Origin of the sequence: Streptomyces sp. NPDC015131 (genome assembly GCF_043079975.1) — a bacterium.
In the GTDB taxonomy this organism is placed as follows: Bacteria; Actinomycetota; Actinomycetes; order Streptomycetales; family Streptomycetaceae; genus Streptomyces.
Genome location: NZ_JBIBVB010000004.1, coordinates 185,264 through 241,146, shown reverse-complemented (window position 1 = coordinate 241,146; position 55,883 = coordinate 185,264). Strand labels below are relative to the sequence as shown.

The 55,883-nt window shown below is 75.5% G+C and carries 51 protein-coding genes (1 of these 51 cut by a window edge); 26 read left to right on the top strand and 25 right to left on the bottom strand.

What is annotated here, in order from left to right; genetic code table 11:
* On the bottom strand, positions 1-483 hold the beginning of the coding sequence (locus ACF08D_RS17055) for an MFS transporter (protein ID WP_392223416.1). It extends 960 nt beyond the left edge of the window; 483 of the gene's 1,443 nt are visible here — the first part of the coding sequence; it begins with the start codon at positions 481-483; the stop codon falls past the left edge of the window.
* Between the two features lie 177 nt (positions 484-660).
* Between ACF08D_RS17055 and ACF08D_RS17050 the strand changes: the two genes are divergently transcribed.
* The 4 genes from ACF08D_RS17050 (at position 661) to ACF08D_RS17035 (ending at position 2,957) form a co-directional block, all read left to right on the top strand.
* Positions 661-1,068: an ArsR/SmtB family transcription factor gene (locus ACF08D_RS17050; RefSeq protein WP_392223415.1), complete on the top strand. Its 408-nt coding sequence runs from the start codon at positions 661-663 to the stop codon at positions 1,066-1,068.
* A gap of 99 nt (positions 1,069-1,167) precedes the next feature.
* Entirely contained in the window at positions 1,168-1,617 is a 450-nt protein-coding gene (locus tag ACF08D_RS17045; RefSeq protein ID WP_392223414.1) for an SRPBCC family protein, read from the top strand.
* Positions 1,618-1,840: 223 nt separating this feature from the next.
* The gene (locus tag ACF08D_RS17040; RefSeq protein WP_392223413.1) at positions 1,841-2,239 is read left to right on the top strand and encodes a DUF6153 family protein; all 399 of its coding nucleotides are present in this window, start codon (positions 1,841-1,843) and stop codon (positions 2,237-2,239) included.
* 73 nt (positions 2,240-2,312) lie between these two features.
* Entirely contained in the window at positions 2,313-2,957 is a 645-nt protein-coding gene (locus ACF08D_RS17035) for a DUF305 domain-containing protein (protein WP_392223412.1), read from the top strand.
* A gap of 34 nt (positions 2,958-2,991) precedes the next feature.
* Here the strand turns inward: ACF08D_RS17035 and ACF08D_RS17030 are convergent, their stop codons facing one another.
* On the bottom strand, positions 2,992-4,080 hold the full coding sequence (locus tag ACF08D_RS17030; protein ID WP_392223411.1) for an ABC transporter permease: 1,089 nt from the start codon (positions 4,078-4,080) through the stop codon (positions 2,992-2,994).
* A gap of 244 nt (positions 4,081-4,324) precedes the next feature.
* Here ACF08D_RS17030 and ACF08D_RS17025 point away from each other — a divergent pair, with 244 nt between their 5' ends.
* Complete coding sequence (locus ACF08D_RS17025) at positions 4,325-5,566, top strand: streptophobe family protein (RefSeq protein WP_392224085.1); 1,242 nt, start codon at positions 4,325-4,327, stop codon at positions 5,564-5,566.
* Positions 5,567-5,579: 13 nt separating this feature from the next.
* Here the strand turns inward: ACF08D_RS17025 and ACF08D_RS17020 are convergent, their stop codons facing one another.
* Complete coding sequence (locus tag ACF08D_RS17020; protein WP_392223410.1) at positions 5,580-6,638, bottom strand: zinc-dependent metalloprotease family protein; 1,059 nt, start codon at positions 6,636-6,638, stop codon at positions 5,580-5,582.
* 336 nt (positions 6,639-6,974) lie between these two features.
* Between ACF08D_RS17020 and ACF08D_RS17015 the strand changes: the two genes are divergently transcribed.
* Complete coding sequence (locus ACF08D_RS17015; RefSeq protein WP_392223409.1) at positions 6,975-7,853, top strand: glucose 1-dehydrogenase; 879 nt, start codon at positions 6,975-6,977, stop codon at positions 7,851-7,853.
* Between the two features lie 2 nt (positions 7,854-7,855).
* Positions 7,856-9,046 carry an aromatic acid exporter family protein gene (locus ACF08D_RS17010; RefSeq protein WP_392224084.1) on the top strand — a complete coding sequence of 397 codons (1,191 nt, stop codon included), beginning with the start codon at positions 7,856-7,858 and terminating at the stop codon, positions 9,044-9,046.
* 68 nt (positions 9,047-9,114) lie between these two features.
* On the opposite strand, the gene ACF08D_RS17005 is transcribed toward ACF08D_RS17010, so the two are convergent.
* Positions 9,115-10,167, bottom strand: coding sequence for a YihY/virulence factor BrkB family protein (locus ACF08D_RS17005; RefSeq protein ID WP_392223408.1), 1,053 nt, complete (start codon positions 10,165-10,167; stop codon positions 9,115-9,117).
* Positions 10,168-10,300: 133 nt separating this feature from the next.
* On the opposite strand from ACF08D_RS17005, the gene ACF08D_RS17000 reads away from it, so the two are divergent.
* Positions 10,301-11,695, top strand: a complete 1,395-nt coding sequence (locus ACF08D_RS17000; protein ID WP_392223407.1) for an NADP-dependent succinic semialdehyde dehydrogenase — start codon at positions 10,301-10,303, stop codon at positions 11,693-11,695.
* Positions 11,696-11,824: 129 nt separating this feature from the next.
* On the opposite strand, the gene ACF08D_RS16995 is transcribed toward ACF08D_RS17000, so the two are convergent.
* Together ACF08D_RS16995 and ACF08D_RS16990 are read right to left on the bottom strand one after the other, a co-directional pair.
* Complete coding sequence (locus tag ACF08D_RS16995) at positions 11,825-12,808, bottom strand: glutathione S-transferase family protein (RefSeq protein WP_392223406.1); 984 nt, start codon at positions 12,806-12,808, stop codon at positions 11,825-11,827.
* Positions 12,809-12,888: 80 nt separating this feature from the next.
* A complete protein-coding gene (locus tag ACF08D_RS16990; protein WP_392223405.1) occupies positions 12,889-13,719 on the bottom strand; it encodes a helix-turn-helix domain-containing protein in 831 nt (276 codons plus the stop codon).
* Positions 13,720-14,012: 293 nt separating this feature from the next.
* Between ACF08D_RS16990 and ACF08D_RS16985 the strand changes: the two genes are divergently transcribed.
* On the top strand, positions 14,013-15,092 hold the full coding sequence (locus ACF08D_RS16985) for a TrmB family transcriptional regulator sugar-binding domain-containing protein (RefSeq protein WP_392223404.1): 1,080 nt from the start codon (positions 14,013-14,015) through the stop codon (positions 15,090-15,092).
* Between the two features lie 314 nt (positions 15,093-15,406).
* On the opposite strand, the gene ACF08D_RS16980 is transcribed toward ACF08D_RS16985, so the two are convergent.
* Entirely contained in the window at positions 15,407-16,438 is a 1,032-nt protein-coding gene (locus ACF08D_RS16980; RefSeq protein WP_392223403.1) for a PHP domain-containing protein, read from the bottom strand.
* A 50-nt stretch (positions 16,439-16,488) separates the two neighbouring features.
* Positions 16,489-18,558, bottom strand: coding sequence for a SpoIIE family protein phosphatase (locus tag ACF08D_RS16975; RefSeq protein WP_392223402.1), 2,070 nt, complete (start codon positions 18,556-18,558; stop codon positions 16,489-16,491).
* A 364-nt stretch (positions 18,559-18,922) separates the two neighbouring features.
* Here ACF08D_RS16975 and ACF08D_RS16970 point away from each other — a divergent pair, with 364 nt between their 5' ends.
* The 3 genes from ACF08D_RS16970 to ACF08D_RS16960 all read left to right on the top strand — a co-directional run bounded on the left by ACF08D_RS16970 (position 18,923) and on the right by ACF08D_RS16960 (position 25,661).
* Positions 18,923-21,130, top strand: a complete 2,208-nt coding sequence (locus ACF08D_RS16970; RefSeq protein WP_392224083.1) for a SpoIIE family protein phosphatase — start codon at positions 18,923-18,925, stop codon at positions 21,128-21,130.
* The gene (locus tag ACF08D_RS16965; protein ID WP_392223401.1) at positions 21,127-22,029 is read left to right on the top strand and encodes an arginase family protein; all 903 of its coding nucleotides are present in this window, start codon (positions 21,127-21,129) and stop codon (positions 22,027-22,029) included. Before ACF08D_RS16970 ends, ACF08D_RS16965 begins: the two co-directional genes overlap by 4 nt.
* A gap of 284 nt (positions 22,030-22,313) precedes the next feature.
* Positions 22,314-25,661 (top strand): ATP-binding protein, encoded by a 3,348-nt coding sequence (locus ACF08D_RS16960; protein ID WP_392223400.1) that lies wholly within the window; start codon positions 22,314-22,316, stop codon positions 25,659-25,661.
* Positions 25,662-25,728: 67 nt separating this feature from the next.
* Here ACF08D_RS16960 and ACF08D_RS16955 read toward each other — a convergent pair whose 3' ends face one another.
* Positions 25,729-26,580 carry a siderophore-interacting protein gene (locus ACF08D_RS16955; RefSeq protein ID WP_392224082.1) on the bottom strand — a complete coding sequence of 284 codons (852 nt, stop codon included), beginning with the start codon at positions 26,578-26,580 and terminating at the stop codon, positions 25,729-25,731.
* 209 nt (positions 26,581-26,789) lie between these two features.
* On the opposite strand from ACF08D_RS16955, the gene ACF08D_RS16950 reads away from it, so the two are divergent.
* The gene (locus ACF08D_RS16950) at positions 26,790-26,993 is read left to right on the top strand and encodes a hypothetical protein (RefSeq protein ID WP_392223399.1); all 204 of its coding nucleotides are present in this window, start codon (positions 26,790-26,792) and stop codon (positions 26,991-26,993) included.
* Positions 26,994-27,132: 139 nt separating this feature from the next.
* Here the strand turns inward: ACF08D_RS16950 and ACF08D_RS16945 are convergent, their stop codons facing one another.
* Together ACF08D_RS16945 and ACF08D_RS16940 are read right to left on the bottom strand one after the other, a co-directional pair.
* Complete coding sequence (locus ACF08D_RS16945; protein WP_392223398.1) at positions 27,133-28,158, bottom strand: iron-containing redox enzyme family protein; 1,026 nt, start codon at positions 28,156-28,158, stop codon at positions 27,133-27,135.
* Entirely contained in the window at positions 28,155-29,702 is a 1,548-nt protein-coding gene (locus tag ACF08D_RS16940; RefSeq protein ID WP_392223397.1) for an FAD-dependent oxidoreductase, read from the bottom strand. Before ACF08D_RS16940 ends, ACF08D_RS16945 begins: the two co-directional genes overlap by 4 nt.
* A 69-nt stretch (positions 29,703-29,771) precedes the next feature.
* On the opposite strand from ACF08D_RS16940, the gene ACF08D_RS16935 reads away from it, so the two are divergent.
* The 7 genes from ACF08D_RS16935 (at position 29,772) to ACF08D_RS16905 (ending at position 35,729) form a co-directional block, all read left to right on the top strand.
* Entirely contained in the window at positions 29,772-30,437 is a 666-nt protein-coding gene (locus ACF08D_RS16935; protein ID WP_392223396.1) for a HemK2/MTQ2 family protein methyltransferase, read from the top strand.
* A complete protein-coding gene (locus tag ACF08D_RS16930; protein WP_392223395.1) occupies positions 30,421-30,642 on the top strand; it encodes a CDGSH iron-sulfur domain-containing protein in 222 nt (73 codons plus the stop codon). The genes ACF08D_RS16935 and ACF08D_RS16930 overlap by 17 nt, the downstream gene beginning before the upstream one ends.
* 29 nt (positions 30,643-30,671) lie before the next feature.
* On the top strand, positions 30,672-30,923 hold the full coding sequence (locus ACF08D_RS16925) for a DUF6480 family protein (RefSeq protein ID WP_392223394.1): 252 nt from the start codon (positions 30,672-30,674) through the stop codon (positions 30,921-30,923).
* Positions 30,924-30,980: 57 nt separating this feature from the next.
* The gene (locus ACF08D_RS16920) at positions 30,981-31,397 is read left to right on the top strand and encodes a CBS domain-containing protein (RefSeq protein WP_392223393.1); all 417 of its coding nucleotides are present in this window, start codon (positions 30,981-30,983) and stop codon (positions 31,395-31,397) included.
* Positions 31,398-31,489: 92 nt separating this feature from the next.
* Positions 31,490-32,365, top strand: coding sequence for an oxygenase MpaB family protein (locus ACF08D_RS16915; RefSeq protein ID WP_392223392.1), 876 nt, complete (start codon positions 31,490-31,492; stop codon positions 32,363-32,365).
* A gap of 41 nt (positions 32,366-32,406) precedes the next feature.
* A complete protein-coding gene (locus tag ACF08D_RS16910; protein ID WP_392223391.1) occupies positions 32,407-34,188 on the top strand; it encodes a protein kinase in 1,782 nt (593 codons plus the stop codon).
* Positions 34,185-35,729: a phytoene desaturase family protein gene (locus ACF08D_RS16905; protein ID WP_392223390.1), complete on the top strand. Its 1,545-nt coding sequence runs from the start codon at positions 34,185-34,187 to the stop codon at positions 35,727-35,729. The genes ACF08D_RS16910 and ACF08D_RS16905 overlap by 4 nt, the downstream gene beginning before the upstream one ends.
* Before the next feature lie 91 nt (positions 35,730-35,820).
* Here the strand turns inward: ACF08D_RS16905 and ACF08D_RS16900 are convergent, their stop codons facing one another.
* The 3 genes from ACF08D_RS16900 to ACF08D_RS16890 form a co-directional block, all read right to left on the bottom strand.
* Positions 35,821-35,997 (bottom strand): hypothetical protein, encoded by a 177-nt coding sequence (locus ACF08D_RS16900; RefSeq protein ID WP_392223389.1) that lies wholly within the window; start codon positions 35,995-35,997, stop codon positions 35,821-35,823.
* Positions 35,998-36,202: 205 nt separating this feature from the next.
* Positions 36,203-36,403: an antitoxin gene (locus tag ACF08D_RS16895; protein WP_392223388.1), complete on the bottom strand. Its 201-nt coding sequence runs from the start codon at positions 36,401-36,403 to the stop codon at positions 36,203-36,205.
* A 107-nt stretch (positions 36,404-36,510) separates the two neighbouring features.
* Positions 36,511-38,319 carry a serine hydrolase gene (locus tag ACF08D_RS16890; RefSeq protein WP_392223387.1) on the bottom strand — a complete coding sequence of 603 codons (1,809 nt, stop codon included), beginning with the start codon at positions 38,317-38,319 and terminating at the stop codon, positions 36,511-36,513.
* A 320-nt stretch (positions 38,320-38,639) separates the two neighbouring features.
* On the opposite strand from ACF08D_RS16890, the gene ACF08D_RS16885 reads away from it, so the two are divergent.
* Positions 38,640-39,785: a calcium:proton antiporter gene (locus ACF08D_RS16885; protein ID WP_392223386.1), complete on the top strand. Its 1,146-nt coding sequence runs from the start codon at positions 38,640-38,642 to the stop codon at positions 39,783-39,785.
* A 112-nt stretch (positions 39,786-39,897) separates the two neighbouring features.
* On the opposite strand, the gene ACF08D_RS16880 is transcribed toward ACF08D_RS16885, so the two are convergent.
* The gene (locus tag ACF08D_RS16880) at positions 39,898-40,992 is read right to left on the bottom strand and encodes a glutamate--cysteine ligase (protein WP_392223385.1); all 1,095 of its coding nucleotides are present in this window, start codon (positions 40,990-40,992) and stop codon (positions 39,898-39,900) included.
* A 164-nt stretch (positions 40,993-41,156) separates the two neighbouring features.
* Here ACF08D_RS16880 and ACF08D_RS16875 point away from each other — a divergent pair, with 164 nt between their 5' ends.
* Positions 41,157-41,831, top strand: a complete 675-nt coding sequence (locus ACF08D_RS16875) for a restriction endonuclease (protein ID WP_392223384.1) — start codon at positions 41,157-41,159, stop codon at positions 41,829-41,831.
* Positions 41,832-41,853: 22 nt separating this feature from the next.
* On the opposite strand, the gene ACF08D_RS16870 is transcribed toward ACF08D_RS16875, so the two are convergent.
* The 3 genes from ACF08D_RS16870 to ACF08D_RS16860 all read right to left on the bottom strand — a co-directional run bounded on the left by ACF08D_RS16870 (position 41,854) and on the right by ACF08D_RS16860 (position 45,401).
* Entirely contained in the window at positions 41,854-43,443 is a 1,590-nt protein-coding gene (locus ACF08D_RS16870; RefSeq protein WP_392223383.1) for a serine/threonine-protein kinase, read from the bottom strand.
* Positions 43,444-43,485: 42 nt separating this feature from the next.
* Positions 43,486-44,778 (bottom strand): phenylacetate--CoA ligase PaaK, encoded by a 1,293-nt coding sequence (gene paaK / locus ACF08D_RS16865; protein WP_392223382.1) that lies wholly within the window; start codon positions 44,776-44,778, stop codon positions 43,486-43,488.
* 113 nt (positions 44,779-44,891) lie between these two features.
* The gene (locus tag ACF08D_RS16860) at positions 44,892-45,401 is read right to left on the bottom strand and encodes a GNAT family N-acetyltransferase (RefSeq protein WP_392223381.1); all 510 of its coding nucleotides are present in this window, start codon (positions 45,399-45,401) and stop codon (positions 44,892-44,894) included.
* Between the two features lie 176 nt (positions 45,402-45,577).
* Here ACF08D_RS16860 and ACF08D_RS16855 point away from each other — a divergent pair, with 176 nt between their 5' ends.
* Entirely contained in the window at positions 45,578-45,820 is a 243-nt protein-coding gene (locus ACF08D_RS16855; protein WP_392223380.1) for a DUF397 domain-containing protein, read from the top strand.
* 3 nt (positions 45,821-45,823) lie between these two features.
* Here the strand turns inward: ACF08D_RS16855 and ACF08D_RS16850 are convergent, their stop codons facing one another.
* Positions 45,824-46,414, bottom strand: coding sequence for a hypothetical protein (locus tag ACF08D_RS16850; protein WP_392223379.1), 591 nt, complete (start codon positions 46,412-46,414; stop codon positions 45,824-45,826).
* A 46-nt stretch (positions 46,415-46,460) separates the two neighbouring features.
* The gene (locus ACF08D_RS16845) at positions 46,461-46,823 is read right to left on the bottom strand and encodes a PadR family transcriptional regulator (protein ID WP_392223378.1); all 363 of its coding nucleotides are present in this window, start codon (positions 46,821-46,823) and stop codon (positions 46,461-46,463) included.
* Positions 46,824-46,970: 147 nt separating this feature from the next.
* Between ACF08D_RS16845 and ACF08D_RS16840 the strand changes: the two genes are divergently transcribed.
* From ACF08D_RS16840 to ACF08D_RS16830, 3 genes are all read left to right on the top strand, one after another.
* A complete protein-coding gene (locus tag ACF08D_RS16840) occupies positions 46,971-47,372 on the top strand; it encodes an ACT domain-containing protein (protein WP_392223377.1) in 402 nt (133 codons plus the stop codon).
* Between the two features lie 130 nt (positions 47,373-47,502).
* Entirely contained in the window at positions 47,503-48,003 is a 501-nt protein-coding gene (locus ACF08D_RS16835; RefSeq protein WP_392223376.1) for a hypothetical protein, read from the top strand.
* Positions 48,004-48,098: 95 nt separating this feature from the next.
* The gene (locus ACF08D_RS16830; protein ID WP_392223375.1) at positions 48,099-48,491 is read left to right on the top strand and encodes an RNA-binding S4 domain-containing protein; all 393 of its coding nucleotides are present in this window, start codon (positions 48,099-48,101) and stop codon (positions 48,489-48,491) included.
* Between the two features lie 12 nt (positions 48,492-48,503).
* Here the strand turns inward: ACF08D_RS16830 and ACF08D_RS16825 are convergent, their stop codons facing one another.
* From ACF08D_RS16825 to ACF08D_RS16805, 5 genes are all read right to left on the bottom strand, one after another.
* Positions 48,504-50,738, bottom strand: a complete 2,235-nt coding sequence (locus ACF08D_RS16825) for a germacradienol/geosmin synthase (protein WP_392223374.1) — start codon at positions 50,736-50,738, stop codon at positions 48,504-48,506.
* Between the two features lie 158 nt (positions 50,739-50,896).
* Positions 50,897-52,957 (bottom strand): N-acetylmuramoyl-L-alanine amidase, encoded by a 2,061-nt coding sequence (locus ACF08D_RS16820; protein WP_392223373.1) that lies wholly within the window; start codon positions 52,955-52,957, stop codon positions 50,897-50,899.
* A gap of 14 nt (positions 52,958-52,971) precedes the next feature.
* Positions 52,972-54,729: a PP2C family protein-serine/threonine phosphatase gene (locus ACF08D_RS16815; protein WP_392223372.1), complete on the bottom strand. Its 1,758-nt coding sequence runs from the start codon at positions 54,727-54,729 to the stop codon at positions 52,972-52,974.
* Between the two features lie 127 nt (positions 54,730-54,856).
* Complete coding sequence (locus ACF08D_RS16810) at positions 54,857-55,141, bottom strand: GlsB/YeaQ/YmgE family stress response membrane protein (RefSeq protein WP_392223371.1); 285 nt, start codon at positions 55,139-55,141, stop codon at positions 54,857-54,859.
* A 225-nt stretch (positions 55,142-55,366) separates the two neighbouring features.
* Positions 55,367-55,555, bottom strand: a complete 189-nt coding sequence (locus ACF08D_RS16805) for a hypothetical protein (protein ID WP_392223370.1) — start codon at positions 55,553-55,555, stop codon at positions 55,367-55,369.
* Positions 55,556-55,883 lie beyond the last annotated feature (328 nt).

Sequence of the window (55,883 nt, the reverse complement as noted above, 5' to 3'; positions counted from 1 at the left end):
CAGTCCGCCGACGACCGGCCCCGCGGCCAGCGCGAAGCCGCCCGCGGCTGCCCACAGGCCGACGGCGCGGGTGCGCCGGGCGGGGTCGGGAAAGCCGGAACTCACCAGGGACAGCGAGGACGGCACGATCAGGGCGGCGCCGACTCCCTGCACCACCCGGGCGGCGGTCAGGGTGACCAGCGACGGCGCGGCACCGCAGGCCAGGGACGCGACGGCGAAGAGGGCGAAGCCCGCCGTGAAGACGTGCCGGGGGCCGAAGCGGTCGCCCAGGGAGCCCGCCGTGAGGAGGAAGGCGGCGAAGGTGAGCGTGTAGCCGTTGACGACCCACTCCAGCCCCGAGAGGCTGCCGCCGAGGTCACGGGCCAGGGCCCCGGTCGCGACGTTGACCACGCTGACGTCGAGGATGACGATCACGAAGCCCAGGCAGGCGGCGAGGAGGAGCGCGCCCGGCCGGGCGGGAGCGGGGGGACGGTGGGGCGTCAACACTGGTCCTTTCGTCGGCCGGCCGCTGTGCCGCCGGGGCATGCGGACGGGCGGGCGGGGAGGCCCGTAGACTGTTCGACGTGAGACGAACACCGGGAAGTGTACGCACCGCGTCGAACACTTGGTCAACGGGGCCCGCGGGGCCTGCGGCACGAACGACGGGACGGAGCACCGGACATGGCACCTGAGCGCGCCGAGGGAGCACCGGCGGGAGCACGCCCCGCGAACCGGCCGGCCACGACCGCCGGACACCGGGTCCCCCCGGCGCACACCCACCCGCGCGACGTACCGCTGGAGGACGCCCTGCTCGCCCTCGCCGACCCCGTACGGCGCACCCTCGTACGCGAGCTGGCCGAAGCGGGCGCATGGAAGCGGGCGTGCGGCAGCTTCGACGTCCCGGTGACCAAGGCGACGCTCAGCCGGCACTTCGCCGTCCTGCGCGACGCGGGTCTCCTGGAGCAGCGGGACGCCGGCGCCAAGCGGCTCAACCGGCTGCGCCGGGAGGAGTTCGGGGAACGTTTCCCCGGCCTGCTGGACCTGGTCCTGGCCGAGGACCGCCGACCCGTACCCAGGTCGCAGTCATGACCCGGCGCCGCCGGGGCACACGAGGGCGCGAGGGACCGGCGCGGTCGAGCCCCGGCGGACGGCCGGGGCGGTCGGTTCCGGGAAAGGACGTCACCACACATGTCGCAGGTCGAGGAATCCATCGAGGTCGGCGTTCCGGTGCGCACCGCCTACAACCAGTGGACGCAGTTCGAGAGCTTCCCCGAGTTCATGGAGGGCGTGGAGCGGATCGAGCAGCGCGGGGACACGCTCACCCACTGGGTCACCAAGGTGGACGGCGCCCAGCGGGAGTTCGACGCCGAGATCACCGAGCAGATCCCGGACGAGCGGGTCGCGTGGACCACCGTGAGCGGTGAGGCGCGGCAGGCGGGCGTGGTGACCTTCCACCGCATCGACGACGCGACCACCAAGGTGATGCTGCAGATGGACTTCGAGCCCAGCGGGTTCACCGAGACCGTCGGTGACAAGCTCGGCGTGGTCAAGCGCCAGGTCACCGGCGACCTCAAGCGCTTCAAGACCTTCATCGAGTCCCGCGGCAGCGAGACCGGCGCCTGGCGCGGCCAGGTCTGAGGCACACACCCGGGCCGTACGGGTGACGCGGTACGTGTCGGCGACGCGCCTCACGCGCGGCGCCGCGCCCCGGGGGCAGGGTGGGAACCGTTAACTCCAAGCGCCCCCGTGGGGCGGCTGGGCCGGGCCCCCGGACGGGTCACACCGTCCGGGGGCCCCGGCTTGTCCACAGCCCCGGCCCCCGGCCCGCCCGCCGGACCGCCCGGCGCCTAGGATGAGGCACATGAGCCCGCATCAGCACCGCACCCGCGTACGCCCGTCGGCGTACCGGCGCGCGCTGCTGGTCCTGGCCGTCCTGGCCGGGGTGCTCGCCATGCACGGGCTGGCCCCCGGGCCCGTCACCACCGCCGCGCACCACGCGCACCAGCGGCCGGGCGCCCATGCGCCCGGTGACGCCTGCGTCCACGCCGGCCACGGCGACGGCGGCGCGACCGGCCACGCCGAGCACGCGGACTCCACCTGCGCGGCCGGCGGCATCTCCACCGCGCCCGCCCCTGCACCGCTGCTCCCCGGCGCCGTCGAGCCCGGCGCCGGCTCCCCGCACCCGGCCGGGCCGGACGGACGGGCGGCCACCGGCCGCGGCCCGCCCGACCTGGCCATGCTGCAACTCCTCCGCATATAGGGACGCCCGCCGCGGCGAGCGCTCGCCGCGCCCGTGAGCCCGTTCCCGTACCACCGCGAGGAGTCGCACCAGCATGTCCGCACGACGTCGTCCCACCCGCTTCCGCACGGCCGCCGCCCGCGCCGCCGTGACCGCCGCCGTTCTCACCCTCGCCGCCTGCGGCGCCACCGGCGAGAGCCCCGCCCCCGGCGCCGGCCGCGGCAGCACGCCCTCCGCCACCGACGGGCGGGCCGCCCACAACGCCGCCGACGTGGCCTTCGCCCAGGGGATGATCCCGCACCACCGCCAGGCCGTGGCCATGGCCGACCTGGCACCGGGCCGCGCCTCCGACCCGGAGGTCACCGCCCTCGCCGCCGCCGTCAAGAAGGCCCAGGCGCCCGAGATCCGCACCCTGTCCGGCTGGCTCACCACCTGGGGCGAGCCGGTGCCCGCCGAGGACGCCCCGGCCGGGCACTCCGGCCACGGGCAGGGCCACGGCACGGAGATGACCGGCATGATGACCGGTCAGGAGATGGCCCGGCTGGAGAAGGCCACCGGACCGGCCTTCGACACCGCCTTCCTCACCCTGATGATCAAGCACCACCAGGGCGCGGTGGCCATGGCGAAGACGGAACGGGACCAGGGGGCCCACCCGCCCGCCACGGCCATGGCGGACGACATCATCGCCTCCCAGTCCGCCGAGATCGCCCGGATGAAGGCGCTGCTCGGCGCCGGCTGACCCCGCGCCGCCCGGCACCCACCGGGCCCCGGCGTCACGTCGCGGCGTGCGCCGGGGCCCGGTCGCGGCCCCCCGGGTGCCGGTGCCGCCAGAACCAGAAGACACCGCTCGACACCAGCGCCCACGCCCCCAGCACCGCGAACGGGAAGAGGTGCTGGTGGCCGCCGAAGTACACGGCGGTGTGCTGGGCGTTCACCGACGCCCCCGGCGGCAGCCACTGCCCGATGTGGCCCAGCGCCGACGGCAGCAGGGGCCAGGAGACCGCACCGCCCGACGACGGGTTGCCCAGCAGCACCATCAGCCCCCAGGTCGGCAGCATCGCCCACCGCCCCATCAGGGTGTTGAACATGGTGAAGACCATCCCGGACGTGAACATCGTCAGCGCCAGGATCATCCACGACTCCGCGAACGGCAGATCCAGCGCGCCCAGCAGCCAGTCGACGGTGGCCGCGATCGCGAACCCCCCGAGCAGCGCGTACGCCGCCGTGACGGCGATCCGCTCGGCCGGGTCGAGCGCCCGCGCGTGCACACTGAGCTGAATGGCCCCCACGAAACCGATGATCACCGCGGCGAGCGAGATGTAGAACAGCGCGAGCCCCCGGGGGTCGCCCTTCTGCAGCGGCGCGATGTCCCGCACCACCACCCGCACACCCGTCTCCCGGCCCACCGCCGCCCCCGCCTCGGCGAGCACCTGCGCCACCGACGCCCCCGCCGCCCCGACCACGTCCAGCCGGACACCGCCGGGCTCCGGGCCCACCGTGAGCACCGCGAACACCTCCTGCTCGGCCACCGCCCGCCGCGCCGCCGCGCCCGTCTCGTACCGCCGCAGCTCCAGCGAGGCGTTCAGCGACCGCTCCATGCCGTCGACGAACCTCCGCCCCTCCGCCGAACCGGTGCCGCCGACCACCGCCGTGGGGATGTGACGCGGCGTCGGGTTCGCCATGGTGTACGTGTACGAACCGGCGAACAGCGCCGCCGCCGCGGCCAGGATCAGCACCAGCACCAGGGCCGGCGCGAAGGGCGACGCCTTGAACGCCGCCCAGGCGTCGCCCCGCTCCGGCGGGCGGCCGTGCGCCCCGTGCGAAGCCCCTTGAGGCTCCTTGGCTTCGTGCGTATCGGACATACCGTCACCCTAAGTCGGACATGTCTCCCCGCCCGTCGGCGGGGGGCCGGAAGGTGACCCGGGCGGGGGCCGGAAGGTGACCCGGGCGGTGGCACACCGACGCCGTGAGCGGGCGGGCCACCCGCCCCGCGCATAACGTGGCACCGTGAGCCGCCAGGGACCCCACCCACCCCCGCCCCCGCACCCGCCCGGCACCCCGCCCGGCACGCCGTCGGGCACCCCGCCCGGCGGCGCCCGGGGCGCCGTGCGGAACTGGGCCGACGCCCTCCTCACCGTGCTCGCCGCACTGGTGGCCATGGGCGTGCCCGCCGCACTCGGACTCTGGGCGGCGGGCGCCCCCGACCTCCCCGAGGGAGCCTTCCCGCACGTCCTCGCGGCCGTCGTCCTCATCGCCGCCGGAGGCTCCGTCGACGTCTCCGGCCAGGCCGGCGACCTCGCCGGCACCGAGGCGGTCCTGGACGTGATGCCGCTGTCCGTGACCCTCGCCGGGGCCCTCACGGCCGGCGCCTGCTTCCTGCGCCCGCTGCGCCACCACGCCGTCGCCGGCGCCCGCGAACTCCTCGGCCACACCGCCCGCACGGCCCTGCTGTGGCTCGGCGCGCTCGCCGTGCTGTGCGCCCTGGCACGGCGCACCTTCACCCTCGCACCGCCCGAGTCGCCCCTCGACATCATCGGCGGCCTGCTGGACGCCACCCCCACCGTGGGCTTCGCCGCCGACTACGGCCTCTCCCTCCCGTACGGCCTGCTGTGGCTGCTCGCGGTGTTCGCCGTCGCGCTGCTCGTCTCCCGGGGCGCCCCGCTCCCCGCCGGGCTGGTCCGCCATCAGGAGGCGGTCCGCCCGGTGGCCTTCGCCATGCTGCTCCTGCTCCTCGCCTACGTCGTGATCGCCCTGGTGATCGCGCTCGTGGTGGCGGCGACCCGGGACCACACCGCCGAGACCTTCGCGGTGATCCTGCTGGGGCTGCCCAACGTCGCCTGGCTCGCCCTGGGTCTCGGCATCGGCGGATCCTGGGAGGGCAGCGTGGACGGGCCGTTCGGCCTGCCGATGCCCCACGTCCTCGACGAGGTGCTGCGCCGCCCCGAGACCACCACCCTGGACGTCGCCACCCTCGCCCAGCAGGACGGGCGGGCCTGGTGGCTCGTCCCGGTCGCCGCCGTGCTGCTGCTGGCCGCCGCCTTCGTCATGGCGGCCCGTTCACCGGCCGGCACCCGGCCGTGGCAGTACGCCCTCCACCTGGGCATCGCCTTCGCGCTCACCATGCTGGTGGTCACCCCGCTCACCAAGGTGATCGCCCGGCTGGGCCTGACGGTGCTGGGCGTGGTCGAGATCGAGGACCTGGCCGGCCGGGTGGACCTGCGCCCCCATGTCTGGACCGCCGTGGGGCTTGCCCTGCTCTGGGGCCTGGTCGCCGGCCCGCTGGGCGGCCTGCTGGCCGCGCGGGTACGCCGCCGGGGCGAGGTCCCGGCCCCGCCACCCGGCGCGTGATCACCGCGCGTGATCACCGCGCTGGGCGGCGCCGGTAGTCGGCCACGACGCGGACGATCGCATTGAAGGCGCGCACGCTGTCGGCGGGTCTCGCCTCCCCGGCGGGTGTGCCCAGCCGCTCGCCGCGGTAGGTCTGGCGGGGGTTGGAGTAGCGGTTGATCCGGCGGCACGGCCCGCCGGTGGCCCGGCGGCAGCTCGACTCGTACGCCTCCAGCGTGGACCACCGGCCCGAGGGCGGGAAGTGGCCCCGGGCGCTGTTGGCGCCGCGCGGGGCGGTCACATAGTCGTGCATGGCGCCGAGGTTGTGGCCGATCTCGTGGGCGAGCGAGTGGTGGGCGAGCGCCTTCTGCGCCACCAGGCTGTAGGCGTGGCCGCTGGTGCGGGAGGTCACCCGCCGGGGCCGGTTGGCGAGCCCGGCGGCCCCGTCGCTGCCGGTCACCACCGTCACCAGGTCCGCGCCGACCCGGTCCCGGATGCGGGGCAACTGGTCGGCCACCCCGTCGTCGCGGCGGGCGACCGCCCTCAGCAGCGCGTCACCGGAACGGTCCAGCCCGGCGGGGACCTTGGCGCTGACCACGCCGGTGAGGCGGAGGCGGGCGTGGACGGCCCCGGCGGCGAACGCCTGGGAGGTGGAGGTGACGGCCTGTTTGATCCGCGCCTTCAGCGCCCGGACCCCGCCCGCCTCACCGACGGCGCGGGGCGTGTAGCCCGCCAGGATGTCGATGGTGACCACGCGCCCGCCGTAGGGGGCGCGGGGCACCTGTGTGCAGGGACGTTTCTCCTGCGCGGTGGTCCGGCACCGGCCGCCCCCGCCTCGCCGCGGGGGACCGGGCGCGGCGACGGGCCGGCCGGGCCGGTCGGGCCGGGCGTCCGGCGCGGCGGCGGGCACCGCCCCGGCGGGCGCCCCGGCGACGGCCGGAGGCCCGCCGGCAGGGCGTACGGCGGCGGCAGCGGCGGCGGGGCGGGCGGCGACCGGGGCGGCCGGGGCCTCCTCCCGTACCGGCGCGCAGCCGGCCGTGCTCAGCAGGAGGGCCAGTGCGGCGGCACCCCAGGACACGCGGGCAAGGTGCATGACCGTCCTTTCACGGAAGGCGGGCCCCGGCCCGGGGCCGTGACCGGAAGACGGGCCCCGGCCCGGGGCCGTGACCGTAAGGGGGCCCGGAACGAGCGGCCCCCAGGTGTCCTTGCGGGCCGCGGGGCGCCGCATGCGCGGGGCGGCGCCGATTCACCGGTTCGGCGGCGGCACCCCCGCCCGTACCGGGCGCCGCCGCCCGGTATCCGTACCGGCGCCGGATTCGCGGCGAACGGTTGGGTCCGTGACGCTTGGGAACGCGAGAAGGCGGATCACACGAACCCGCGTACGGCCCGCCGCACGCGGAGGAGCGACGCACAGAGGAGAAGGCACCACATGACCGAGCCCCAGGACCCGGTGACCCGGCACCCCCGGCCCGACTTCCCCGACCAGGAGCAGCCCCACCCGGGATGGACCGGCCCCATGGACCCGCCCCCGGACCACGGCGAGGAGTCCTACCGGGGCAACGGACTGCTGCGCGACCGGGTCGCCGTCGTCACCGGCGGCGACTCCGGCATCGGACGCGCGGTGTGCCTGGCGTACGCGCGCGAGGGCGCGGACGTGGTCCTCACCCACCTCCCCGAGGAGGAGAACGAGGCCGCGGAGACGGTACGGCTCGTCGAGGAGGCGGGCCGCAAGGCGATCCGCGTGGCGGCCGACAACCGCGACGAGGAGCAGTGCCGCGCCCTGATCCGGCGCGTCGTCGAGGAGTTCGGCCGCATCGACGTCCTGGTGAACAACGCGGCGTACCAGATGGCCCAGACCGACGGCATCGAGGCCATCACCACCGAGCAGTTCGACCGGGTGATGAAGACCAACCTCTACGGCATGTTCTGGCTCACCAAGGCCGCGCTGCCGCACATCCCCCGGGGCGGATCGGTGATCAACACCACCTCCGTGCAGGCGTACAAGCCCAGCCCGCCGCTGCTCGACTACGCGATGACCAAGGGCGCCATCGTGACGTTCACCCACGGCCTCGCGCAGATGGTCGCCGAGCGCGGCATCCGGGTCAACGCCGTGGCGCCCGGCCCGGTCTGGACGCCGCTCATCCCGGCGACGATGCCCGACACGGCCGAGTTCGGCAAGCAGTCGCCCCTGGGGCGGCCCGCGCAGCCGGCCGAGATGGCACCGGCGTACGTCTTCCTCGCCTCCGACGGCGCGAGCTATCTCACCGGCGAGATCGTCAACGCCACCGGCGGCACCCCGCTGCCGTGACCATGGGGGCGCGGATCGCAGACACGGGGCGGCGGATCGGCTGGGAGGCCGCCGCGATCGGCCGGTCCGTCCGCGGCGCCCTCCGGGGCCCCGGACCGGAACGGGACCTCGCCGTCCAGGCCGTCAAGGCCGCCGGGGCCGCCATCCTCGCCTGGGCGGTGGCCGGCTGGTGGTGGAGCGCCCCGCTGGCGCTGATGGCGCCCTGGACGGCGATCGCCCTCGTCCAGAGCACCGTCTACCGGTCCGTGCGCACCGGGGTGCAGCAGGTCGTCCTCATCGCCGGCGGCACGGTGCTGGCCGCCGCCGCAGCCCGGCTGACGGACGGCCACACCATGGCGGCGATGGCGATCGTCCTGCCGGTCACCGCCCTGCTCGGCAACTACTCCCGCTTCGAGGGCCAGGGCGTCTACGCGTCGACCACGGCGCTGTTCGTCCTGGTCTACGGCTCGTTCAGCGGCTCCGACATCCTGCACCGGCTGCTGGAGACGCTGCTCGGCGCGGCCATCGGCATCGCGGTCAACGCCCTCGTCCTGCCGCCCGTCCACCTCCGGCACGCCCACGAGACGCTGTGCCGGCTGCCCCGGGAGGGCGGCGAGCTGCTGCGGACGATGGCGCAGGAGATGGAGAGCGGTTACGACCGGCAGCAGGCCCAGGAGTGGCAGGACCGGGCGCGGAGGCTGCCGTACCGGGTCGAGGACCTGCGCAACGCCCGGACCTGGAGCCGGGAGAGCTACCGCCTCAACCCGGCCGGCCGCATCCGCCGCCCCGGCCGGGAGCTGCCGTCCACCCAGTGGGACGCGTCGTGGGAGAGCATCGCGGACCACCTGGGCGCGCTCACCCGGCTCCTCGCCCACGCCGCGGGTGACGACCCCCGGCTGCGGCCGCCGCCCGACGCGGTCCTCGCCGAGGTGCCCCCGCTGCTGGACGCCCTGGCGGACGTGTGCGAGGCGGACTGCGCGGAGCTGTGCGACCCGGACGGCGCCGCCGCCGGGCCGGGCGCCGAGGGTGGCACCGAGGACGGGGTGGATAGCCGCGACGAGGCCCTGTCCCGGGCCTGGGCCGCCCAGCGGCGCCTGAAGACCCGGCTGACCGCCCACGACGAGGAGACGGCCACCTCGGTCGGCGGCCTGGCCGCGGAGCTCCAGCAGCTCCTGTACGACCTGGAGGACGCCCGCCCCGCCCTCCGCCGGTGAGCGAACGCCCGCCCCGCCCTCCGCCGGTGGGCGGAGAACGGGGCGGGCAGTGGTTTTTCCGTGAGGCGTCAGCGGGACCGGGGAGCGCCGCCGGAGCCTGGACCGCCGGCACCGGGCTCCGGCCGGTCACCGGCGTCGCCCGCGGCCTCCTGCTTCATCTCCTCGGGCCACTTCCGGGTGTCCCTCGGCTCCACGTACGGCTCCTCCGACTCCGGCATCCCGCCGCTGATGGCCCGCTGGCGCGCCAGCTCCGCGTCCAGCTCCAGGCCCAGCAGGATCGCCAGGTTCGACAGCCACAGCCAGATCAGGAAGGTGATGACACCGGCCAGGGTGCCGTACGTCTTGTTGTACGAGCCGAAGTTCGCGACGTACAGCGCGAACCCGCCGGAGGCCACCAGCCACAGCAGCACCGCGAGCACACTGCCGGGGCTCAGCCAGCGGAAGCCCTGCCCGTGGACGTTCGGCGCCCGCCAGAACAGCAGCGCGATCATCACCACCACCAGGATCAGCAGGACCGGCCACTTGGCGATGTTCCACACGGTGACCGCCTCGTCGCCCAGCCCGATCGCCTGGCCGGCCCGCGCCGCGAGCGGCCCGGTGAACACCACGATCACCGCGCTCACCGCGAGGAGCACCATCAGCACCAGCGTCAGGCCGACCCGCAGCGGGGTCAGCTTCCACACCGGGCGGCCCTCGGGGAGGTCGTACACGGCGTTGGCGGTGCGGATGAAGCCGCCGACGTACCCCGACGCCGACCAGATCGCACCCACCAGGCTGATGGCGGCCACCACACCGCTCGCCCCCTGGTTGCCCTGCAACTGCTGCACCGCGTCACCGAGGATGTCCCGCACCGGGCCGGGCGCCAGCTTCTGCAGGTTGTCCATCACCGTGCGCGTCGCCGACTCGCCGATCATGCCCAGCACGGAGACCAGCACCAGCAGCGCCGGGAAGATCGACAGAACGCTGTAGTACGTGAGGGACGCCGCCCGGTCGGGGAGTTCGTCGTCCATGAACTCCTTGCCGGTGCGCTTCAGGACAGCCCGCCACGAGCCGGCGGAGAGGTCCGTCGGCTCGTCCGGCACCCCCGTGCCCTTTTCCTTGTCATCACCTGTGTGTGCCATACCGCCACGGGTTACCCGACACACCGCGCCCAACCGCCCCGGTCGCGCGCCGCCACGCCGCGCACGCTCGCGTTGCGGCTCCCCGGCCGGGGCGGCAGGGTCGAGTCAGCGACTGCGAGGAGGAACACGACCCATGCCCATCGCGACCGTCAACCCCGCGACCGGCGAGACGCTCAAGACCTTCGACGAGCTGACGCCCGACGGCGTCGAGCGGTGCCTCGCCGCCGCGGACGCGGCCTTCCGCCGCCACCGCACCACCACCTTCGCCGAACGGGCCCGGCTGCTCGGCCGCGCGGCGGACCTGCTGGAGGCGGACCAGGACGACATCGCCCGCACCATGACCACCGAGATGGGCAAGCCCCTCACGGCCGCCCGCGCCGAGGCCGCCAAGTGCGTCAAGGCCATGCGCTGGTACGCCGCCAACGCCGAGCGGCTCCTCGCCGACGAGCACCCGCCGCAGGACGACGTACGGGACTCCGGCGCCGCCCACGCGCGCGTGCACTACCGCCCGCTCGGCCCGGTGCTGGCCGTCATGCCGTGGAACTTCCCGCTCTGGCAGGTGATCCGGTTCGCCGCGCCCGCGCTGATGGCCGGCAACGTGGGGCTGCTCAAGCACGCCTCCAACGTGCCGCAGACCGCCCTGTACCTGGAGGACCTCTTCCGCCGGGCGGGCTACCCGGAGGGCTGCTTCCAGACCCTCCTGGTCGGCTCGCGGGCGGTCGAGGGGATCCTGCGCGACGGCCGGGTGGCCGCCGCCACCCTGACCGGCAGCGAGCCCGCCGGGCGCGCCGTCGCCGCCGTCGCCGGCGACGAGATCAAGAAGACCGTCCTGGAGCTGGGCGGCAGCGACCCCTATGTGGTGATGCCCTCGGCCGACGTGGAGCGGGCCGCGACCGTCGCCGTCACCGCCCGCGCCCAGAACAACGGCCAGTCCTGCATCGCCGCCAAGCGGTTCATCGTCCACACCGACGTCTACGACGCGTTCACCGAGCGCTTCACCGCCGGGATGGCCGCCCTCCGCGTCGGCGACCCGATGGACGAGTCCACCGACGTGGGGCCGCTCGCCAGCGAGTCGGGCCGCGACGACCTCCAGGAGCTGGTCGACGACGCCGTACGGCGCGGGGCCGAGGTGCTGTGCGGCGGGCGCCGCCCCGAGGGGTACGAGGAGCGCGGCTGGTTCTACGCGCCGACCGTGCTGGCCGGGATCACCCCGGAGATGCGCGTCCACCGCGAGGAGACCTTCGGGCCGGTCGCCACCGTCTACCGGGTGGCGGACGCCGAGGAGGCCGTGCGGGTCGCCAACGACACCTCCTTCGGGCTCAGCTCCAATGTGTGGACCCGCGACGAGGAGGACGTACGGCGGTTCGTCCGCGACCTGGAGGCGGGCGGCGTCTTCGTCAACGGCATGACCGCGTCCCACCCGGCGCTGCCCTTCGGCGGGGTGAAGCGCTCCGGGTACGGGCGGGAGCTGGCGGACCACGGCATCAAGGAGTTCTGCAACGCCACCACCGTGTGGCAGGCGCCCTGAGCGACCGCCTGAGCCGGACGTCCTGAGCGACGTCCTGAGCGGGGGAGCGGCCCTGCGCGCGCCGGCCGCCCCCGGCGGGGGAGCGGCACCGCGCGCGGGGCCGCCCGGCCGGGCGGCCCCGCACCGGGTTCACAGCGGCTGGATCACCTCGTCCGCCGGGGGCGGGGGCGGCGGCGTACCGTCGCCGAACGGGCGCCCGCCCAGCTCCTCCCGGTGGTGCGGGGCCCGCCAGCCGCGCAGGTCGGGGCCGCGCGGCACGATCCGCGTCGGGTTGATGTCCTCGTGGACCCGGTAGTAGTGCCGCTTGATGTGGTCGAAGTCCACCGTGTCGCCGAACCCGGGCGTCTGGAACAGGTCCCGCGCGTACGCCCACAGGACCCGGTCCTCGGTGAGCTTGTTGCGGTTGCACTTGAAGTGGCCGTGGTACACCGCGTCGAACCGGACGAGCGTGGTGAACAGCCGGACGTCCGCCTCGGTGATCGTGTCGCCCACCAGGTAGCGCCGCTCCGCCAGGTGCTCCGACACCTGGTCCAGCCGGGCGAACAGGCGGGCGTAGGCGCCGTCGTACGCCTCCTGGCTCTTGGCGAAGCCCGCCCGGTACACCCCGTTGTTGACGTCCTGGTAGATGCCCTCCATCCGCTCGTCGATCTCGTCCCGCAGCCCCTCCGGATACAGGTCGGGGGCGCCCTCGCGGTGCAGGGCCGTCCACTCGGTGGACAGGTCCAGTGTGATGCGCTGGTAGTCGTTGGTCACCAGCCGGCCGGTCGGCACGTCGACCACCGCCGGGACGCTCACGCCCCCGTCGTACTCCTTCTCCCTGGCCTCGTACGCCTCGGCGAGGAACCGGATCCCCAGCACCGGGTCCCGGTCGTCCGGGTCCAGGGTGAAGCGCCAGCTCCGCTCGTCCTGCACCGGATCGGCCACGGCCAGCGACAGGGCGTCCTCCAGCCCCAGCAGCCGGCGCACCACCAGGGAGCGGCTCGCCCACGGGCAGGCGCGGCTGACGACGAGCCGGTACCGGCCGGCCTCCACCGGCCAGCCGTCCCGGCCGCCGGCGGTGATCCGGTCCGTGAAGCGGCTCTTCGACCGGGTGAACTCGGCGGACTGTCCCACAGTGCCTGCCCTCCTCGCGACGGGTGTCCGCCCCGGGTACCCGTCCCGGGCGGCGCCTCACCCGCAGGGCCGCCCCGGCGTCAGTCGTCCGCCCGGGCGCGCAGCGCGGGGGTCCGCCCCCGGCGGCGGCGCGCCCCCGGGTGGAACACCAGCACGATCAGCCGGGAGCCGGGGGCGGCCAGCGGCTGCGCGGCGCACATGGTCACCCAGCCCCTCCCGAGCACCGGGTGCCGCAGCGGCCGCTCGTCGCCGTCCAGATGGCTGTAGGCGCTCGCCGACTCGTACAGCGGCGCCGCCGCCGGGTCCGCCAGGACGTCCTGCTCGATCGCGCACAGCGTCTTGTCGGACGGGTCGGCGGCGAGCGCCACCCGCAGCTGGGGGAGCACCAGCGGCGCCCACGCCCGCTCCCAGTCGGACAGCACGACCCGCGCCTCCGGCTCGACCGCCATCCACCGCATGGCGTTCGGCGGCACCCGGCGGTGCGGGAAGATCTCCGCGAAGGCGGCGTTGTGCGCGAGCACGTTCCACGACCGGTCGTTGATGTACGCCGGGTGAGACACCGTCCCCAGGATCTCCTGCCACACGCCGGGCAGCTCCTCGCCCGAGCGGAAGTCCAGCGGACGCGGCGGGTCCTGGCCCAGCGCGTACCGCCACAGCGCGATCCACTCCTGCTCGTTCATGCGGAACAGCCGCGCCACGTCCTGGAGGAGGTCCACCGGCGGATTCGGGTAGCGGCCGGACTCCAGCCTGCCGTAGGTGTCCGGGGCCCGGTGCAGGATGTGGTCGATCTGCGCCTGGGACAGCCCCCGCGCCCGCCTGCCCTGCCGGGTGGGACGCGACAGGCCCTGGCTCTCCGGCGTGATCGACGCCCGTCGCTCGCTGAGCAGGAGACGCAGTGCAGGCTTGTCCATGACGCTTTCTTCCCCAAGGGGGCGGCCGCCGGGTGGTGCCGTGGCCGCCGTGGTGTGCCGCGGGCCGTCCCGGGAACGGAGCCGGGAAGGGCCACACCGGTACGCTGGCCCGTCGTACGCGGGCGATCAAGCGTTCGCGTGGTGCGTACATGCGCACGGCGCACACACGCAGCGTCAGCACACGGTTTCGGCACACGGCTTCACCTCACAGCGGCAGCACACCACGCCGGCGGTCAGCGCCGGGCACAACGGCACACCAGGCCGGCACGCAGGGTCGACGGGGGCGGAAGAGGATGGACGAGGACAGGTCCGCGCGCGGCGCCGCCGCGCCCGCGCCGGGCGGCCGGGCCGGTCTGTCCGCCGCCGCGATGACGCTCTACGCCCGGATCACCCGGGGTGACGGCACCGGCCCCGAGGACGTCGCCGCCCTGCGGGAGCTGCTGGCCTGGCGCCTGGTCGCCGTCGACCCCGACCGGCCCGGCGCGCCGATCGCCCTCGACCCCCAGGAGGCGGGGCGCCGCCGCCTCGACGAGGAGCTGGGCGAACTCGCCGCGCGAGCGGCCGGGGTGGCCGCCGTCCCCGCCGTGGCGGACGAGCTGGCCCTGCACTTCGAGCGCGCCAAGTGGCGCTCCGGCTCCGGCAGCGAGTTCCTCGCCGAACCGGAACAGGTCGGCGCCCGGATCGGCGAGGCCGTGGACCGGGCCGAGCACGAGCTGCTCACCGCCGGGCCGTTCGGGCCGCGCGGCGCCGACGCCCTGGCCGCCGCCCGGGCACGGGACGCCCGCGCCCTCGCCCGCCGGGTGGGCGTGCGCACCCTCTACCGCGACGGCGAGCGCGACGACCCGGCCACCCGCGAGACGGTCACCTGGCTGACGGCGCGCGGCGCCCGGTTCCGTACCCTCGCCGCGCCCTTCCAGAGCTGTGTGATCGTCGACCGCCGCCAGGCGTTCATACCCGACCACGTGGTCAACTCCAGCCCCACGCACGCGGCATGGCACGTGATGGACCGCGCGCTGGTGGCCTTCATCGCCGAGGGCTTCGAGAACGCCTGGCGGCGCGCCGACGCCTGGCACGGCGACCCCCGCCGGGCCGCCCCCGGGGGAGGGGCGGGGCTGACCCGGCGTCAGCGGGAGATCCTCACCGACACGGCCGCCGGGATCGACCAGCGCATCACCGCCCGCCGCCTCAACATCGGCCTGCGCACCCTCACCAAGGAGCTGGGCGTGCTCCGCGCCCGCTGGGGCGCCCCCACCCTCGCCGCCCTCGCCTACCAGTGGGCGCTGTCCGCCGAACGCCTGCGGCCACCGGGCGACGAGCACCCGGCGGGCACCCCGGCGGACCCGGCACGGCACGGTCCGGGCGGCGGGCCGTGACGATCCGGCCGCCGGAGGCCGTCCCGGCGGCCCCGCCGTGGCCGACACTTTTTCACCGAAGAAGCATCAGAAGAAATCCCTTGAGTATTGCTGCATCCTGGACGAGTTGATCGGCACGCCTCCGGGCACCGGCCGGTCCGCGAAACCGCTATTACGGGGGGCGTTGTCCACGCCTCATGCCAGAAACGGGCACCGCAGGGCACGGGCAGCGTGTCCTGCCGGGCATCGCGTGGATACCGCAAGGTCGAGCCAGGGCCTTCCGGGCCGCCCACACCGGACCATCGGTACGTCCCCCGTGATAGGGCGGTCCCGGCTCACCCGCTCCCGCCGCCGGCCGGCGCCTCACGCGTCCGGGTCCAGGCGAGCAGCTCCCCGGCCCGCCAGGTGTTGATCACCCGCTCGGCCGGGACACCGCACTCCTCCGCCCGCGCACAGCCCAGGATCTGCCAGTCCAGCTGCCCCGGGGCGTGCGCGTCGGTGTCCACCGCGAAGAACACCCCCGCCTCCACCGCCTGCCGCAGCAGCCGGCGCGGCGGGTCCAGCCGCTCCGGACGGCTGTTGATCTCCACCGCCGTACCCGACTCGGCGCACGCGGCGAAGACCTTGTCCGCGTCGAACTCCGACTCCGGCCGCTTCCCGCCCACCAGCCGCCCCGTGCAGTGGCCCAGCACGTCCACCAGCGGACTGCTCACCGCCCGCACCATCCGCCGCGTCATCGCCGGGGCGTCCATCCGCAGCTTGGAGTGCACCGAGGCCACCACCACGTCCAGCCGGTCCAGCAGCTCGTCCTCCTGGTCCAGCGAACCGTCCAGCAGGATGTCGCACTCGATGCCCGTCAGCAGCCGGAAGGGCGCCCACCGCTCGTTCAGCTCCGCCACCACGTCCAGCTGCTCCCGCAGCCGCTCCGCCGACAGGCCCCGCGCCACCGTCAGCCGCGGCGAATGGTCCGTCAGTACCGCCCACTCGTGGCCCAGCGCCGCCGCCGCACGCCCCATCGCGTCGATCGGGCTGCCCCCGTCCGACCAGTCGGAGTGCAGGTGGCAGTCGCCCCGCAGCGCCGCCCGCAGCGCCGCACCCCGCTCCGGCGCCGCACCCGCCTCGCCCTCCAGCCGCTCCAGATACGCCGGTACGTCCCCGGCCAGGGCCTCCCGCACCACCTGAGCCGTCTTGGGGCCCACGCCCTTCACCCGCTCCAGCGTCCCGGCCCCCGCCCGCTCGGCCACCTCGTCCGCGCCCAGCGCCGACAGCGCCGCCGACGCCGTGCGGAAGGCCCGCACCCGGTACGTCGGCGCCTGCGACCGCTCCAGCAGGAAGGCGATCCGGTCCAAAGCCTCCACGGGATCCATGCGCATGCTCCTCTGCGGCTCTACGGGCGGTATCGGGGGGTGGCCGCGCCCTACACGGACGGGGCCGGCGGCCGGGACGGCGGGCCGATCTCGCACCACACCGCCTTGCCCTCCCCGCGCGGCTCCACGCCCCAGCGCAGCGCCAGCGCGTCCAGCAACAGCAGGCCCCGCCCCGACGTGGCCGCCTCACCCGGCGTACGCCGCCGGGGCCACGCGCTGGAGCGGTCCTGCACCGTCAGCCGCACCCGCCGCACCGGCTCCGGCAGCACCTCCAGCGTCAGCACCGCGCCGCCCTCGGTGTGCAGCAGCACATTGCCGAGCAGCTCCCCGGTCACCAGCTCCGCGTCGTCCGCGAAGCCCCCCATGTCCCAGTCCCGCAGCGCCCGCCGCACCACCGCCCGCGCCTCCGACAGGCCCTGCGGATCGGCCTGGTGGATGTACTGGTGGACCCGCGGCGCCCGGGGCGTACCCGGATCCGGACTGCGCCGCAGCACCAGCAGCGCCACGTCGTCCCCCGCGCCCCACCGCTCCCAGAACCGCTGCGACAGATGGTCGGCCAGCTCCTCCGCCCCCGGCGGCCCGCTGCTCACCGCCGCCTCCAGCGCGGCCAGCCCCTCCCCGATGTCCGCGCCCGGCTGCTCGACCAGCCCGTCCGTGCACAGCACCAGCGTCTCGCCGGGCACCAGGTCGAGCCGCGTCTCGGGGAACTCCTCGTCCCCGAAGACCGACGCCACGCCCAGCGGCAGCCCGCCCGGCAGCTTGGGCCGCCCCACCCGCCCGTCCGTGTGCCGGATCAGCGGCCCCAGGTGCCCCGCCCGCACCGCCCTGACCGTCCCCGTGTCCAGGTCCACCTGCGCGTACGTGCAGGTGGCGAACCGCTCGGTGTCCAGCTCGGCGAGGAACCGGGACGCGCGGGCCAGCACCGTCGACGGGGCGTGGCCCTCACCGGCGTACGCCCGCAGCGCGATCCGCAACTGGCCCATGATGGCGGCGGCATGGGTGTCGTGGCCCTGCACGTCGCCGACCACGATCCCCACCCGCCCGCGCGGGAGCGGGATCACGTCGTACCAGTCGCCGCCCACCAGCCTGCCGCTCCACGCCGAGTGGTAGCGCACCGCGATCTCGCCGCCCGCCACCACCGGGATGCGGCGCGGCAGCATCGTGGCCTGGAGGCCCGTGGCCAGCTCCCGCTCCTCGTCGAAGAGGATCGCCCGCTGGAGCGACTGCGCCACGATCGCCGCCAGCCCCAGCGACAGGTTCCGCTCGTCCGCGCTGAACGCGGTGCGGCCCCGGTAGAACAGGGCCATCCCGCCCAGCGTGCGGGCCTGCGCCACCAGCGGCAGATAGGCCGCCGCCCGGAACCGCAGCCGCCCAGCGAACGGGGCCAGCTCCGGATAGCCCCGGATCAGCTCCTGGAACGAACTGCTGAACAGCGGGCGCCCGCTCAGCACCGTCTCCGCCAGCGGGATCCCCGGCTCCAGCCGCCGCGCCCGCAGATGGTCCAGCACCTCCAGCGACTCGCCGCTGAGCGCGATGACGTTCAGCGAACCGTTCTCGACCAGACCCAGCGCGAAACCGTCCGCGCCGAGCCGCGCCAGGCCCCCGGGGCCGGTCAGCGCGGCCGTCACATCGTCCACCGTCACCGCCCGGGACAGCGCCTGCGTGGTGCGCTCCACCATGTTCGTCTGCCGCTGCCTGCGCTTCTCCAGCTCCACCATGAACTCGGAGTGCGTGATCTCGGAGGTGGCGTCCCGGACGATGCCGACGATCCGGTGCGCCCGGCCGCCGCCGTCGCGCAGGATGCGGGCCTGGACGTGCGTCCACTGCACCGACCCGTCGTCCAGCGGCACCTGGAAGTGCGCGGCGTACGACGAACGGCCGCTGATCAGCGCGTCCTTGATGACCGCGTCCAGCCGGGTGCGCTCCTCCGGCTCCAGCCGGTGCACCAGGGAGGCCGGGCGGGAGTCGAACGCGCCGGGCGGCACGCCGAACACCAGCAGCCCCGCCTCGTCGATGTCGATCGCGCCCGCGTCGAGATCCCAGTCGAAGCTGCCCGTGCGGTTCATGGCGAGCCGCTCGGTGGGCCCGATCTCGCCGCCGCGCACCTGGTTGTCGGTCATCCCCCTCATTGTCGAGCCGCTCACAGGAGAACGCCAAGGTGTCGGCGCGTTCCGGTGGTCCGGGCGGGGGTGGTGAACCGGGCGCCCACGGCGCACGACGGGACACGCCGGGGGCGCGGGCGTCCCATGGCGGGGACCCGGGTGCTCGGCCCGGGCCGTGCGGTGGCGGTCCGAGCCGTGCGGTCGTGGCCCGGGCGGTGCCGTGGGACCCCGCGGCGGGGTAGAGGCACCCCCGTCCCCGTGCGGGCCCTTCCGTCCCGTACGGGCCCTGCCGTCCCGTACCGGCCGAACTGCGCCCGGCGGCGGCGCGGGGCACGCTGGAGGCGTGAGCAACGCCGAGGAGGCGCCCCCGGGCCCCCGGCCGCTGGGCGCCGCCCTGTCCGACGTCCTGCGGAGCAGCGGCGCGTCCATCGGCATGGTGTACCTGCGGCCACCGGGGGAGTCGGCGCTCTGGCTGGCGGTGCTCAGCGGCGTCTCGCTGGAGTTCGCCTCGCCCTGGATGCGCGTCGCGCCCCAGGACCCCGTCCCCGTCGCTGAGGCCGTCGCCGGGCGCCGCCTGGTGTGGGTGGCCGACCGGGAGGAGATGGCCCGCCGCTTCCCGCGCGCCGGGCTCGTCCTCCCGTACGCCCTGTCCCTCGCCGCCGCCCCGCTCGCCGACGAGGACACCGTCCGCGGCGGCCTGGTCCTGCTCTGGCCGGGCGGCCACGCGCCACGGCTCGCCGCCTCCGAGGAGGACGCCGTGCGGCGGGGCTGCGACCGCATGACGGCCGTCCTCGCGGAGGCCGCCGCCGAGGGCCGGCCCGTCCGGCCGGGGCGGCAGCCGCTGCTGGTACGGCCCGCCCGGCGCACCCCCGGGCCCATCGAGGCCGTCGCGGCCACCGAGTTCATCCACCGGCTCCCCGGCGGCAGCTGCTCGCTCGACCTGAACGGCCGCGTCACCTTCGTCACCGAGGGCGCCGCCGAGCTGCTGGGCGCCGACCCCGACGAGCTGACCGGCGCCCTGCCCTGGGAGGCCCTGCCGTGGATGGACCACCCGGCGGTCGAGGACCACTACCGCTCCGCCGTCATCAGCCGCCGCACCACCACCTTCACCACCCTGCGCCCGCCGGACCGGTGGCTCCGCTTCGAGCTGCACCCCGACGCCTCCGGCATCAGCGTCCGCATCACCCCAGCCCCGGCCCCCGCCCCCGATCCCGATACCGGACCCCGGGACGGGGACCGCACCGGCGGCCCGGAGCGGGCGACCGGGGAGGACCTGGGTGGCCCGGACACGGACGCGGCCCCCGGGCCGGGCGAGCCGGACCGGGACGGGCGCCGCCCGCCCGCCCTGCCGAGCCGCGCCACCAGCCTCTACCACCTGATGCACCTCGCGGCCACGCTCACCGAGGCCGCCGGCGTCCAGGACGTGGTCGACCAGGCCGCCGACCAGATCACCCCCGCACTCGGGGCGCACGCCCTCGCCATGCTCACCACCGAGGACGGACGCCTCCGGGTGGTGGGCCACCGGGGCTACACCGCCGAGACCATGGGCCGCTTCGACTCCATGCCGCTGTCCGCCAACACCCCGGCCGCCACCGTCCTCACCGGAGGACGCCCCCTCTTCTTCAGCAGCCGCGAGGAACTCCGCAGCGCCTACCCCGCGGCGGTCGTCCTCGAGAGCGGGGGAGCCGCCTGGGCCTTCCTGCCCCTGATCACCTCCAGCCGCACCGTCGGCTCGCTGATCCTCGCGTACGACCGCCCCCGCGCCTTCCACCCCGGCGAACGCGCCATCCTCACCTCCCTCGCCGGCCTGATCGCCCAGGCCCTGGACCGCGCCCGGCTCTACGACAGCAAGCAGGAACTCGCCCACCGCCTCCAGGCCGGGCTGCTGCCCCACACGCTGCCGCACGTCCCCGGCCTCGACGTCGCCGCCCGCTACCTGCCCGCCGGACGGGGCACCGGCGTGGGCGGCGACTTCTACGACCTCATCCGCCTCACCGGCACCTCCGCCGCCGCGGCCATCGGCGACGTCCAGGGACACAACGTCGAGGCGGCGGCACTGATGGGCCAGGTCCGGGCCGCCGTCCACGCCAGTGCGGGCGCGCCACCGGGCGAGGTCCTCACCCGCACCAACCGGCTCATCACCGACCTCGACCCCGGCCTCTTCACCAGCTGCGTGTACGCGCACATCGACCTCCGCCACCACCGCGCCCTGATCGCCACCGCCGGGCACCCGCCGCCCCTGGTGCGCCACCCCGACGGCCACACCGAGGTGCTCGACCTGCCCCCCGGACTGCTCCTCGGCATCGACCCCGCAGCCGACTACCCCACCGGCGGCGTCACCCTGCCCGTCGGCACCCTGCTGGTCCTCTACACCGACGGCCTGATCGAGGCACCCGGCGTCGACCTCGACGACGCGACGGCGGACCTCGCCGGGCAGCTCGCCGCGCACGGGGACCTGGACCTGGAGGACCTCGCCGACGTCCTGATCGCCCACGCCCACGGCGCTGCGCTCCGCACCGACGACATCGCCCTGCTGCTGCTCCGCACGGTCGCGCCGTCGTCCCCCACCGGGACGGGGCCGGGCACGTGAACCGCGCACGCCCGGCCGTCGTCGAGGCCCCCTCCGTCCTGGGCCTGCGGCCCTCCGGCGTCCAGGACCTCCCGGCCGCGCTCCTCGGCGCCGGGCTCCTCGACCGCCTCGGCGCCGACCACGCCGGCCGTGTCGACCCGCCCCCGTACGACCCCCGGCGCGACCCGGACACGGGCGTCCTCAACCCGGACGCCATCGCCCGGTACTCCACCGATCTGGCCGACCGGGTCGGCGCCGTGCTCGACTCCGGCCGCTTCCCCGTCGTCCTCGGCGGCGACTGCACCGTGCTGCTCGGCAACCTCCTCGCGCTGCGCCGCCGGGGCCGGCCGGGGCTGTTCTTCCTGGACGGCCACACCGACTTCTACCAGCCGTCCGCCGAACCGGCGGGCGAGGCGGCCTCCATGGAACTCGCCCTGGCCACCGGACGCGGCCCGCGCGTCCTCACCGACCTCGAAGGGCGCGGCCCGCTGGTGCGCGACGAGGACGTGGCCGCGCTCGGCTTCCGGGACACCGAGGAGTCCGCCGAGGCGGGGATGCAGCCGCTCCCGCCGCGGCTGTACGCGGTGGGCCTGGACGGTCTCCGCACGGCCGGCGCCGCCACGGCGGCCCGCGACGCGCTGGACCGGCTCGACCGGAGCGGCAACGACGGCCACTGGGTGCACCTGGACGCCGACGTCCTGGACGACGCCGTGATGCCGGCCGTCGACTACCGGCAGCCCGGCGGCCTGTCCTGGGCGGAGCTGGAGACGGTGCTCGGCCTCGCCCTGGCCGCGGAAGGGGCCCGGGGGCTGGGCGTCACCATCTTCAACCCGCGCCTCGACCCCGGCGGCCACCTCGCCGCCCGCCTGACGGCCTGCCTGGCCCGCGCCTTCGAGAGACACGGCCCGGTACGAGGCTGAGGCGCCCACCGGCCGGGGCCCGGGCCCGGTCGCGGTTGCGGTGACCTGCGGCTGAGGCGCCCTGCGGCTGGGGCCCGGGCCGTACGCGGCTGAGGTGCCGGGTGTCGCGGTTCCTGGCCCGTACGAGGCCGAGGCGCCCTGCGGCTGGGGGCCTTGGCCCGTACGAGGCTGACTCGCCCTGCCGCCGGGCTGCGGCCCCCACGGGTGTCACCGCCCGTCGCGGTCGAGCCGTGCCGCACGGGCCGCCCCGCCGCGGTCGGGAGGCCCCGGGCGACAATGTGGCGGTGAACGACGCTCCCTCGCCCGCCGACGCCCCGGTGCCCCGCCGCTACGACGTGCTCGGGCCCGTCCGGGTCGTCCTCGGCGACGGCTCCGAGACCCCCGTCCCGGGCGCCCGGCTGCGGGCGCTGCTCACCGCGCTCGCCGCGGCGGGCGGGCGCGCCGTCCCGCCCGGGCACCTCGCCGCCCAGGTGTGGGCGGGCGACCCTCCGGCGGACGCCCCGGCCGCGCTCCAGGCGCTCGTCGGGCGGCTGCGCCGGGCCCTCGGGCGGGAGGCGGTGGTCACCGCGCAGGGCGGCGGCTACCGGCTGGGGGTCGCCCGCGCCGAGGACGTCGACCTGTTCCGGTTCGAACGCCTCGCCACCGACGGCGCCGCCGCGCTGCGCGCCGGTGACCCGGCCGCCGCCGCCCGGCTCCTCGACCCGGCCCTGCGCCTGTGGCGCGGCCCCGCCCTGGCCGACCTGCCGGGCCGGGACGGCGACCCCCTCGTGGTGCGCGCCGAGCGCCGGCACACGGAGGCGCGCCGCGACCGGCTGGCCGCCGATGTCGCCCTGGGCCGGCCGGAGGCCGCGCTCACCGGCCTGGCCGAACTGGCCGCCGCCCACCCGCTGGACGAGCCCCTCGCCGCGCTGCGGATCCGCGCGCTGCGGTCGGCGGGCCGGGCGGCCGAGGCCCTCGCCGCCTACGAGGACGTCCGGGCCGGCCTCGCCGCCGGGCTCGGCACCGACCCCGGCCCGGAGTTGAGGGCCCTGCACGCCGACCTCCTGGCGGGCGGCCCGGCACCGGCCCCGGCTCGACCCGCACCGGCACCGTCCACCGCGCAGGCGCCCATGGGGCCCGTGCCCGGCAATCTGCCCGCGCGGGCCACCTCGTTCGTCGGGCGGGCCGGGGACGTGACCGGCCTCGCCGCGCGGCTGCGCCATGAACGGCTGGTCACCCTGGTGGGCCCCGGCGGCGTCGGCAAGACCCGGCTGGCCCTGGAAGTGGCCGCCGCGACCGCACCGGAGACCTGGCCCGACGGCGCCTGGGTCGCCGAACTCGCGCCCGTGCACGACGAGGACGGCGTCCCCGAAGCCGTACTCGACGCCCTCGGAGCGCGCGAGCCCCTGGCGTGGGGCGCCGACCAGCCGCACCGGGCGCCGCTCGCCCGGCTCACCGACCACTGCGCCCGCCGCCGGCTGCTGCTCGTCCTGGACAACTGCGAGCACCTCGCCGGCGCCGCCGCCCGCCTCGTCGCCGCCCTGCTCGCCCGCTGCCCCGGCGTCACCGTCCTCGCCACCAGCCGCGAACCGCTCGCCGTCCCCGGCGAGACCGTCCACCCCGTCGAACCGCTCTCCCAGGACGCCGCCCTCCGGCTGCTCGGCGAGCGCGGGGCCGCCGCCCGCCCCGGCTTCCGCACCGACGACGACCCGGAGGCGTGCGCCGAGATCTGCCGCCGCCTCGACGGCCTGCCGCTCGCCCTGGAACTGGCCGCCGCCCGGCTGCGCGCGCTGACGCCCCGCCAGATGGCCGCCCGCCTCGGCGACCGCTTCCGCCTCCTGGACCGGGGCAGCCGCACCGCGCTGCCCCGCCAGCAGACCCTCCGTGCCGTCGTCGACTGGTCCTGGGACCTGCTCGAACCGGCCGAACAGGCCGTCCTGCGGCGGCTGTCGGTCTTCGCCGGCGGCTGCTGCCTCACCCGTGCCGAGGAGGTCTGCGCCGAGCCCGACACCCTGGAACGCCTCACCTCCCTGGTCGACAAGTCCCTCGTCGTCGCCACCCCGGCGCCCGGCGGGGACGGCATGCGCTACCGGCTCCTGGAGACCGTCGCCGACTACGCCGCCGAGCGGCTCGCCGAGGCGGGGGAGCGCGAGGCGACCGCCCGCCGCCACCTCACCGCCGTCCGCGAACTGGTCCGCACCACCGAGCCCCTGCTGCGCGGCCCGCGGCAGACCGCGGCCCTGGAGACGCTGGAGACCGAGCACGACAACATCCGCGCGGCGCTGCGGACCGCCGCCGAGCTCGGCGAGGAGCAGGAAGGGCTGTGCATCGTCCTCGCCCTCAACTGGTTCTGGCAGCTGCGCGGTCACCTCACCGACGCCCGGGCCTGGTCCTCGGAGATCGCCGCGCTCGGCCCCGACCCGTTCCCGGCCGCCGGGCCCGAGCCGGTGCGCCGCGCCGTCCCCCTGGCCCGCCGGTGCACCGACCTCCCGCCCCCCTGGGACGAGGAGCACCTCTGGGAGGCCCGGCGCGGCGCCCGGCTGATGGCGCTGGCGGCCGACGGCGAGCAGGGCGCCGCCACCATGGAGCGGCCGGACAGCCGCGCCCGGCTGGCCGCCGTGGTCGAGGCGTACCGGCCGGGCCTGCCGCAGAACGGCCGCCAGCCCGGCACGATGTGGTTCTTCGCCCGGCTGCTGCTCGGCGAGTACGACGGGCTCGGCCCGACGATGGACGCGTACGTGGCGTGCTGCCGCGAGCACGGCGACGCCGGGGACCTCGGGCTCGCCCTGCTCACCCGCGCCCGGCTGCTGCCCGGCCGCGACACCGGGGCGGGCGGCGACGCCGACGAGGCGCTGGCCCTCTTCGAGGCCGCCGCCGACCCCTGGGGCATCGCCGAGGCGCTCTCGGCCCGCGGCGAGGCCCACGACCGCGCGGGGCGCCACGAGTCGGCGGCGCGGGACTACGAGCGGGCGGCGGAGAGCGCGCTGCGGAGCGGGGCGCGCGGTCTGGCGCCGGTCTTCCGCGCCCGGCTCGCCCACGTCCGCCTCCGGGGCGCCACCGGGCCCGCGGAGCGCGAGAGCGCCGAACGCATGCTGCTCCGGGCGGCCGAGGACGGGGAGGCCCAGGCCGTCGAGGCGATCAGCACCGCCCGGCTGCTGCTCGTCCAGCACTACGGCCGCACCGGCCGCACCCGCCTCGCCCGCACCCAGCTGGACCTGGTCGAGGGCGGGCTGCCCACCGGGACGGCCGAGCTGTTCACCGGGCTGCTCCTCGGGCTGCACGGCTGGCTCGACTGCCTCGACGGCGACCACGCCCGCGCCCGGGACCGCCTCGCGTCGGCGGTCCGGCGCCTGGAGACGCTGGCGTACCTGGTGGCCCCGCACCTGATTCCGGCTCAGTTCCCCACCGCCGCCTGGGCCATGGCCCGGCAGGGCGACCCGCACGACGGGGCCCGGCTGCTGGGCGCCTACGACCGGCACGCCGACGGCCCCGGGGCGACCGGCTTCCGGCACCTGCCCGCCGACGCGGAGGCGGAGATCCGCCGGCGCGCCGAGGCGGAGCTGCGGGCCGTCCTCGACGAGGCGGCCTACGCCCGCGCCCACACCGAGGGCGCCGCCCTCACGGTGAAGGCCGCCGCCGCGCTCGTACGCTGAGGCCCGCCCGGCCTGTCCGGGCCACCACCTGAGCAGGGCGGGCCACCGCCCAGGAGCGACCCCCGCGTCACGACCCGGCCAGGCGCTCCCGGGCCTCGGCGAGGTCGTCCTCGGTGGGCGCGTCGTCCTGGCTCAGCCGGCGGCGCCAGTACCCGGCGAAGTCGACCGACCGCCGGTCCATGCCCCGCTCGTCCACCAGGTGCCGGCACAGCGCCCGCACCGCGCCCGCCTCCCCGGCCAGCCAGGCGTACCCCGCGCCCGCCGGCAGCCGGGCCGCCCGCACCGCGCCGAGGAGCAGCCCCTCGCCGTGCAGCCAGTGGACGGTCAGGTCGCCCCGCCCGCCGACCGGCTGCTCCTCCGCCGCGTCCGGCACCTCGACGTACGCCACCGCGCGGTGGCCGTCCGGGAGGGCCTCGGCCACCGTGGCGAGGGCCGGCAGGCCCGACTGGTCGGCGGCCAGCAGCGTCCAGTCCGCCCGGCCGGGGTCGACCGGCGCGGCGAAGGCGGCCGACGGCCCGAACATGCCCAGGATGTCGCCGGGCCGGGCGGCCCGCGCCCACCGGGTGGCGGGCCCCTCCCCGTCACCGCCGTGCTCCCCGTGGTGGAGGAGGAAGTCGATGTCGACGGTGCCGCGCCGGGCGTCGTGCGCCCGGATCGTGTAGCTCCGCATCCACGGCCGCTCGTCCTCCGGGAGGGCGGCGTACGCGGCGTACCACCCCGCGAAGTCGTCGCCGACCGGCTCCGGCAGCACCGGCACCGCCCGGCCCGGCCGGGGGAAGTACAGCTTCACCTGCTGGTCGGGGCCGGCCAGGGAGAAGCCGGCGAGCGCCTCCCCGCCGAAGGTGACCCGCACCATGCGCGGGGTGAGCCGCCTGACGGCGGTGACACGGACATGGCGGACTGGGAGCGGCATACGGATCTCTCCTCGGGAGGACGGGGGACGGACCGCCGGCGGCGGCCGGGACACCACGCTCGCGCCCCGCGCCGACAGCGCTCCGACAGGGCTCCCACAGGGCGCCGACCCCGCCCCGGCACCGCACGGACATTCGCCCCCTCCCCGGCCGGTGCAGCGGATGCGATCGGGGTACCCGGCGACGACAATGACTGCAGGACGAACAAGGAGGCGGCATGAACGCTGAGCCCGATTCGACCTCCCGGCGAGAGGGCGTCACGCCCGACAGGCTGCTGCACAGCGGCGCCGAAGGCGGCGACGTCAGTGCGGAAGACCTGGTGCTCGCCTCGGGGCGTGACGTCAACCCCAAGAACCTGGCCTGGGCCGAACGCAGGCTGGCCGAGAAGGGCAAGACCGCCCTCGACGAGCTGCTCCCCTGAGCCCCCTGAGCCCTCTGGGCACTCTGAGCCCCCTGGCCCCTCTGAGCCCGGACCCCTGACGGCAGCTCCCCCCGTGCACAGGGCTGCGGCCTCCTCCGCGACGTGCCGCGGAGGAGGCCGCAGCCCGTGCTCGGGGCACTCAGTCCCGGCCCGCCCACTCCTCGGCCGGGGCGGGGGCCGGCCGCCCGTCCCGCAGCGACGACTCGCCCCGGTCCCAGGCGGCCAGCACCCGCTCGCCCCACAGGTCGTCCAGCCAGACCGTCGCCCGGACACCGAACACCACGTCCGCGGCCAGCCCCGGCTCGCGGGCCAGTAGGTCGCCCAGGACGTCCCGGCGCATCACCTGCTCGTGCACCGCGTCCGCCTCGACGTGCTCGGTGAAGAACCGCAGGCACCGCTCCTCGGCCCCCAGCCGCTCCAGCGCCTTCGCCATCCGCCGGGCGCCCGGCGGCGAGGTGATCTCCAGCACCGCGAAGTTCCCCGCCGCCGCCCCGCGCAGCGAGCGGTGCAGCCCGAACAGCGACATCACGTTCACCGTGGCGAGCGTCGCGGCCGGGGCGAGGTCCAGATAACGCCCGTACGAGGAGTCCAGGCCCGCGCCCTCCATCAGGTCCGCGAACAGCCGGGCGTGCACCCGCTCGCCGCGTCCGGCGCCGAACTCGTCGTACGCCACCGCCACCAGCGACGCCTTGGCCTGCCCCTCCAGGCGCGGGATCAGCCACGCCTGCGGATCGGACTCCTTGAGCTGGTAGAGCGAGCGGTGCACCAGGTACTCCCGCATCCGCTCCCAGGTGCCCTCCGCCATCAGCCGGTGGGACACCCCCTGGCCGTCGACCGGCTCCACCAGCAGCGGGTCGATGGCCTCCTCGACGTCCGTGTCGTCCGCGCCTCCGCCGGGCACCGCCTCGCGCAGGGCGCCCAGGAACGCCTCCTCCATCGGGCGGCGCAGCCCCAGCAGCGCCGGGTCCCACTCGCGCTCGTCGGCCACGCCGTCGAGGGCCCGGTAGTGGGGCTCGTACGCCAGGTACAGCGCCAGCTGGAGGTCCTCGCCGAGCGGGTCGGCGCCCGCCACCGACACCCCGGGGGCCTCCCGGCCCCGCAGGACGTCCAGGACCGCCGCCGAGAGCGGGCCCCGTTCCCCGGGCAGGGGAGCGGTCGTCGTCATTCCTTCTCCTCCACGTCCATCTGCTCCAGCGGCCGTACCGCCGGCCCCTGCACCACCTTCCCGTCCACGTCGAACCGCGAACCGTGGCACGGGCACTCCCACGCGGTCTCCTCGTCGTTGAAGTGCACCAGGCACCCCAGGTGCGTACAGCGCGCCGACACCGCGTGCAGCGCCCCCGCCTCGTCCCGGTGGACCGCGAGCCGTCGCCCCCCGACGCGTACCACCGCGCCCCCGCCGCGCGGGATGTCGGCCGTCGAGTCGGCGTGCGCGCCCGGCAGCCGGTCGCCGATGAAGTGCTTGCCCACCTGCGCCTGGAGCCGCAGCATCGCCGGCGCCTCGTGCACCGGGCGCAGCCGCACCGGGTCGTACAGACTGGTCCAGGCGGGCTCCCGGCCCCGGATGCGGGACGCGATCAGCTCGCCCGCCATCACGCCGTTGCTCATACCCCACCCGGCGAACCCGGTGGCCACGTACACATGGCGCGAACCGGCGTGCAGCCGCCCCACGTACGGCACGTGGTCGGTGGTCATGTTGTCCTGCGTGGCCCAGCGGTGGGTGAGTTCCACCCCGTCGAACCGCTCCCGCGTCCACGCGGCGAGCCTCTCGTACCGCTGCCCGACCTCGCCCTCGTCGACGGTGCCCGGGGTGAACTTCTCGCCGGTGACGATCAGCATCCGCCGGCCGTCCTCGCCCATCGGCGCCGTACGCACCGACCGGGTGTTGTTCTCCCAGGTGAGGAACATCCCGCCGGGGTCCTGCCCGGCGGGGACGGGCCCGGCGACCACCAGCTCACGCTTGGGCTCCAGCCGGGTGAAGAGCAGCGCCCGGTCGAAGACCGGGTAGTGCGTGGCGACGACGACCTCCCGCGCCTTCACCGTGTGCCCGGTGCTCGTCGTCAGCTCGCACGGCGACCCCTCCTTGAGCCCGGTCACCCGCGTCCGCTCGAAGATCCGGCCGCCCAGCACCTCCAGGTCGGCCGCCAGCCCCAGCAGGTACTTGCGCGGGTGGAACTGCGCCTGGTCCGCCACCCGCACCGCGCCGGCCACCGGGAACGGCAGCGGCACCTCGGTCTCGTACGAGGCCGGCAGCCCCGCCGTCCGGGCCGCCTCGGCCTCCTTCCGGAGCTTCTCCTCCTGCCCGGGGTCCTCCGTCCAGGTGTACGCCGGCAGCCGCTCCAGGTCGCAGTCGATCCCCAGCTCCTCGCTGACCTGGGCCACCTTCTCCAGGGCGATCTGCTGCGAATGGGCGTACAGCCGGGCGGCCCGGGCGCCGTGGATCCGGGCGATGTCCGCATACACCAGGCCGTGCAGCGACGACAGCTTCGCGGTGGTGTGGCCGGTGACGCCGGAGGCGATGCGGTCGGCCTCCAGCAGCACCACCGGGTGCCCGGCGCGGGCCACCTCCCACGCGGTGCAGAGCCCGGCGATCCCGCCGCCCACCACGGCGACCTCCGTCTCGACCGGGCCGTCCACGGCCGGACGGGCCGGACCGGGGGCGTACTCCATCCACAGGGACCCGGAACCGGACCCGGACGCAAAGCTCATCGCTCACTCCTCACGCGCACACTCCGATCACCGGCGTTTCGCCGGAGAAGTCCGAGGTACCCGCTGCTCATGCGTCTACTCAGACCGCGCGGCGTGTACGCGCCCCAGGAGGACACGGAACTGCTCGCCCAGGCCGCGCGCGGCGAGTTGCGCAGGCTGTGCGCCGAACCGCGGCCCGCCGTCGACGTGCTCGACGTCGGTACGGGAACGGGCGCGCTGGCCCTGATGGCGGCCGGCTGCCCGGGCGCGCGGGTGACCGCCGTGGACATCTCCTGGCGCGCCGTGCTCGCCGCGCGCCTCAACGCCTGGCGCCTCGGGCTGCCGGTCACCGTCCTCCGGGGCGACCTCACCACGCCCGTACGGGGGCGGCGGTTCGACCTGGTCCTGTCCAACCCCCCGTATGTGTTGTCCCCGGCGCCGCTGCGCGGCGGGCCGGAACGGGCCTGGAACGCGGGGGCCGACGGGCGCCAGATCCTCGACCGGCTCTGCGCCGACGCGCCGGGCCTGCTGACCGAGTCGGGCGTCCTGCTGCTGGTGCAGTCGGCGCTGTCCGGGGTGGACCCGACGCTGGACATGCTGCGGGACGGCGGCCTGTCGGCGCGGGTGGAGCTGCGCACCACGATCCCGTTCGGGCCCGTGATGGCCCGGCACGCCGCCTGGCTGGAGCAGCGCGGCCTGATCGGCCCGGAGGAGCGCAAGGAGGATTTGGTGGTGATCCGTGCCCAGCGAGACTGACCGTACGGCCGAACGGGTGGTGATCGACCCGGAGGGCCCGCTGCTCATGGAGGGCCCCGTCGAGATACGGCTGCCGGACGGATCGACCGTGTCCTCCGACCGTTTCATGGTCGCGGTGTGCACCTGCCGCCGCAGCCGCCGCTACCCGTGGTGCGACACCAGCCACCGGCGCCGCACCCCCCGTGAGGACCGTCGCAAGGATTGAGACCGCCCGGTTCGCGGCACTCGTACCGCATGAACCACCCGAACCCGAATCCCGATCCGAACCCCGACCCCGACCCGGACCGCACCACGGGGCTCGACGCCGGAGGCGGCGTCCCGCCGGGAGAGACGCCGCCCGCCGAGTCGAGCATGCCCGGGGCCGGCCCGCAGGAGACGCACAACCCCCCGACCGGCTGGGCGAAGGCGCCGCTGGCGCTGATCATGCTGGTCGTCGCCGCCGTGGCGGCCCTGTTCATCGCCTTCGCCGTCCTGCGGCTCCTGTGAGGTGGCGAACCGGCGCACTCCTGTGAGGCGGCGAACCGACGGAGAGGAGCATCCGGCATGACCACCGCACGCCAGCTCATGACCAGGGGCGTCGACTGCGTCGGTGAGCACGACACCGTCCTCCAGGCCGCCGGGATGATGCGGCAGCTGGGGGTCGGCGCCATGCCGATCTGCGGCACCGACGACCGGCTCAAGGGCATGCTGACCGACCGCGACATCGTGGTGAAGACGCTCGGCGCCGGCAAGGACCCCGCGACGACCACGGCCGGCGACCTCGCCCAGGGCGACGTGGTGTACGTGGACGCCGACGACGACGCGCAGCTGGTGCTGCGCAGGATGGCGCGCCACCGGGTGCGGCGCCTCCCGGTGATCGAGGACCACCGCCTGGTGGGGATGGTCTCCCAGGCCGACGTGGCCCGCGCGCTGCCCGACCCCCAGGTCGGCGACCTGCTGCAGGCCCTCTCCAGCGACTGAGCCCCCGGCCCCGGCGGGGCGGGGCCCGCGAGCAGGGCCCGGGCGCGGGAGGCGGCCTGGGCAGGCCCCGCGCACGGCGGTAAGGTCGGACGATGGCCCCCGCCACCGGTGACACCGCCGCCGACCCCGGCCTCTTCGGGCCCGGATCCGTGACCTGGCACCTGCACGGCGACCCCATGATGTGGGTCGCCGGCGTCCGGGCGCTGTACCTCCAGGCGCTGCACCCGGCCGCCGTCCGCGGCGTCATGATCAACAGCAGCTTCCTGGACGACGCCTGGGGGCGGCTGATGCGCACCGCCGGCTTCGTCGGCACCCGCACCTACGACACCACCGAGGCCGCCGAGGCCGCCGGCGCCCGTGTCCGCCGCGTCCACCGCCTGCTGGGCGTCGACCGGCCCGAGCTGCTGCTGTGGGTGCACTGCGCCGAGGTGGACTCCTACCTGCACGTCCTGCGCCGCTCCGGCATCACGCTCAGCGCCGCCCAGGCCGACCGCTACCTCGACGAACAGCGCCGCAGCGCCCGGCTCGTCGGGCTCGACCCGGACCGGGTGCCCGGCTCCACCGCCGCGCTGTCCGGCTACTTCGACGGCATGCGCCCGCAGCTCACCGCCGGGGAGGACGCCCGCACCGTCGACGCCTTCCTGCGCCGGCCGCCGGTCCCCGCCCCGCTGGTGCCCGCCCGCGCCGTGCTCTGGCGCACGGTGGCCTCGCTGGCGTACGACTCGCTCCCGCCCTTCGCCCACGCCCTCTACGGCCGGCCGGCACCCGCCCCGGGGGCCGTCACCCGCCGCCTGACCGCCACCGGCACCCTGTTGCGCTGCGTCCCCTCCCGTATCCGCTGGCAACTCCCGCCCCGTCACATCCTCCGGGCGACGGCCAGACTGGGGCGCGACACCCGTCCGGCCCCGTACAAACTCCGCGGACAGGCCGCCATACTGGACGGGCCGGGACCGGATCAACGGGAGTGACGGGCTGATCGACGGGGACACGACGGGGGCGATGGCACGCGATGGGGGACACCAGACTGCTCCAGGGCCGGTACCGGCTGGAGGAGTTGATCGGACGCGGCGGGATGGGCGAGGTCTGGCGCGCCACCGACGAGTCGCTCGGCCGCCGGGTGGCGGTGAAGTGCCTCAAGCCGCTGGGGCCGCAGGCGGACCGGGAGCTGGCCGACGTGCTGCGCGAGCGGTTCCGCCGCGAGGCCCGCGTCGCCGCCGCCCTCCAGCACCGGGGCGTCACCGTCGTCCATGACTTCGGCGACTCCGACGGCCAGCTCTACCTGGTCATGGAGCTGCTGGAAGGGCGCAACCTCAGCCAGCTCCTGGCCGACAACGCCCAGCACCCGCTGCCCGTGCACGACGTCGTCGACATCGCCGAACAGGTCGCCGACGCCCTCGCCTACACCCACCGCCAGGGCATCGTGCACCGGGACCTCAAACCGGCCAACATCATGCGGCTCGCCGACGGCACGGTGAAGATCTGCGACTTCGGCATCGCCCGGCTCGGCGCGGACATCGGCTTCACCGCCCGGCTCACCGGCACCGGCATCGCCATGGGCACCCCGCACTACATGTCGCCCGAGCAGATCAGCGGCGGCCAGGTCGACCACCGCAGCGACCTCTACTCGCTGGGCTGCGTGCTGTACGAACTGGCCACCGGCGCCCCGCCCTTCGACCTGGACGACGCCTGGGCGATCCTGGTGGGGCACCGCGACACCCCGCCCGAGCCGCTGCGCACCCGCCGCGCGGAGGTGCCCGAGTTCTTCGAGCGGGCCGTGCTCGACCTGCTCGCCAAGACGCCCGACGGCCGCCCGTCGGACGCGGCCGACCTCCGCAGCCGGATCGCCGCCGGCCCCGCCGCCCGGGCCGGAGTGCTCCCGGGCGTCCCCCCACCGCCCGCCGCGGGCCCCCACGCGCCCCGGTCGCCCTGGCCGCCCCCGCCGGCGCACGCCCCGGGGACACCCGCCGCGCCCTTCCCGCCGGCGCCCGCCCACAGCCCCCACACGCCCGCCCACAGCCTCCATACGCCCGCCCCGGGCCCCCACACGCCCGCGCACTCCCCCTACGGCTTTCCCGCACCGTCCGTCCCGGTCCTCGCACCCGCCCCCGGCCCCCACGCGCATGCCCTCGGCCTCCCGTCCTGGGCGCTGCCCCTGACCACCGGGCCCAAGGCCGTCGGCACCCTCCCGCCGTACAGCGTCCCGCCGCCCGACCCGGCGGCCGCGCTCACCGCCCGCTGGACCGGCCCCGCCGGCCCGGCGACCGGCCCGGCGAGCTACCACCCCTTCCCGGGCGAGCCCGGCCGCCTCGCGGACGACCGCGCCCGCGCCCTCGGGCCCGACCACCCGGACACCCTGGCCGCCCGCCACGAGGCGGCCCGGACACTCGCCCGCCTCGGACGGTGGGACGAGGCGCTGCGCACCCAGCGCCAGGTGGCCGACGGCCGCGCCCGCGTCCTCGGACCGGAGCACCCCGACACGCTCGCCGCGCACCACGAGGTGGCCACCGGCCTCGGCCGGCTCGGCCAGTGGGGCGAGGCGCTCCCGCTGTACCAGCGGGTGACCGCGGCCCGCGACCGGGTGCTCGGACCCGCCCACCCGGACGCCCTGGCGGGCCGGGACGACGAGGCGCACTGCCTGCAGCGGCTCGGACGGCACACCGACGCCGCCGCGCTGCGCGCCCTGGTCGCCGAACTGCGCCGGGCGGGAGGCCCGGGGCCCGCCGGCCACGGCAGGACCGGCGCCGGCGGCCCCTGGAGGTCCGGCGCCGGCGCGTGCTACGAAGGGCCATGACCGTACAGCGCTCGTACGACACCGTCATCGTCGGCGGCGGCCACAACGGCCTCGTCGCCGCCGCCTACCTCGCCCGCGCCGGGCGCTCCGTCCTGGTGCTGGAACGGTTGCCCGCCACCGGCGGGGCCGCCGTCTCCACCCGCCCCTTCGCCGGCGTCGACGCCCGGCTGTCGCGCTACTCCTACCTGGTGTCCCTGCTGCCGCCCAGGATCGTGCGCGACCTGGGCCTGCGGTTCGCCGTCGCCCGGCGCACCGTCTCCTCGTACACCCCGGCCGAGCGCCGGGGCAGGGCCACCGGCCTGCTGGTGGGCGGCGCCCGGACCCGGGAGTCGTTCGCCGCGCTCACCGGCTCGGACGCCGAGTACACCGCCTGGCAGCGGTTCTACGCCCTCACCGGCCGCGTCGCGGAACGCGTCTTCCCCACCCTCACCGAGCCCCTGCCCACCCGGGAGGCCCTGCGCGCCCGCGTCGACGACGACGAGGCGTGGCGGGCTCTCTTCGAGGAGCCCGTAGGGGTGGCGATCGAGGAGCACTTCGCCGACGACCTGGTCCGGGGCGTGGTGCTGACCGACGCGCTGATCGGCACCTTCGCCGACACCCACGACCCGTCCCTGGCGCAGAACCGCTGCTTCCTCTACCACGTGATCGGCGGCGGCACGGGGGAGTGGAACGTCCCGGTCGGCGGCATGGGCGCGCTCACCGACGCCCTGGCCGCCGCCGCGCGCTCGGCGGGCGCGGACATCCGCACGGGCCACGAGGCGACACGGGTCGAGACGGACGGCCGCACCGCCGAGGTTGCCTTCCGCACCGAGGCCGCCGAGGGCACGGTCGCCGCCCGGCACGTCCTGGTCGGCGCCTCCCCGCACGCCCTGGCCGCCCTGCTGGGCCGCGGTGCCCCGCCGCCCGCCGAGGGCGCCCAGCTGAAGGTCAACATGCTGCTGGAACGGCTGCCCCGGCTCCGCGACCGGTCCGTCGACCCCCGGGAGGCGTTCGCCGGGACGTTCCACATCGCGGAGGGGTACGGGCAGCTGGCCGCCGCCTACCAGGAAGCCGCGGCCGGCCGGCTGCCGAGCGCCCCGCCCTCCGAGATCTACTGCCACTCGCTGAGCGACCCCTCGATCCTCGGGCCCCACCTCGCCGCCCGCGGCTGGCAGACGCTGACGCTGTTCGGGCTGCACGCCCCGGCGCGGCTGTTCACCGCCGACAACGACGCCGCCCGGACGGCCCTGCTCAAGGCGACCCTGGCCGAGCTGGACGCCCACCTGGACGAACCGATCGAGGACTGCCTCGCCCGCGACGCGGACGGCCGCCCGTGCATCGAGGCGAAGACCCCGCTGGACCTGGAGCGGGACCTCCGGCTGCCCGGCGGCCACATCTTCCACCGGGACCTCACCTGGCCGTACGCGGACGGGTCCACCGGCCGGTGGGGCGTGGAGACGGAGCACGCCAATGTGCTGCTGTGCGGGGCGGGCGCGGCACGGGGCGGCGGGGTCAGCGGCATCCCCGGCCACAACGCCGCCATGGCGGTACTGGGGCGCTGACCCCCGTCCGGCGGGGCGGGACGGGGGGCCGACACGCCGGATGGGCGCCACTCGGGGCGCCCATCCGATGTGCCGGGGGAGTGCCGGCCGGTCAGTCGATCTCCCAGCAGGTGGCGTCGATGTGCGCGACCTTGACGTCACCGGCCTTCACCGCGCCGCCGGAACCCCAGCAGCCCTCGACGTCCGAGGAGTGGGCGGCGGCGGGAGCCGCGGCCATGAAGCCGACCGCGAGCAGACCGGCCAGAACGAGCGAGATGCGCCGAAGCATGAGTTTCTCCTTCGAGTTGGGGACTCGACACGACTGTTCATCAGCCGCCACCGAACCGCACGCCGAGTCGTGCGGGCGGGTGGTACGAGGTCCGCGAAGGGGAAACGCCCCGGCCGGGCCGCGTCCCGCGCCCGGGCATGCCGCGGCCCCGGAGGCCGTGGGGGAGCACCCCTGGCCACCGGGGACGCGGCGGAGGACCGTGCGGTCAGGTCCGGGTGGGCGGCTCCTGGTTGGGGTCGGTGCCACCGCCGAACTGGCCCCTCGCCTTGTCCTGCGCGGTGTCGACCTGGCCGCTGTACTTGCCCTGGGTCTTGTCGTCCACGAAGTCGCCGGCCTTGTCGATCCCCTGGCCGGCCTTGTCCTCGTGGCCCTTGAGCATCTGCTTGAGCTTGTCCATCACGGACATAGGGTCTTCCTCCTCGCCGAGTGACCCCCCGCCCCTCAGTCTCACCCTGCTGTACGCAACCCGCATCCGCGCGGGAACCGGCCCCCCGCCGAGGCGGCACGGGGCCGTCAGTCGGCCGAGGCGGTCCACCCGTGCGCCACGATCCGGGCCGCGTCCGCCGGCCGCGCCTCGTCGAAGAGGGTCCGGGAGCCGTCCAGGACGCGGACCCCGTCCACGTACGCCCCCCGGCCGACGTACAGCCGGTCCGTCGCGTACCGCCACCGCAGCCGCACCGGCGCGCCCCGCCAGGCCGCCAGGTCCGCCTCCAGCCGGTGCCAGACCCGGCCGGACCACCCGCTCAGGGCGCCGTCCGGACGCGGCAGGGGCTCCTGGCCGTCACCCCGGGCGTCGGTGCTGAACGGCACCGGGCGCCAGGTCGCTCCCGCGTCGCCGGACGCCTCCAGGAAGAGCCCGTCCGCGCCCGGCTCGGTGTCCCACCACACCAGGCAGCGCAGCCGCGGGCGCGGCGACACCGGGGTGAGGTCCGGCAGGGTGAGCGTCGCCCCGGCGTCCGCCGCCATGCCGCTGTACCAGGCGGTGCGCCCGCGCTCCGGGCGGACCGGGACGGCACGGGCCAGGTGGTTGGCCGCGGCCACCCGGGGCGCCGAGCCGGAGCGCCAACTGCGCACCGGGTGCACCGAGTTGCCGAGGACCACCAGGAAGGAGTCGGTGGTCGGGTCGATGACCATGCTGGTGCCGGTGAAACCGGTGTGGCCCGCGGTGCGCGGCGTGGCCATGGCGCCCATGTACCAGTGCTGGTAGAGCTCGAAGCCCAGCCCGTGCTCGTCGCCGGGGAACGCGGTGTTGAAGTCGGTGAACATCAGCTCCACCGACGAGGGCCGCAGGATGCGGGCCCGGCCGTACACCCCGCCGTTGAGCAGCGTCCGGGCGAGGATCGCCAGGTCCCAGGCGCAGGAGAAGACCCCGGCGTGCCCGGCGACCCCGCCGAGGCTGTGGGCGTTCTCGTCGTGCACCTCGCCCCACACCATCCCGCGCTCCAGCCCCGACCAGGGGGCCCGGGCGTCCTCGGTGGCGGCGATCTTCGGCCGCCAGGAGGCGGGCGGGTTGAACCGGGTCCGGTGCATGCCCAGCGGCGCGGTGATCTCGTTGCGCAGCAGGGCGTCCAGCGACCGGCCGGTGATCTCCTCCAGGATCAGCTGGAGCGTGATCAGGTTGAGGTCGGAGTACAGGTACGCCGTGCCCGGCGGGTGCACCGGCGCCTCCTGCCACAGCAGCCGCAGCTTCCCCTCGTGCGTCGGCTCCTTGTACAGCGGGAGCCAGGAGCGGAAACCGGAGGTGTGCGTCAGGAGTTGACGTACCGTCACGTCCTGTTTGCCGCCGCCCCCGAACTCGGGGAGGTACGCCGTCACCCGCCCCTCCAGGTCCAGCGCCCCGCGCTCGATCTGCTGCACGGCCAGGAGGGAGGTGAAGAGCTTGGAGACCGACGCCAGGTCGAACACCGTGTCGTCGGCCATCGCGATCCGCCGCTCGGGCGGCAACTCCACGCCGGTGTCCGTCTTCTCGTCGTACGCCTCGTAGCGCACCGCGTGCCCGATCGCCCGGTGCAGCGCCACCGTCGCGCCCCGCCCGGCCAGCAGGACGGCTCCGGCGTACCACGGGTGCTTGGGGGAGGGGTCGAGGAACCGCTCCGCGTCGGCGACCAGCCGGTCCAGGTGCTCGGGCAGCAGCCCGGCGCGCTCGGCGGACCCCAGCCGCAGTGTCGGCCGCCCGCCCCCCGCCGGACCTCCGCCCCCCGCCGAGCCTCCGCCACCACCGGTCCCGCCGTCGCCGGGTGCGGCCGCCGCCCCCGGAATCGCACCGATCATCAGCGCACCTCCCAGGGTCAGCACCCCGCCACCGAACCGCCGGCGGCTCATCCCGCCACCGGACCCGTCACCGCACCGGCCCCCGGGCCCCCCGCCGGACCCGCCCGCCCGGCGTGAGCCCGGCTCCTCGGACACCCCCACGACATCTCCCTCCGCACGGCCGCCCGCTGAAAGAATTCTTCGTCCCCGCCCGCATCAGATGAAACTTTCTTACCGACCCCCGGTCGCGTCAAGAACCGGCCACCAGAAAAGAACCTGACGCGGCATCAGGAGCGGGCGTCACGACCCTGCCGTGCCCCCGCGCCGCCACCCCGCGCCCGTCCCGGCGTTTCTGCCGCGCGTGGGCGCGGGCCCTCTGGCAGCGTGGCGGCATGAGTACCCCCACGGGCACCGGCACCGGAACCGACGACCAGGGCAGGACGGGCGGCGGGCCGCGGCTCGCCCGCCAGTGGACCACCTGGGTGCCGGTGGTCGCCGTGCTCGTCCTGGCCGCCGGATGGGGCCGCGACCTGCCCGGATGGGCCGTCGCCGTGGTCGGGGCGTGCCTGATCGGCTCCGTGCTCTCGGCGGTGCACCACGCCGAGGTGGTCGCCCACCGGGTGGGCGAGCCGTTCGGTTCGCTGGTGCTCGCCGTCGCCGTGACGGTCATCGAGGTCGGGCTCATCGTCATGCTGATGGCGGGCGGCGGTGCCAGCGCGTCCAGCTACGCCCGCGACACGGTGTTCGCCGCCGTCATGATCACCTGCAACGGCATCGTGGGCCTGTCCCTGCTGGTGGCCGCGGTCCGCCGCCGGGTCGCGGTCTTCAACGCCGAGGGCTCCGGCGGCGCGCTCGCCACCGTCATCACCCTCGCCTCGATGACCCTCGTCCTGCCCAGCTTCACCACCAGCAACCCCGGGCCCGAGTTCACCGGGGCGCAGCTGGTCTTCGCCGCCGTCGCCTCCCTCTGCCTGTACGGGATCTTCGTCGCCGTCCAGACCGTCCGGCACCGCGAATACTTCCTGCCGGTGACCTCCGGCGCGGACGACGCGGGCGGGGACGGACACGCCCCGCCGCCCACCGCGCGCGAGACCTGGTGGAGCCTCGCCCTGCTCGTGGTGGCGCTGGTCGCCGTCGTCGGCAACGCCAAGCTGGTCTCCCCGACCATCGAGAGCGGGGTGGAGTCCGCCGGCCTGCCCAAGGCCGTGGTGGGCGTGGTGATCGCCCTGATGGTGCTGCTGCCCGAGACCCTGGCCGCCGTCCGGGCCGCCCGCCGCGACCGGGTGCAGACCAGCCTCAACCTGGCGTACGGCTCGGCCATCGCCAGCATCGGCCTGACCATCCCGGCGATCGCCCTCGCCTCGATCTGGCTGTCCGGACCCCTGATCCTCGGCCTGGGGCCGCTCCACCTGGCGCTGCTGGCGCTCACCGCCGCGGTGAGCGCCCTGACCGTGGTGCCCGGACGGGCCACCCTGCTCCAGGGCGGGGTGCACGTGGTGCTGTTCGCCGCGTTCGTGTTCACCTCGTTCAGCCCCTGACGGCTTCCGGCAGCCCCGGACAGCCCCGGACAGCCCTGCGGCCCGGCCCCCGATGTCCGGGGGCCGGGCCGCGGGGCCGTCGTAAGCCGTCAGGGGGCTCAGGGGGCGGGCCTCAGCCCCGGGTGAGCCGTACGCACTCCGCGACCACCTCGCGCAGGCTGCCGGTGCGCGACAGCAGGTCCCGCTGGATCCGCGCGCCGTTCCCGGTCTTCAGCAGCGCCGACAGGGCGTCCTGCGCCGGCACCACGTCACCGCTCTCCTCCAGCGCGTCCCGCACATGCTCGAACAGCGCCCGCACCACCGCCTCCGCCGGAGCCGGTCGCATCGTCACCGGATGGATCAGCTCGTCCTCCAGCCCGGACCGGGCCGCCCGCCAGGTCGCCAGCCGCAGCAGCGCCACGCTCTGCCGCGCCGGCGGCTCGCCGTCCCGCCACTGCCGCGCGGCCGTCTCCACCAGCCCCCGCACCAGCGTCGCCAGCAGCACCGTGGTGGACGGGTCCAGGCACACGTCCGCCGCCCGGATCTCCACCGTCGGATACGAGGCGGAGAGCCGCGCGTCGAAGTAGACCATCCCCTCGTCCCGCAGCACCCCGCTCGCCACCATCTCCGCGACCTGCTCGTGGTAGCGGTCGGCGGAACCGAAGATCTCCACCGGCCCCGCCGACGGCCAGCGCCCCCACACGCGGTTGCGGTAGCTGCTGTACCCGCTCTCCTCGCCCTGCCAGAACGGCGAGTTCGTGCTCATCGCGAGCAGCACCGGCAGCCAGGGCCGGATCCGGTCCAGGACCGCCACGCCCTCCTCGTCCGACTCCACCGACACATGCACATGGCAGCCGCACGTCAGCTGCTCCTGCGCGGTGAGCCCGAAGTGCTCCTTGAGCCACTGGTGGCGCTCACCGGTCCCGATGGTGGGGGCCACCGGCAGGGGAGAGGTCGCCAGCGCGGCCACGGAGGCGTTCAGCCCCTCGGCGTGCCGCGCGGCTTCGCCCCGCCACCGCCGGATCTCCTCGCCCAGGTCGCCCATCACGGTCTGCGGACGGGTAGCGAACTCCAGCTGCTGCCGCTGCAGCTCGCTCTCGAACACCTCGTCGTCGCTCCGCGGGTCCCGGGACGCCGCGGCCAGCACCGCCGCCGACAGGGCCCTCGGCTCCCCGGTCGCGCTGTCCACCAGCAGCAGTTCTTCCTCGACACCCACACTGCGCACCATCGGCCTGCCTCTCTCGCTCAGTGCCCGTCGTCTGCCCGCGATCCGGGCGGCCACGCACAAGCCCGCCGCCACCCGTCCCCGAACCGATGTGCGAGCCCGTCCGGACGGGGCATATGGCCAGAGCAAGATCGTCAGCGTACGCGCGCCGAGAAGGGACCCCGCAGATGGCGATATCCGTCCGCAGGCCACGCAGCGACCGCCCCACCCGCCGCGGGGGCTTCAGCCTGCGCGACACCGTCCTGGGCTTCGGCCTCCTCGCGATCGTCCTCTGCGGCACGGGAGCGATGGCACGCGCCGCCGTGGGCGACTCCGCCGACGTGCCCGCCGCCGCGCTGGCCGTCGCCGGCACCTTCGCCGTGGCGCTCGCCCTGATCCGCGCGGCGCGCCGCCGCGCCGCCGCCCCGGTGGTCCTGCCGGAGGAGCCGCGCGTGTACGTGGACTACACGGCCCTGGACGCGGACGCCTTCGAGCAGGCGGTGGCGGACCTGTGCGCCCGGGACGGCTGTGTGGACGTCGAGGTCGTCGGGGGCGCCGGGGACCTCGGCGCGGACGTGGTGGCGACCGCGCCCGACGGCCGCCGCGTGGTCGTCCAGTGCAAGGCGTACGCCGAGGACAACAAGGTCGGCTCCCAGGACATGCAGCGGTTCGGCGGCACCTGCTTCGCCGTGCACGAGGCGCAGGTCGCCGTCGTCGTCACCACCAGCGCGTTCACCGAACCCGCCGCCGAGTACGCCGCCCAGTGCGGCATCCTGTGCGTCGACCTCGCCGCACTCGACGCCTGGACGGACGGCACCGGTCCGGCGCCCTGGCACCGGCTCCCCCTCCAGGAGGCCTGCTGAACCGCCCGCCCCGGCCGTCTCGTCAGAGGTCGCCGATCCGGTACTCCGCGCGGGCCTTGCCGAACAGGTCGTCGAGCAGGGCCCCGGACGGCTTCCCGGCCGGCACGTCCACGCCGAGGGTGAGGCGCTCCTGCCGGGAGTTGACCACCACCAGCGTGCGGGACACCCGGCGCGGCGCGCCGCCCTCCTCCTCCTTGCTGTACGTCACGGTGATGACCGCGCCGTCACGGCCCTGCTGCGTGGTCGGCTCCACGGACGCCACGGCGGTCGCACCGCCCTCGGGCGGCGTGTCCGTCTCGTACTCCGACTTCCAGCGCTGCGCCGTCGCCATCGCCGTCTCGGTGGCCTTCTCCTTCTTGTCCACCAGCAGCGACAGGTCGCCCTTCGGCGAGGTGTAGCGGGTGGCCCGGTAGGCGCCGTCCGAGCTGTCCACGTCGTCCGCCGTGGTGATCGTCCAGTCCGCCGGGGCCGCCACGGCGACCCGCATGCGGTACTCCTCGTACCGCTTCCAGCCGTCCGGCGCGTCGTCGCCCCCGAACGGCAGCACCAGCGCGGCCAGCACCGCGAGCACCACCACGGCGGCGCCGGCCAGCGGCAGCGGCCGCAGGAGCCGCCGCCCGAGGGGCGCGGGCCACCCGTCCGGCGAAGGGGCCCGGCCGGGCGGCGGGGGAGTGGCGGGCGCCGGAGGGGCGGGCGGGTCCGCGGCGGCCCGCAGCATCGGCGAAGCCGCCTGGGCGGTGAGCCGGGCCTCCGGTTCCTTCCGCAGCAGCCCGGTGAGGACCGGCGCCAGCCCGGCGGCGTGCTGGAACGGCGGCAGCTCCGCCAGCAGCACCGCCTGGAGCGTCGACGGCGTGGTCTGCCGGCGGAACGGCGACACGCCCTCGACGGCCTGGTACAGCATCACCCCGAGCGACCACAGGTCCGACTCGGGACCCGGCCGGCGCCCCAGCACCCGCTCCGGCGCCACATACTCGGGCGAACCGACGAAGGCGCCGGTCTCCGTGAGCCGCTGCTCCCCCTCCAGCTGCGCGATGCCGAAGTCCGTCAGGACGACCCGGTCGTGACGGCCCAGCATCACATTGGCCGGCTTCACGTCCCGGTGCAGCACCCCGGCCTCGTGCGCCGCGCCCAGGGCGCCCAGCACCGCCGCCCCGATCCGCGCCGCCTCGCGGGGGGTGAGGGTGCCCTCGTCCAGGGCCTCGGCCAGGGACCGTCCGCGCAGCAGCTCCATCACGATCCAGGGGCGGTCGCCCTCGGTCACCACGTCGTGGATGGCCACCACCGAGGGGTGGTCGATCCGCGCGGCGGCGCGGGCCTCGCGCTGCATCCGCTGGTACGCGGTGTCCCGCTCGGCGGCGGTGAAGTGCTCCGGCACCCGGGGCTCCTTGACCGCCACGTCGCGGTCCACCACCTCGTCGCGCGCCCGCCACACGGTGCCCATCCCGCCCGAACCGAGCCGTTCCAGCAAGCGGTACCTCCCGCCCACCAGCCGCCCCGCCCCGGCCTCCGCGCGCTGCCCGGTCGCCCCGCCCTGCGGCTCCCGCGCGGCCGGAAGCGGCGGTCGCAGCTCATAGCTCGTCGGTTCCTGCTCGCGTCCCCCGCTGCTGTTCATGCGCATATGATGCACCGCCCGCAGCCGCCCCCACCGCGGGGTTCACGGCGCCGGGCGGAGGTCCACGACGCGCCTGATCTTCCCGACGGACCGCTCCAGGGTCTCCGGGTCGACCACCTCGACCTCGATGGAGACCCCGACCCCGTCCTTGACCGCCGCGGCGAGCGCCCGCGCCGCCCCCGCGCGTATGTCGCCGGTGGCGTCCGGCCGGGCCTCCACCCGGACGGTGAGCGCGTCCAGGCGGCCCCGGCGGTCGAGGCGCAGCTGGAAGTGGGGGGCCAGCCCCGGGGTGCGCAGCACGATCTCCTCGATCTGAGTGGGGAAGAGGTTCACGCCCCGCAGGATGACCATGTCGTCGCTCCGGCCCGTGATCTTCTCCATCCGGCGGAACGCCGGCCGTGCCGTGCCCGGCAGCAGCCGGGTGAGGTCCCTGGTGCGGTAGCGGATCACCGGCATCGCCTCCTTGGTCAGCGAGGTGAACACCAGCTCGCCCGGCTCGCCGTCCGGCAGCACCTCCCCGGTGACCGGGTCCACCACCTCCGGGTAGAAGTGGTCCTCCCAGATGTGCAGCCCGTCCTTGGTACCGGCGCACTCCTGCGCCACCCCGGGCCCCATCACCTCCGACAGGCCGTAGATGTCGACGGCTTCGAGGGCGAACCGCTCCTCGATCTCCCGCCGCATCTCCTCCGTCCACGGCTCGGCGCCGAAGATCCCGACCCGCAGGGACGTGGTGCGCGGATCGATCCCCTGCCGCTCGAACTCGTCCAGCAGCGTCAGCATGTACGACGGCGTCACCATGATGATCTCGGGGCGGAAGTCCTGGATCAGTTGCACCTGGCGCCCGGTCATACCGCCGGAGGCCGGGACGACCGTGCACCCGAGGCGCTCGGCGCCGTAGTGCGCCCCCAGCCCGCCGGTGAACAGCCCGTAGCCGTACGCCACATGGACCGTGTCACCCGGCCGTCCCCCGGCGGCGCGGATCGAGCGGGCCATCACGTCCGCCCAGGTGTCCAGGTCGCGGTCGGTGTACCCCACCACGGTGGGCCGGCCGGTCGTCCCGCTCGACGCGTGGATCCGCCGCACCTCCGACCGGTCCACCGCGAACATCCCGAACGGGTAGTGGTCGCGCAGATCGGCCTTGGTGGTGAACGGGAACCGGGCCAGATCGGCCAGGGACCGGCAGTCCTCCGGGCGCAGCCCGGCCTTGTCGAACGCCTGCCGGTAGAAGTCCACGTGCGTGTACGCGTGGTGCAGGGTCGCCCGCAACCGCTCCAGCTGGAGCGCCGCCAGCTCCGCGCGGTCCAGCCGTTCCCCGGTGTCGAGCATGTCCGCCATCCGCCGCTCTCCCGTCCTCGCGTACGCCACCCAAAGCGGGCGACCGATCATTCGGTCGTTCCGTTCCGGATCAGTAAGTCAAGTGGGAGGGCCCGGTGACAAGGGGTGTGCGGCTACTTTCCGGCGGGCGGCGCGACCGCGATGACCATGTCGGGGCGGTCCCACATGACGGCCGGCGGCCGGGCCGCCACGGTGCCGGTCCGGCGGGCGCCGACACTGCGGTAGAAGCCCTCGGCGGGCGGGTGGGAGACGACACGGACGGCGCTCACCCCCGCCGCCCTCGCCCGCTCCGTCATGTGCGCGATCAGCCCGCGCCCCACGCCCAGACCCTGCGCCGCGTCCGCGACGAACAGGAGGTCCAGCTCCGGCGGCGCCAGGACCAGCGCGTAGAACCCGAGGACCCGCCCGTCCTCCCCGGCGGCCAGATGCACCTCATGGGCCTCGATGTAGTCGGGCCCCACCCGGTAGCCCGCGACCATCGGGGCGTAGGGACCCTCGTACGCCCCGGAGTTCCGCACCAGCGCCGTGAGCCGCTTCGCGTCCCGGGCGGTCGCCCGCCGGATCCGCACCCCGGAGGAGCCGGCCGGGCCGCCCCGCGCCCGGCCTGTCATACGCGCAGTCATGCAGCGAGTATTACTCCTCGCCGGGCGAGCGGCGAAACCCGGTGCCGGGCGGCCGGCGAAACCCGGGGCCGGGAGCAGGCCCCCGCCCGTTCCCGCCCGCCCCGGTCGCACCCTGTCCGGGACCGGCCCCGGTGACTAGGCTGAGCGCCGGACGACGAACCGGGAGGAGCAGGCACGTGGCGGAGACCATCACCACCCAGCAGCAGCTCGGAGGCTGGGAGAAGCCGGACCTCGACCTCAGCAACGCCGACTGGCAGTCGGGCAGTCAGGGAGCGGGCGACGTGCAGATCGCCTTCGTCGAGGGGTTCATCGCGATGCGCAACGGCGGACGCCCGGAGAGCCCGTCCCTGATCTTCACCCCGGCCGAGTGGCGCGCCTTTGTGCGCAACGCCCGCCACGGCGAGTTCGACCTCACCTGAGGGTCACCTCACGTCCGCGTCCTGGTCCGCGCGGGAGCGCGCCCGGGCGTCGGCCACGGCGAGGACGCTTCCGGGCAGTATCAGCAGGATCGTGGCCCACAGGGGCAGGGTGAAGAGGGGCCCGTCGCCGGCCAGCTTGTCGGCGAGCAGCGCGGCCGGCAGGCCGACGACGGCGCCCACCAGCCAGTTCTTCCACAGCCCCAGACGGCCGCTGCGCAGCTCCACGGTCACCGTCACCGCCGCGATCGCCGCGATCAGCGCGAGGCGGCCCGCGGTCACGGGCAGCTCGACCGTCCGCCCCAGCAGGTGGGAGAACAGCATCAGCAGCCCCACCACGGAAGGCAGCACGGCCGCGAGTCGCGCCGCTCTCCGGCGGAAGGGCTGCCGCGCCCGCGCCCAGGACGCCGCGAACGCCTTCACGTCCTCGCCGACGACGTCCCTCGGCCCGCGCCCCGCTGCCGCCGCGTCCTCCAGGTGTGCGGCGAGCTCGGCGAGCATCTCCCGCACGGACGCGTCGTCGACACCGCGGTACTCCCAGTTGGCCCGGCAGACCGCCAGGACCCGCTCACTGGTCATGGTGCTTTCCCCCGTCATGTCCTCGTCTCCTGTGCTGTGTGCTTCTGTCCTGCGTGTGGCTGTCCTATGGGCGATCCCGGTCGGCCAGGACCTGGCCGACCTGGCCGGTGAAGTCCCGCCAGACGGCCCGGCCGCGGGTCAGTTCGGCCTGGCCGGCCTCGGACAGCCGGTAGTACTTGCGCGGCGCGCCGCCGCTGGAGGACGCGGCGCGATACGACTCGATGAGCCCGCCCCGCTCCATCCGTGCGAGCAGGGGATAGATGCTGCCCTCGCTGACCAGCTCCAGCCCGCCGGCCTCCAGTGCCTCCACGAACTCGTACCCGTACCGCGGGCGTTCGGCGATCAGTGAGAGCAGGCACAGGTCGAGCACGCCGCGCAGGAGCTGACTGCGCCGCTGGTCCCCCGGGGGCGACGGCTCCTTTGTCATGCGGTACACGATAGTCGGCACAACCTTGCCGCGCAAGACACTTGCGGTGACAGAGAGCAGGACGAGTGCACGACCACCGGCATGCGGGTGGACGGGGGCGTGCCGGCACGGAGACGCGTGCCGGCGGAGACCGCCTAGGCTGGAAGCATGAGTGCAGAGCGCGATCTCGCCCGACTGGTCGCCGGGATGCGGCCCGAGCTCAACCCCGGGCACTACGTCTTCGTCACCGTGGACGGCCCCGCCGTCCCGCCCGGACTGCACCCCGTGGTCACGGTCGCCGAGTCGGAGGGGCTGACCCTCGTCGTTCCCCAGGAGGAGGCCGACGCCGCCTCCCTCCCGTACGACTACGTGGCCGGGTGGATCACCCTGCGCGTCCACTCGGCGCTCGACGCCGTCGGGCTCACCGCCGCCGTCTCCCGGGAGCTGGCCGACGCCGGGCTGAGCTGCAACGTGGTGGCCGGGTTCCACCACGACCACCTGTTCGTCGATTCCGCGCGGGCCGGCGACGCCCTCACCGCGCTGCGCCGCCTCGCGGAACGCTCCGCCTGACCGCCCGCGCGCCGTCGCCCGATGCGGTGAAACGCGCCCGCCGCCCCCGCCCCCGGAGCGGCCCGCGCGGGCGGCCCCGCGGCCCGGGCCCGCGCGCCGGACGGGGGCCCCGGCCACGTACCATGGCGGCATGTCCTTCCTCCGCCGCCGCAGCGCCGCCACACCCGCGGGCCCGGACTTCGACGTCCTGGCCATGGACCCGGGGGACTGGCCCGGCAATCTCGGCGCCGGTCTCCTCCCCGCGCCCGACGGCAGCTGCCAGGGCGTCTTCCTCCGCTACGACCTGTTCGGCGGACGCGGCCCCGCCATGATCATCGGCAACCTTCCCGAGGGCTCCCCGGCGCGCGACCTGGCCGAAGGACAGATCCCGTTCGAGGTGGCGCAGCTCCTCGCCGCCCTGGAGAACGACGAGCCGGTCGAGGTCGTCGAGACCGAGGACGTCCCCGTGATGCAGGGGGACAACCTGCTGATCGTCCGCCGCCTCAAGCTCTCCGAGAGCCGTATCTCCTGCGTCCAGTTCGACCGCAGCGACAACGTCCTGGTGACCATCGCCAGCTGGGACCGGCCGATCACCGACGACCTGTACGCGCTGCTCAAGCCGCTGCCCGCGGAGCTGTTCCAGCAGGGCTGACCCCCGCCCGGCCGGCCGCCGCCGCGCAAAGCATGCGGTCACCCGCCGCGAAAAGCATGCGGTCACCGCCGGGGGAGCCGATTAGGCTCGGAGGCATGGCAGCACACGAGGGGAACCCCACCGCGCGGGTCGACAGCTGGATCTGGGCGGTACGGCTCACCAAGACGCGCTCCCAGGCGGCCACCGCCTGCCGGGCCGGGCACGTCCGCGTCAACGGCGAGCGTGCCAAGCCCGCCCAGCCCGTGAAGTCCGGCGACGAGGTCCGGCTCTTCCACGCCGGCCGCGAGCGGATCGTCGAGGTCAAGCAGGTGCTCGCCAAGCGGGTCGGCGCTCCCGCCGCCGCCGAGGCGTACACCGACAACAGCCCGCCCCCGCCGCCGCGCGAGCACGTCGCCCTCGCCGGCGTACGGGACCGGGGAGCCGGGCGCCCCACCAAGCGGGAGCGCCGCGAACTGGACCAGCTCCGCGGCGTCCGCCCGCCCTCCTGACGCCGGGGCGCCCTACCGGGTGAACGACTCCGCCGGCCGCGTCGCCGAGGTCCCCAGACCCGTCGGCCCGGCCGGCAGCCCGAGCCCACCACCACCCGGCGCGGCCCCCGGAGCCGACCGCAGCCGGACCGTCCCCGCGCCCGACCGGACGTCCTCGTCGCGGTAGCGCCGCACATTGCGGTGCCAGTGCAGGATCCCGGCCAGCCAGTCCTCCAGCTCCCGCAGGTACGCGTCCAGCGCCGCCCTGCCGTCCCCGTCGAGGCCCAACTGATCGGCCAGCAGCGGAAGTTCGTACGCCTTCGCGTGCTCGAACTGGCGCAGCCGCCCCCGCATCAGATCGTCCACGATCCGCACCCCGCTCGGGTAGTCGCAGCCGAGGAACGTCTGCACCACCAGCACCGCGTTGTGCACCTCGCCCTCGACCTCGATCTCCTTCTGGTAGGAGAACAGGTCGTTGGTCAGGGCGCCGTAGTCCATCACCGCGTTCTCCATGGCCCGCACCGTGCCGCTGCGCAGCAGCTCCTGCGGCAGGTCCCGCCGGTGCCGCAGCCGTGCGAGGCTCATCGTCAGCTCCGACCCGAAGGTCAGCCGGCGCATCTCCAGGTAGTCCACCGGATCGGGCACCCGGTGCTGCGCCTGGTTGTGCAGCTCCCACAGCCAGCTGTCCAGCATCCCGTCCAGCGCCTCACGCAGCGACGTCCGCGACCCCGCGTCCATCGGCCCCGCGGTGCGCGCCCACAGGTCCGCCAGCGACCGCTCCATCGGGCTCACCGCACCGGCGGCCCCCGCCACCGGGTCCGCCACGGGCATGCACGCCTTGAGCCGCTCGGTGCACACCTTCGCCCCGTCGAGGTCCCTCGGCCGCCCGAAGACGAGCGGGTAGTAGTCGTCGCCGTACGTCCCCCAGGTGAGCCACTCGGCGCTCAGCTCCAGCTCCTCCGCCGTGGCGTCCGGGTCCAGCCCGGCCGCGCACAGGGCGAGGTCGAAGCCCGCCATCAGCTCCTCGTCCCAGATGTCGTCCAGCAGGCCCATCCGGCCCGCCCACTCCAGCGACGCGGCCCGCGCGCCGTCCAGGTGCGGGCTGAGCGCCAGGCGGTACGGAAGGTCGAAGTCGGGCAGCAGCGAGGGCCCCGCCTTCTGGTGCGGGACATGGGTCAGGGCACGCGTCCGCGCCGCCGCCGGGCGGCCGAACAGCGTGGTGATGTCCAGGGCGGAGGTGCCGAGCACCCCGCCGAACAGCGAAGGGCCGCTCCGGGCCTCCTCGTTCATGTACCGGCTGGAGCGCATGTGCCACTCGTGGCCGCCGGACTGCCAGTCCTGGAGCCCCTTGGTGTACGCGGCGACCGCCGCGCACTCCTCCGCGCTCAGCCCCTTCTCCACGCACAGTCCGGGCACCTCGGTCAGCGCGGTGTTCTCGAACTGCTGGAGCCGTGACGTCAGCAGGTCGTTAACGTACTCCGCGGCCTCCTGGGTGCCGCACTCCAGGAAACGCTCCAGCACCAGGACACCGTTGCTGTTCTCGCCCTCGTCCTCCACCTCGCGCTGGTACGAGAAGAGGTCGTTGCGCAGGTGCACCGCGTCGGAGAAGGCGTCCCGCAGGACGCGCAACGGCCGCGCGTGCGCCACCGACTCGGGCACCTCGGCGCCCGCCGCGTACTCCACCAGACCCGCCGACCAGGGCGCGCCGCCCACCTTGCGGCGCATTTCGATGTACTCGACCGGGTTGGCGACCCGGCCCTCGTTGATGTTCGCCAGCTCCCACAGGGACTCGTTCAGCAGGTGCTCGGTCGCCTCGGCGAACCGGGACCGCCACGCGGACGACATGCCCGGCACCGTCCGGCTCCACAGGTCGGCGAGGCCCGCCTCCACCGGGTTCTCCGGCTCCGGCGTCTCCCGCTCGGGGTCCAGCGGCATGAAGGCGGGCAGCCGGTCCAGATACGCCTTGCCGCCCGCCAGGTCCTGGGTGCGCTTGAACACCTCCAGGAAGTGGTCGTCGAAGAAGAAGACCCAGACGTACCAGTCGGTGACCAGGGACAGCGCGTCCGCGCCGCAGTCCGGGTGGGTGTACGCGCACAGCAGGGCGTAGTCGTGGGACTCGAGGTCGTCCGACTCCCACACCCCCGACCCCTCCAGCATGCCCATCCGGCGCGCCCACGTCCTGGTGTGGGAACGCGCCGCCTCCACATGGGGGTTGAGACGCGCCGGGTACGGCAGGTAGAAGTCCGGCAGGACGAAGGGCTGTGCCATGCGTGCGGTGCCTTTCACGGGCGGTGGACATGCGTCGTCGTGCCCTACCCGCCGCCGCTCCCGCGCACGCCACGGACCGTAATAGTCATATCAACACCCGGTCACCGCTGAGCCGTTGACGGCGGCTGCGCCCTTGAGCCCTTGAGTCCGTCAGCCCCTCACCCCCGGGACAGGGTCACGTCCGAGACCTTCACATACGCCACCCGGTGCCCGAACTGGATCTCGTAGTACTCCTCCTCGCCCCGCACCACCCGGTGCCCCGACGTGTCGAAGGAGGGGGCGTAGAAGTACTCGCCCGGCACCCGGCCGCCCACCACGTACCGCTGGCCCGCGCCCAGGGCGTACGGCAGCGGCACCACCGCCTGGACGGGCACACCGGCGGGGTACGCGGACGCCTCCGGATAGGCCCGCCCGAAGACCGGGACGCTCGCCGCCCCCGCCCTGGGCGTCACCACCGGCCCCCGCCCGCCCACGGCGGCCGGCCGCCTCACGGGGTCGTGGAACCACGCCTTCTGCCCCAGGTACCAGATCGCCGTCCACTCGCCCCGCCGGTCGGCCACCGCGTAGCGCTGCCCCGTCGAGGCCCGCGCCCCGGTGTCGTTGACGTCCGTGGTCGACGGCCCGCCGCCCGGCCGCAACCCGGCGTCCCGCACCAGCGGCGCGGTGTCGCTCGGCTCCGTGCGCAGCCGCACCGCGCCGCTGCCGTGCGGCGGGCACGCCTCACCGGGCCGGGCGCAGCCCGTGTAGAGCGGCCGGTGCGCCTCGTAGCGCGGGCGGATCGTCACCACACCGGCCCGGGGCCCCGCGGACGGCACGAACGGCCGCCCCAGCAGCTCGAAGTAGTGCGCCCAGTCCCAGTACGGGCCCGGGTCGGTGTGCATCCCCGGCACCGCCGCCGGGGTCGGGCCCGGGACGTTGTCGTGCCCCAGGACGTGCTGCCGGTCCAGCGGGATCCCGTACCGCCGCGCCAGGTACCGCACCAGCCGCGCCGACGTGCGGTACATCGCCTCCGTGTACCAGGCGTCCGGAGCGACCAGGAAGCCCTCGTGCTCCAGGCCCACCGACTTCGCGTTCACGTACCAGTTGCCCGCGTGCCAGCCGACGTCCTTCAGCGGCACGTGCTGGGCGATGTGCCCGTCCGAGGACCGCAGCGAGTAGTGCCACGACACGTACTCCGGGTCCTGCACCAGGCCCAGGGTCACGTCCCAGGTCGCCTCCGTGTCATGGACGACGATGTACTCCACCGGCGAGGAGGCGGGCCGGTCGGCCTTGTCGTGGTTCCCGTAGTCACCGCCGCCCAGATCCTCGTACGGCGCCGGGATCCACTCGCACGCCACCGTCACCGGGCACTCGCTCGCGCCCCGGGAAGCCGTCCGCAGCCCCAGCCCGGCCGCCTGCGACGTCCGTGGAACGACACCGGGATGGGCGGGCAGTACGATCTCCTGCCCGCCGTCCGTCGTCCGGCGCTCACCCGAACGGATGACCTCGTACACGTCATTGGCGTACGTCGTGGCGGTCGCCGTGTCGTCCGCGCCCGAGTAGCGCGCCACCGCGCCGTACCAGTCGCCCGGGTCGGTGCTCGCCGGACCGCCCAGCTCCCGCTGCGCCGCGGCCAGCAGCGCCGCGCCGCCCCGGATGTTGGCGGACGCGCTGGTGCGCAGCCGTTCGGGGGAGAGCCCGGACAGCTCCGCCGCCCGCTCCAGGGTCCGCAGCCGGGGCGGCAGCGCCGACGGCTCCGGCAGCCGGGCCTCCATCACCCGCTTGGCGGGCCGGGAGCCGTCACCGCGCGGGTCCTCCGTGCCGTGCCCGTGGTGCGGCGCGGAGGCCAGTGCCGCCCGCGCGTCCGTGAGGTGCAGGGGCCCGTAGCCGCCGGTGACGCTCGGCGCGCCACCGTGCCCGTCCCAGCGGGACTGGAGGTACGCCACCGCCAGCAGCACGCTCACCGGCACCCCGTACTCGGCCGCGGCAGCCGCGTAGTCCCGCTGCGCCGCCCCCTCGGCGGGCGGGCGCCCCGCCGTCGCGGAGGGCGCCGCCGACACCAGCGGCAGCAGCAGCGCGGCCGTCGCCACCGCCGCGCCCACCACCCGGGCAGGTGGCCGGAATCGGCGTAAGGGACACGGGAATCGACGGACCGGAGCGGACACGGCGGCCTCCTGGACGGGCGCGGAATCGGCGGATCGCACCGTACCGGTGTAGCGGAGGCCGGCCCGCCGCACCATGCCCGGGACGCGCGTCAGTCGACCCGGACCGCCAGCAGGCAGGCGTCGTCGTCGTGGACGCCCCGCTCGTACTCCTCGGTGATCCGGTCGACGATCCGGCGCGGCGGCAGCCCGCTGCTCGCCGCCAGCAGCCCGGTCAGCGCGTGGATCCCCTCGGTGATGTCCTGCCCGCGCCGCTCCACCACCCCGTCGGTGTAGAACAGCAGCACGTCGCCCCGCTCCAGGGGGAATTCCGCGGTCTCGTAGTGGTGCCCCGGCAGTGCGCCCAGCAGCGGGCCCCGGTGCTCGGTCGGCAGCGCGTACGCCCGCCCCTCGCGCAGCAGCAGCGGCGCCGGGTGCCCGGCGCAGGTCCAGCGGAAGACCCGCTCGGGGCCCACGTGCCCCACGGCCATCGTGGCGGTCGCCGACGAAGGGTCACCGCACACCAGCTCGTTCAGCCAGGTGGCGACCTCTCCGGCGCACGCGCCGGTCTGCGCCAGACCCGCCATCGCGTGGCGCTGCTGGGCCATCCGGGCGACCGCCTCCAGGCCGTGCCCGCTGGCGTCCCCGACGGCGATCAGCGCCCGGCCGTCCGGCAGCGGACGGCACTTGTACCAGTCGCCGCCCACCGCCGCGTCCGGTTCGGCGGGCAGATAGGCCGCGGCGGCGGTCAGTCCCAGGTCCGCCAGACCCTCCGAGTACGTCGGCAGCAGCGCCTCGCGCAGCGCCCCGGCCACATGCCGTTCGGCGGCGGCCTGCTGCCGCAGCAGCTCCGTCTCGGCCTGTTTCTCGACCAGCCGCCGGCGGCTGCGCATCTGGGGAGTGAGGTCGCGCGCCACGATCTGCAGCGCCCACGGTCTGCCGTCGGTTCCGGCCACCGGGCGGCCCAGCAGATCGACCGTGCGGACCTCGCCCAGCACCAGGAACCGGATCCGGGTCCACGCCGGCTCCTCACCGGCCAGCACCGACGCGAGGAACTCGCCGAACGGCCCCACGTCGGAGTCCACCAGGACGTCGCACAGCTCCAGCAGCGACCAGGGCAGCGCCGGGTCGGTACGGAAGATCCGCTGCAACCCCTCGGACCAGGTCACCGCGCCGGACAGCAGGTCCCAGCGCCCCCACCCGATGGACGCCAGGTGCTGGGCGTCGATGGTCAGCAGCTCCGCCTGGCTGCGCACCGGGCGCCAGGTCGTCAGCACCCGGTCGCCGCAGGACGCGGCGTAGTGCACCAGCTGCACCCGGCGGAGCCGGCCGTACCGCTCCTCGGTGTAGTCCACGACCAGGCCGTTCAGCGGCAGGCCCGTCTCGACGACGTCCCTGAGCGCGTCCAGCAGCCCGCCGGCCGCCGCTCCGGGGCGGGCCTCCGCGAAGAAGAGCTGCCCCGCCTGCTGGTCGGGCGAGACCAGCCATTCGGCGGAGCGGATGTGATTGCCCGCGGTGATGCGGAAGTCCGTGACGGCGCCCGTGTCGTTCCGCTCGGGCTCCAGCAGCGCCGCCGACACCGGAATGGCGGGCAGCGTCGCGCACAGGCACGTCCGCGGGTCGTGCCCCTCACCGGGGTCCACGCACGCGTGCGGGGCGCCGTAGCCCTGGCCGCACGGGCACTGGGCCGACCGGATGCTCCGGCCGGCCTCGGGGGACGGCGCCCCGGCCTCGCCGGTCGCCCGGCCGGGGGAGGGGTCCGCCACCCCGGCCGTCTCCGCCCGGCGCCGCACCTCCGCCCGCAGCGTCGCGATCTCGCGTTCGATGTACGCCTTCAGCGACGCCACGTCGGAGGTGGGCGACCGGGTCATGATGCCGCCACGTTCCCGGCGCCACCGGCCGCGCGGAGGGCCGGAGTGCTTCTTCCGCCGGGAACGTCCATGGTGGCGGCCTTCCTTCCTCGTACGTCCTTCGAGGTACGCCCTCGACGGTGCCGCGTCAGGCGTGCGCCCGGTGACCCCGGTGCCCGCGGCCGGTGATCAGCCGGTAGAGGGCCAGGACGATCACCGAACCGACGATCGCCGCTATCCACGTCGACAGGTCGAAGAACCCGTCGATCGAGTCCACACCGAAGATGACCTTGCCCAGCCAGCCGCCCAGCAGACCGCCGACGATGCCGATGCCCATCGTCACCAGGATGCCGCCCGGGTCACGCCCCGGCATCAGCGCCTTGGCGATCGCACCGGCGAGCAGCCCGATGATGATCCACGCGATGATTCCCATTCTCGGCCTCCCGTAGCCTTCCGCACGCCCCGCCACGCGGCGGGACATGACAGCTGGTTGCCGGACGACCGGCCGGTAAACGCCACCGGAGCCGACTGCTCCGGTCGGATGGCGAAGGACCCGGCACGGGCGGGCGGAAAGTCCCGGAACATACGGGCCGGAAGTCCCGAAAGGGACCGGGAGGGCGGCGGGCGTACCCCCGCCCAGGGCCAGGGGGCGACGGGGTCAGCGGGAGGGCGCCGACTCCTCCCGGAGCACGAGCCACCGCTCCGCGACCCCCCGGACGGCCGGATACCGCTCCAGCAGCTCCTCGTCCGCCAGCGACAGCGCCGCCGCCGGGTCCGCCGCCGGCTTGGCGCGGCGGGCCGGTCCGTCGGAGAGGGACAGGGTCCGGACGTGGTGCTCGTTCGGCATCAGGCCTCCAGTCGCTCGGCGCATGCGTGGGCCACGGGGCTCCCGTCGCTGGGAGCGCCGCCCGCACAGCATGCACCCGAATCAGCCATGGGGGTAGAGGGTGGCCGAAATCGACAAGGACCGACCGGACGCGGTCACCCGTCGCACGGGTCCGCACCGGCCCCACCCCGGCCCGGCGACCGCCCGTCGTACCCGGACACGGCGGTGGGGGCGGGGGGCCGGGGGGGGGCCCCCCGCCCCCCGGGCCCCCCCCCCCCGGGGGCCCCCCGGGGCGCCCCCCCCCCCCCCCCCCCCCCCCGCGGGCGCCGCCCGCGCGGGGACACCCCCC

Coding starts and splice junctions, on each gene's coding strand:
- ACF08D_RS17050 (WP_392223415.1), top strand. CDS start 661: ATGGCACCTGAGCGCGCCGAGGGAGCACCGGCGGGAGCACGCCCCGCG.
- ACF08D_RS17045 (WP_392223414.1), top strand. CDS start 1,168: ATGTCGCAGGTCGAGGAATCCATCGAGGTCGGCGTTCCGGTGCGCACC.
- ACF08D_RS17040 (WP_392223413.1), top strand. CDS start 1,841: ATGAGCCCGCATCAGCACCGCACCCGCGTACGCCCGTCGGCGTACCGG.
- ACF08D_RS17035 (WP_392223412.1), top strand. CDS start 2,313: ATGTCCGCACGACGTCGTCCCACCCGCTTCCGCACGGCCGCCGCCCGC.
- ACF08D_RS17030 (WP_392223411.1), bottom strand. CDS start 4,080: ATGTCCGATACGCACGAAGCCAAGGAGCCTCAAGGGGCTTCGCACGGG.
- ACF08D_RS17020 (WP_392223410.1), bottom strand. CDS start 6,638: ATGCACCTTGCCCGCGTGTCCTGGGGTGCCGCCGCACTGGCCCTCCTG.
- ACF08D_RS17015 (WP_392223409.1), top strand. CDS start 6,975: ATGACCGAGCCCCAGGACCCGGTGACCCGGCACCCCCGGCCCGACTTC.
- ACF08D_RS17010 (WP_392224084.1), top strand. CDS start 7,856: ATGGGGGCGCGGATCGCAGACACGGGGCGGCGGATCGGCTGGGAGGCC.
- ACF08D_RS17005 (WP_392223408.1), bottom strand. CDS start 10,167: ATGGCACACACAGGTGATGACAAGGAAAAGGGCACGGGGGTGCCGGAC.
- ACF08D_RS17000 (WP_392223407.1), top strand. CDS start 10,301: ATGCCCATCGCGACCGTCAACCCCGCGACCGGCGAGACGCTCAAGACC.
- ACF08D_RS16990 (WP_392223405.1), bottom strand. CDS start 13,719: ATGGACAAGCCTGCACTGCGTCTCCTGCTCAGCGAGCGACGGGCGTCG.
- ACF08D_RS16985 (WP_392223404.1), top strand. CDS start 14,013: ATGGACGAGGACAGGTCCGCGCGCGGCGCCGCCGCGCCCGCGCCGGGC.
- ACF08D_RS16980 (WP_392223403.1), bottom strand. CDS start 16,438: ATGGATCCCGTGGAGGCTTTGGACCGGATCGCCTTCCTGCTGGAGCGG.
- ACF08D_RS16975 (WP_392223402.1), bottom strand. CDS start 18,558: ATGACCGACAACCAGGTGCGCGGCGGCGAGATCGGGCCCACCGAGCGG.
- ACF08D_RS16950 (WP_392223399.1), top strand. CDS start 26,790: ATGAACGCTGAGCCCGATTCGACCTCCCGGCGAGAGGGCGTCACGCCC.
- ACF08D_RS16945 (WP_392223398.1), bottom strand. CDS start 28,158: ATGACGACGACCGCTCCCCTGCCCGGGGAACGGGGCCCGCTCTCGGCG.
- ACF08D_RS16940 (WP_392223397.1), bottom strand. CDS start 29,702: ATGAGCTTTGCGTCCGGGTCCGGTTCCGGGTCCCTGTGGATGGAGTAC.
- ACF08D_RS16935 (WP_392223396.1), top strand. CDS start 29,772: ATGCGTCTACTCAGACCGCGCGGCGTGTACGCGCCCCAGGAGGACACG.
- ACF08D_RS16925 (WP_392223394.1), top strand. CDS start 30,672: ATGAACCACCCGAACCCGAATCCCGATCCGAACCCCGACCCCGACCCG.
- ACF08D_RS16920 (WP_392223393.1), top strand. CDS start 30,981: ATGACCACCGCACGCCAGCTCATGACCAGGGGCGTCGACTGCGTCGGT.
- ACF08D_RS16915 (WP_392223392.1), top strand. CDS start 31,490: ATGGCCCCCGCCACCGGTGACACCGCCGCCGACCCCGGCCTCTTCGGG.
- ACF08D_RS16910 (WP_392223391.1), top strand. CDS start 32,407: ATGGGGGACACCAGACTGCTCCAGGGCCGGTACCGGCTGGAGGAGTTG.
- ACF08D_RS16905 (WP_392223390.1), top strand. CDS start 34,185: ATGACCGTACAGCGCTCGTACGACACCGTCATCGTCGGCGGCGGCCAC.
- ACF08D_RS16900 (WP_392223389.1), bottom strand. CDS start 35,997: ATGCTTCGGCGCATCTCGCTCGTTCTGGCCGGTCTGCTCGCGGTCGGC.
- ACF08D_RS16895 (WP_392223388.1), bottom strand. CDS start 36,403: ATGTCCGTGATGGACAAGCTCAAGCAGATGCTCAAGGGCCACGAGGAC.
- ACF08D_RS16890 (WP_392223387.1), bottom strand. CDS start 38,319: ATGAGCCGCCGGCGGTTCGGTGGCGGGGTGCTGACCCTGGGAGGTGCG.
- ACF08D_RS16885 (WP_392223386.1), top strand. CDS start 38,640: ATGAGTACCCCCACGGGCACCGGCACCGGAACCGACGACCAGGGCAGG.
- ACF08D_RS16880 (WP_392223385.1), bottom strand. CDS start 40,992: ATGGTGCGCAGTGTGGGTGTCGAGGAAGAACTGCTGCTGGTGGACAGC.
- ACF08D_RS16875 (WP_392223384.1), top strand. CDS start 41,157: ATGGCGATATCCGTCCGCAGGCCACGCAGCGACCGCCCCACCCGCCGC.
- ACF08D_RS16870 (WP_392223383.1), bottom strand. CDS start 43,443: ATGAACAGCAGCGGGGGACGCGAGCAGGAACCGACGAGCTATGAGCTG.
- paaK (WP_392223382.1), bottom strand. CDS start 44,778: ATGGCGGACATGCTCGACACCGGGGAACGGCTGGACCGCGCGGAGCTG.
- ACF08D_RS16860 (WP_392223381.1), bottom strand. CDS start 45,401: ATGACTGCGCGTATGACAGGCCGGGCGCGGGGCGGCCCGGCCGGCTCC.
- ACF08D_RS16850 (WP_392223379.1), bottom strand. CDS start 46,414: ATGACGGGGGAAAGCACCATGACCAGTGAGCGGGTCCTGGCGGTCTGC.
- ACF08D_RS16845 (WP_392223378.1), bottom strand. CDS start 46,823: ATGACAAAGGAGCCGTCGCCCCCGGGGGACCAGCGGCGCAGTCAGCTC.
- ACF08D_RS16840 (WP_392223377.1), top strand. CDS start 46,971: ATGAGTGCAGAGCGCGATCTCGCCCGACTGGTCGCCGGGATGCGGCCC.
- ACF08D_RS16835 (WP_392223376.1), top strand. CDS start 47,503: ATGTCCTTCCTCCGCCGCCGCAGCGCCGCCACACCCGCGGGCCCGGAC.
- ACF08D_RS16830 (WP_392223375.1), top strand. CDS start 48,099: ATGGCAGCACACGAGGGGAACCCCACCGCGCGGGTCGACAGCTGGATC.
- ACF08D_RS16825 (WP_392223374.1), bottom strand. CDS start 50,738: ATGGCACAGCCCTTCGTCCTGCCGGACTTCTACCTGCCGTACCCGGCG.
- ACF08D_RS16820 (WP_392223373.1), bottom strand. CDS start 52,957: ATGGTGCGGCGGGCCGGCCTCCGCTACACCGGTACGGTGCGATCCGCC.
- ACF08D_RS16815 (WP_392223372.1), bottom strand. CDS start 54,729: ATGACCCGGTCGCCCACCTCCGACGTGGCGTCGCTGAAGGCGTACATC.
- ACF08D_RS16810 (WP_392223371.1), bottom strand. CDS start 55,141: ATGGGAATCATCGCGTGGATCATCATCGGGCTGCTCGCCGGTGCGATC.
- ACF08D_RS16805 (WP_392223370.1), bottom strand. CDS start 55,555: ATGCCGAACGAGCACCACGTCCGGACCCTGTCCCTCTCCGACGGACCG.